The following is a 56563-nucleotide window of genomic DNA, read 5'->3' on the forward strand; positions in this document are numbered from 1 at the left end:
ATGCGCGTGCGCGGCTGGTATTTGCCCGCCTGCATCTTGCCTAACGGAAGCACATGCGGCGCGCCGTCGATCACCACCGCCTCGGTGATATCCGCGGTGCCGCCAAGCAAGGCCTCCAGACCACGCCCCAGTCCCTTCTTTCTTGCTACTGCGTTCATCGTGCTTCCTCGATCCGCTTAGGATGCTTGGGGCGCGTCATTCAGCGCGCGCACCCGCTCAATCATTTCGACGCCGAACTGCACGTACGCCTGCGCGCCACGCGACGCCCTGTCGAACACCACACCGGGTAGCCCGTAGCTGGGCGCCTCGGCCAGTCGCACGTTGCGTGGAATCACCACGTCGAAGACCTTGTCGCCGAAATGCTCTTTCAATTGATCTGAGACTTGCTGCTGCAACGTGATGCGCGGATCGAACATCACGCGCAGCAAACCGATCACTTTGAGGTCGCGATTCAGATTCGCGTGAACCTGCTTGATCGTGTTGACGAGATCGGACAGCCCTTCGAGCGCGAAGTATTCGCACTGCATCGGAATGACTACGCCGTGCGCGGCGCACAGCCCGTTGAGCGTCAGCAGCGACAAAGCAGGCGGGCAATCGATCAGCACAAAATCGTATTCGCCCTCGACCGCCGCGAGCGCCGTCTTCAGCTGACGCTCGCGATTCTGCATGCTAACGAGTTCGACCTCGGCGCCCGCGAGCTCTCGGTTGGCGGGCACCACGTCGTAGCCGACCGCCTCGGGCCGCACGCGTGCATCGGCCACCGGCAGGTTGTCGACGAGCACCTCGTAGACCGTGTTGGCACATTCGGCCTTGTCGATACCGCTGCCCATCGTGGCATTGCCTTGCGGGTCCAAATCGATGAGAAGGACTCGCTGTCCCTGCGCTGCCAGGCTCGCGGCCAGATTGACTGCGGTAGTCGTCTTGCCGACGCCGCCCTTCTGGTTCGCAACGCAGAAGATTTTTGCCATCGTTGGTGTGTCCCTTTTGCTGCTTGATGAAGTGAAAGTCGTTGAGAGTGCTTCGAGGCCGCGGCGGCCGTCAGCTTTCGGCGTGCACCCGCACCTCGATCAGATGTCGCTCGGCGTCGAGCATCGGCACGTCCAGCCGGATGATCTGCTCCACGTGAGCACCCGCCGGTAGCCGCCCGATTTCGCCATCTGGCCGCACACCCTTCATCGCCCAGATAGCACCCTGGTCGGCAACCAGATGACGGGCCAGTGTAACGAAATCCGCGAGTTCTGCGAATGCGCGCGAGACGATTACGTCGAACTTTGCCGCTACTTCGGCGCCAAGCTGCAGCGTCTCGACGCGGCCGGTCACAACCGACAGGTTCCCCAGGCCCAGTTCCGCTCTCGCCTGTGCCTGAAAAGCCGTCTTTTTCTGGACGATATCGTTCGTCGTGATAGTCCAACCGGGCAGCACGATCGCGAGTACGATACCCGGCAGACCACCGCCCGAACCGACGTCGAGCACTGACGACGGCCCGCGCGGCGCCAGATGCGGCACGATCGACAGCGAATCGAGGATGTGCTGGATCAGCATCTGCCGCGGATCGCGGATCGCCGTCAGGTTGTACACGTTGTTCCACTTTGCAAGCAGAACGACGTAATCGAGCAGCTTGCGCTGTTGCTCGTCGCTCAGTTCCAAGCCAAGCTCGCGGGCACCAATCGCCAGCAGCGACGCCAGGGCATGCTGGTCGATTCCCCTCTGTGCTGCCGTCATTGCACCGCCGGCGCGCTGTCGACGCCGGGTTCGGCGGGGTTCGGCGGACGACGCCCGAGACCGCGCTTCAGGTGGACCATCAGCAGCGAAATCGCGGCAGGCGTGATCCCCGAAATGCGCGACGCCTGTCCAATCGTTTCTGGCCGGAACTGCATCAGCTTCTGACGAGCCTCGAACGACAGCCCGCGGACCTCGGCGTAGTCCAGCCCTTCTGGCAGACGCGTGTTCTCGTGCGCCTCGTTGCGTTCGATTTCGCCGGCCTGTCGGTCGATGTAGCCCTGGTATTTGACACCGATTTCGATTTGTTCCTTAATCTGCGCGAGCAGCACCGGATCTTCCGCGAGCGCCTCAGGCGCGCCGCAAGTACCGTCACGCAGTCCGCAGACGCCATCGTAGCTGACGCCCGGACGACGCAGCAGGTCCGCGAGACTGTATTCGTGGTCGATCGGCTTGCCTAACAGGGCGGTCGCTTCATCCGCAGCTAACGTCTTAGGATTGACCCAAGTCGAACGCAGCCGCTGTGTTTCACGTGAAACAGCGTCACGTTTGCGATTGAAGGCGTCCCAGCGGGCGTCGTCGACCACACCCAGTTCCCGGCCGATCTCGGTCAGCCGCATGTCGGCATTGTCTTCTCTTAAGCTCAGACGATATTCCGCACGGCTAGTGAACATGCGGTACGGCTCGGACACCCCGCGCGTGACCAGATCGTCCACGAGCACGCCGAGATAAGCCTGATCGCGGCGCGGACACCAGGCCTTCTTGCCTTGTACGTACAGACCGGCGTTGATACCGGCTAGAACGCCTTGGGCCGCCGCCTCTTCATAGCCAGTCGTACCATTGATCTGCCCAGCGAAGAACAGCCCACCGATCACCTTGGTTTCCAGCGACGCCTTCAGCCCTCGCGGATCAAAATAGTCGTACTCGATCGCGTAGCCCGGTCGCAGGATGTGTGCATGCTCGAGACCGCGCATTGAGCGCACCAGTTCGAGCTGCACGTCGAAGGGCAGGCTCGTCGAAATCCCGTTCGGATAAAACTCGTTGGTCGTCAGGCCTTCCGGCTCGAGGTAAATCTGATGCGATTCCTTCGATGCAAATCGATGAATCTTGTCCTCGATCGACGGGCAATAGCGCGGCCCCACTCCTTCGATCACGCCGGTGTACATCGGCGACCGATCGAGACCGCCGCGGATAATGTCGTGCGTCCGCTGATTCGTATGCGTCACCCAGCACGGCACCTGGCGCGGGTGCTGCTCCACGCGTCCGAGGAACGAGAACACCGGCACCGGATCGAGATCGCCCGGCTGCTCTTCGAGTTGCGAATAGTCGATCGTGCGCCCATCGATGCGCGGTGGCGTCCCGGTCTTGAGCCGCCCCTGCGGCAGCTTCAGCTCTTTCAATCGCGCCGACAGCGAAATGGCGGCCGGATCGCCCGCGCGGCCACCGGTGTAATTATTCAACCCCACGTGAATCTTACCGTCGAGGAACGTACCGGCCGTTAGCACCACCGCGCGCGCGCGGAAACGAATGCCGACCTGCGTGACGGCGCCGACGACGCGATCACCCTCGACCATCAGATCGTCGACCGCCTGCTGAAATAGCCAGAGATTCGGCTGATTCTCCAGACGATGGCGGATTGCCGCCTTGTACAGCACACGGTCGGCTTGGGCGCGGGTCGCACGAACGGCAGGTCCTTTCGACGAATTGAGGATACGGAACTGGATGCCGCTTTCGTCGGTTGAAGCCGCCATGGCGCCGCCGAGCGCGTCGACTTCCTTGACCAGATGTCCCTTTCCAATGCCGCCGATCGACGGATTGCAGCTCATCTGCCCGAGCGTCTCGATGTTATGGGTCAAAAGTAGCGTTTTATTGCCCATGCGCGCCGATGCCAAAGCGGCTTCGGTGCCGGCATGACCGCCGCCGACGACAATTACGTCAAATTCTGTGGGAAAAAGCATCGCGGGATCTCACGCCAGATCGTCGCGTGAGCCTTTAAAGGAATGTATGGGCGAATTATAACGGGTTCGGTTTCGGCCCGAATTTCGTCCGGACGGTGAACGATAAAAAGCGGTGTGTTTCACGTGAAACACACCGCTTCGAGAGCCACCGACTAGCGAACAATGCGGGCTTACGCGACTCTTTTGGCGAGGCCCAGATAGGTTTCGATTACCCGAGGATTCTGCGCGAGGTCGGTCGCGGCCCCTTCCAGCGCCAGCTCGCCGGTTTCCAGCACATAGCCGTAATCCGATATCTGCAATGCGGCGCGCGCGTTCTGTTCGATCAGCAGCGTCGCGACGCCCGTCTGCCGTAACGCGCTGATGATGTGGAAGATTTCCTTCACGATTAGCGGTGCGAGACCAAGACTGGGTTCGTCTAGCATCAGCAGATCGGGTTTGCCCATCAGCGCGCGCCCGACGGCGAGCATCTGTCGCTCGCCGCCAGAAAGCGTGCCGGCCGCCTGCTTGCGCCGCTCCTTCAGCCGCGGAAACAGCTCGAACACCGGTTGGAGTTGATCGAGAAAGTTGCGCTCGCCTGCCCGCTTGCGCCGATAAGCACCCAGCAGGAGATTGTCTTCGACCGTCATCGACGCGAACAGCTCGCGCTTTTCCGGCACCAAACACATACCCAGCGCAACGCGCCTTTCGACCGGCATGGCGCTGACGTCGTCGCCTTGGTAGGTAATCGCGCCGTTCGCATGGCCGGAAGCCGGCAGTGCACCCATGATCGCATTTAGCAGTGTCGACTTGCCTGCGCCGTTCGGGCCGATCACGGAGACGATCTGCCCCGCCCCGACCCTGATCGCGGCATCGTGCAGCGCCTCGACCTTGCCATAGCGGACCGACAAGTGATGCACTTCGAGAATCGGCCCCGCCGCCGCCACACCGGTCGTCATCGCGGTCGCCATCATTCCACCCCACCCAGATACGCTTCGAGTACCGCCGGATCCTGCTGCACTTCCTGCGGCAAACCCTCGGCGATCCGCGTGCCGAATTCCATCACCACGAGCCGGTCCGTCAGATTCATCACGAAGTCCATGTCGTGTTCGACGAGCAGCACGCTCATCCCTTCCGCCCTCAGCCTGCGCAGCAGTTCGGCGAGTCGAAGCTTTTCCTGATAGCGCAGACCAGCGGCCGGCTCGTCGAGCAGAAGCAAGGTCGGGTCGCAGCACAGCGCGCGCGCAATTTCGAGAATCCGTTGCTGGCCGAGCGCGAGGCTGCCCGCTTCGTCATACATATGCTGTTCAAGGCCGACGCGGCGAATCTGCCGCGCAGCCTCGGCCATGAGTCGCGCCTCTTCCGCGCTGTTCAGCCGCACGATGCTGCGCCACACACCCGCATGACCGCGCAAGTGTGCCCCGATCGCGACGTTCTCCAGCACGGTCATGCCCGGCAGCAGCTTCACGTGCTGGAACGTCCGGCCGATGCCCCGCCTGACGATTTCACGTGCACTGAGTGCATCGATGCGCTCGCCGCGGAATCTCACCTCGCCGCTCGTCGCCTGTAGCACACCGGTTACGAGATTGAACGTCGTCGACTTCCCCGCGCCGTTCGGCCCGATCAGCCCGATGATCTGCCCCGCTTTCACATCGAAGCTCACGTCGTTCACCGCGACCAGACCGCCGAACTGCTTGCGCGCCTTGTTCACCGTCAGCAGATCCTCGCCCGCCTGCGGCTTATCGCGCTGCGGCAGAGGCTCGGCACGATCGGCGAGATGCGCACGCGGCCCGCGCGGAAAAAAGCGCGCGACGAACGGCCACACGCCTTGCCGCGCGTACTGAAGCAACAGCACCATGATGATGCCGAACACGATCACCTCGAAGTTGCCGTTCTCGCCGAGCAGCTTCGGCAGCAGCGTCTGAAGATAATCCTGCAGCACGGTCAGGATCGCCGCGCCGAGGACCGCGCCCCACACGTGCGAGACGCCGCCCACCACCGCCATGAACAGAAACTCGATGCCGTGGTTCAGGCCGAACGGCGTCGGATTCACCGCGCGCTGCAGGTGCGCGTATAGAAAACCCGACACCGACGCGAGCACCGCCGCGTAGACGAAGATCACGACGCGCATCCAGCCGGTGTTGACGCCCATCGCCTCGGCCATCAAACCACCGCCGCGCAGCGCGCGGATCGCGCGACCCGGTCGACTATTAAGCAGATTCTGAACAGAGACGACCGCACCGAGCACGGCCGCCCAGATCAGGTAATAGATGTGGCGGCCGGACTCCAGGTTGATCCCAAAAACATTCAGCACCGGAATGCCGTTAATGCCGTCGTACTTGCCGAGCATGTCGAGATTGCCGAACAGGTAGAACAGCGCGAGCCCCCACGCAATCGTGCCGAGCGGCAGGAAGTGACCGGACAGGCGCATCGTCACGAGACCGAGCATCAGCGCGACTACTGCGGTCACGATCACGCCCGCGATCAATGCGAGCCACGGCGACACGCCGAAGTTCGTGGTCAGATACGCGGTTGCATAGGCGCCGATGCCGACGAACGCCGCCTGCCCGAAGCTCGTCATTCCACCGATACCGGTCAACAGAACGAGGCCGATCGCGACGATCGAATACAGGCCGATGTAGTTCAGCAGCGTGACCCAGTACTCGGGCACATGGATCGGATATGGCAATACCGGCAGCGCGAACAGCACCACGAGGAACAACCAGAAGAACTTCTTTTGCATGATCCGTTTCATCGCGTCACTCCTGTTCCTCTTCGGCGTGCGGGCTCGCGAGACTGCGCCACAGCAGCACCGGGATGATTAGCGTGAACACGATCACTTCCTTATAAGCGCTGGCCCAGAACGACGAATACGACTCGAGCAGTCCGACGAGAATCGAGCCGGCCGCCGCGAGCGGATAGCTGACCAGACCGCCGATGATCGCGCCCACGAAGCCTTTAAGACCGATCAGGAAGCCCGAGTCGTAGTAGATCGTCGTGAGCGGCGCGACGAGGATGCCGCACAGCGCGCCGAGTCCTGCCGCGAGCGTGAACGCAAGGCGTCCCGCCTGCGTCGTGCCGATACCGACGAGCCGCGCGCCGAGCCGGTTCACCGACGTCGCGCGCAACGCCTTGCCCGAGATCGAACGATCGAAGTACAAATAAAGCGCACCGATCAGCGCGACCGCGGTGCCGATCACCCACAGGCTCTGTCCGGAGATCGACAACGTGCCGATGCTGAACGTCGCATCGGAAAACGCGTTGGTGCGCGAACCTTCAGCGCCGAACATCACGAGGCCGAGACCGACCATCGCGAAATGTACAGCCACCGCGACGATCAACAGCAGCAGCGTGGTCGCCTCAGCGATCGGCTCATACGCGAGCCGATAAACGAACGGGCCCATCGGAATCACGATCAGGAGCGTCAGCGCGATCTGCACGATCATCGGCAGCGGCTGCAGGAAGATGCCGCGCGTGAGCGCGTAGACCGCGATCGGAAACAGCAGGTACTTCCCTGCGAGCACAGGCAGCGCGCGCGCCGCATGACGGCGCCGCCCCGCGTGCCGCAGTACGTCCGCCGTCTCGACGACGAAACAGGCGGCGCCCATCGCCATCAGCAGCCAGCAGGTCGCGGGAAACTTCTGCGTTTGCAGTGCGGCGAGCGTCAACGCACCGTACGACACGAACTCCCCTTGCGGGATGAAGATCACCCGCGTGACGGAGAACACCAGCACCAGCGCCAGCGCGAGCAGCGCGTAGATCGCGCCGGTCGTGATGCCGTCCTGCGCGAGGATCGCCGCAATTGATAGATCCATACTTCCTCGTCCTGAGCGTCGAAATCGGAAAAACGGGAAACAGGCATGCCGGCGCGGCCAATAGCCGCCCATCGACCTGCGATGTCTGAAAAGACAACCGCCGCGCCGGGACACGGCGCGGCGGTCGATACCATTGTCGTCGAACCCAATGGCAATGCGGCGTCATGCACCGCAAATTGCGCGAGAGGCGCGTACCGCTAGTTGTCTTTGTAAATGGTCTTAATCGTTCTGCAGCTTCCACTTGCCGTCGACGATCTGCACCATCACGCGCGCGCGCTGGTCGAGACCGTTATGGTCGGTCGCCGTGGTGTTCATGATGCCGTGCGATACCGGCAGCTCCTTGATGTTTTCGAGCGCGTTGCGCAGCGCCACGCGGAACTCGGGCGTGCCCGGCTGCGCCGTCTTCAGCGCGACTGGAATCGCGGCCTGCAGCATCTCGCCGGCATCCCATGCGTGACCGCCGAAGGTCGCGACCGAACCGGCGCCATACGCCTTCTCGTACGCGTTCTTATAGGCCTCCGACGACTTCTTCACCGGGTTCGAGTCCGGCAATTGATCGGCGACCAGAATCGGACCGGCCGGCAGCAACTCGCCTTCGCAATCCTTGCCGCACACGCGCAGGAAGTCGTTGTTCGCGACGCCATGCGTCTGATAGATCTTGCCCTTGTAGCCACGCTCCTTCAGCGTTTTGGCCGGCAGCGCCGACGGCGTGCCCGAGCCCGCGATCAGCACCGCGTCGGGATTCGCGCCCATCGTCTTCAACACCTGGCCGGTCACCGATGCATCGGTGCGGGCGAAGCGCTCGTTCGACACGATCTTCAGGTTATGCGCTTTCGCCGCGGCGTCGAACGTCGTGTTCCAGCTGTCGCCGTATGCGTCCGAGAAGCCGATGAAGCCGACCGTCTTCACGCCGTGACGCTGCATGTAATCGGCGATCGCATCGGCCATCAGGCTGTCGTTTTGCGGTGGCTTGAACGCCCATGCGCGCTTCGCATCCATCGGCTGGATGATCGCGGCCGATGCCGCGAGCGAGATCACCGGCGTCTTGCCCTCAGCGGCGGGGTCGAGCATCGCGAGCGAATTGGGTGTGACGGTCGAGCCGATGATCGCGTCGACATGGTCTTCATCGATCAGCTTGTGCGTGTTCTGCACGGCCTTGCTGGTGTCCGACCCGTCGTCAAGAATGATGTACTGCACGGTCTTGCCGCCGATCTCCTTCGGCAGCAACGCGATCGTATTCTTCTCAGGAATCCCGAGCGATGCGGCTGGGCCCGTCGTCGACAGCGTGACGCCGATCTTCACCTGCGCGAATGCCGCCCCCGCGCCGCACATCAACACCATCGCGATGCTGGTGCGTACCCAATAGCTTGTCTTTTTCATTGCGAGTCTCCAAACGCGTTGAAAAGCGCCTATCTGTAAGCCGGCTTGCCGAGCCGGGTGTGTGAATTTAGTCAGCGGGTTCAGGTACGCCAAGCATGGTTTTCCCTTTCCGGCGCGGTTTGCGCGATCTGGACGCCTCGCGCGGGTAATAAAAAAAGACGCGTCAACTGCACGCGTCTTTTTCGATGAGGTCCCGTGGCGCAGAGCCTTCGCTCAGTCGCCGGCGAGCTTCCACTTGCCGTCGGCGATCTGCACCATCACGCGCGCCCGTTGATCCAGGCCTGCGTGGTCGTGCGCGCTCATGTTGACGATGCCGTGCGACGCGGGCAGATCTTTCGTGCTTTCGAGCGCGGCGCGCAGCGCCTCGCGAAATGCTGGCGTGCCCGGCTGGCCCTTCTTCAACGCGAGCGGGATCGCATGCTGCAACAGTAGACCCGCGTCCCATGCGTGACCTCCAAACGTCGACACCGAGCCGGCGCCATACGCGATTTCATACGCGTGCTTGTACGCGAGCGCGCTCTTCTTCACCGGATTCGCATCAGGCAGTTGCTCAGCGACCAGCAGCGGGCCGGCGGGCAGCCACGTGGCTTCGCAATCCTTGCCGCACACGCGCAGGAAGTCGTTGTTCGCGACGCCGTGCGTCTGGTAGTACTTGCCTTTATAGCCGCGCTCTTTCAGCGTTTTTTGCGGCAGCGCCGCTGGCGTGCCGGCACCGGCGATCAGCACCGCGTCCGGGTTCTGCGACATCATCTTCAGCACCTGGCCTGTGACCGATGCGTCGTTGCGCGCGAAGCGCTCGTTCGCGACGATCTTGATCTTCGCGAGATCAGCGGCCTTGCTGAATTCCTTGAACCAGCTCTCGCCGTACGCGTCGGAAAAGCCGATGAACGCGACCGATTTCACGCCGTGATTGGCCATATGCTGCGCAATCGCGGTAGCCATCAGGATGTCGTTTTGCGGCGTCTTGAAGACCCATGCGCGCTTCGTATCCATCGGCTCGACGATGCCCGCGGCCGCGGCCAGCGAGATCATCGGCGTGGAAGTTTCGGCGGCGATGTCGATCATGGCGAGCGAGTTCGGCACGACGGTCGAACCGATCAGCGCATCGACGTGGTCTTCGCTAGTGAGCTTGCGGGCGTTCTTGACCGCCTGGGTGGAATCGGTTGCGTCGTCGAGAACGATGTAATCGATCCTTTGGCCTGCCACTTCTTTCGGCAGCAACGCAATCGTGTTCTTTTCCGGAATGCCGAGCGAAGCGGCCGGCCCTGTTGCCGACACGGTAACGCCGATTTTCACGTCCGCGAATGCATGGCCGCTCCACGCGGCCGAAACTCCAGTGGCGACTAATGCCGCGCTGATCCAACGCAATGCCGACTTCATCCTGCTCCTCTATTAGCCCCGTTATTTAATGCAATAAGATCCACGGATTTGATTGCCAACCCAGTGGTCGGTGAATAGCGAGTTTATCGGACGCAAGTGCGGTGTCGCAAGCGATTCGCAGGCTTCTGACGTTGACATGCCGCGGCTTACGCACAATAAAAAATGGCTCGCGAAATAACCGGGACATTGCGCCGGACAAGGTTCAAAAAACAATAAAAAAAGCGCTGTTGGATATCAATCCAACAGCGCTTTCTTCTGGGCACTGAGTGCCTCAATTGTCTCCTCGTTCTCCACCTGCAAATTCGTGGTGCATCAGAACTGCATGAAGATTAAACGACCACCTAAGCAGTAACAACTAGCAATTACCCTAGTGGTGCACTGCGGCACCCGATTGGGGCGCGCTCGGTCCATTTCGTCACATTGTTTGCCGCGGCTTCGCTCAATTGCTTGATTCGGCGCGCTTTCAGCGCGAGGTCCAACTAGATCGGATACCGAAGCAATGGCGTACCGCACTGCATCAAGTTCGCGACCTCGCGGGCGGGATCGAGCGGCCTATCTCAGGCCCGCAACGGCCGCACTCGCGCGACGATCTCACCGACGATGCCACGCCGGAACGCCAGCACACACGCGATAAAAATCAGGCCCGTGACGATCGTCACCGACTCACCCAGCGAGCGGAACCAGTCGATGCCGGTCATCGACGCGAGCGCCGAGCCGATATCGCCGAGCCTGTCTTCGAGCGACACGATCAGCGCGGCCCCGAGCAATGGGCCGAACAGCGTGCCCATGCCGCCCACCAGCGTCATCAGGATCACGAGTCCGGACATTGTCCAATAGGCATCGCTGAGTGTTTCGAAGCCCTGCACCAGCACCTTCAGCGAACCCGCGAGACCCGCGATGCCGGCCGACAAAATGAATGCGAGCAGCTTGAAACGATCAGTGTCATAGCCGAGCGATACCGCGCGGGGCTCGTTTTCCTTGATCGCGACGAGCACCTGCCCGAACGGCGAATGCACGATCCGCACGATCAGCAGGAAAGCCGCGACGATCACCGCGAGCACGACGAAATACAGCGCGACGTCCGAAGAGAGATCGAGCACGCCGAACAGCTTGCCGCGCGGCACCCCTTGCAGGCCGTCTTCCCCGTGCGTGAACGGCGTCTGCAAGAACACGAAGTAGACCATCTGCGCGAGCGCGAGCGTCACCATCGCGAAGTAGATACCCTGACGGCGGATCGCGAAGAAGCCGACGACGAGTCCAAGCAGCGTCGCCGCCGCGGTGCCGCTCAGCACGCCGAGCTCCGGCGAAAAGCCGAGCGTCTGCATCGCATAGCCGGTCACGTAACCGGCCGACGCGAGAAACATCGCATGACCGAAGGACAGCAAGCCCGTATAGCCGATCAGCAGATTGAAGGCGCCCGCGAACAGCGCGAAGCACAGCACCTTCATCACGAAGAGCGGATAGATGCCGAGCACCGGCACCGCGAGCAGCACGATCAGCAGCAGACCGTAGAGCACTTTTCTCTGCATCATTTTTCCCTGCCGAAAAGACCCGCCGGACGCACGAGCAGCACGAGCGCCATGATCACGAAGACGACGGTCGCCGACGCTTCGGGGTAGAACACCCGCGTGAGTCCCTCGACGACGCCGAGCATCAGGCCGGTCAGAATCGAGCCCATGATCGAGCCCATCCCGCCGATCACGACCACTGCGAACACGGTGATGATCATTGACTGGCCCATCAGCGGCGAGACCTGAATCACCGGCGCGGCAAGCACGCCGGCAAACGCCGCGAGCGCGACGCCGAAGCCGTAGGTCAGCGTAATCATCAGCGGCACGTTGACGCCGAACGCCTCGACGAGCTTCGGATTTTCGGTGCCCGCGCGCAGGTACGCGCCAAGCCGCGTCTTCTCGATCACGAACCAGGTCGCAAAGCACACGACGAGCGACGCAACGACCACCCACGCGCGATAGTTCGGCAGATACATGAAGCCGAGATTGGTCGCGCCCGACAGCACCGAGGGCACGTCGTACGGCTGACCCGACGAGCCGTAGATCGAATGGAACACGCCTTCGATCACGAGAGTGAGGCCAAACGTCAGCAACAGGCCATACAGATGATCGAGCTTGTACAGCCAGCGCAGCATCGAGCGCTCGATCACGACGCCGACCAGCCCGACGATCAGCGGCGCGAGCACGAGCATCGCCCAGTACGGCAGATTGAAATACGACAGCCCCATCCACGCGAGCATCGCCCCGAGCATGAACAGCGCGCCATGCGCGAAGTTGATCACGTTGAGCAGGCCGAAAATAATCGCCAGCCCGAGGCTCAAAATCGCGTAGAACGAGCCGTTCACGAGCCCGAGCAGAAGCTGGCTCAGCATCGCCGGTAGCGGAACGCCAAAGATGTCCATTGAAGCCCTTAGCCCTTCAAGCCATCGTCAAGGTGAGATCGGTGACGCACGATCCGGCCGGCACGCGACGAGCGGCGACGCTGCTCATCACGTGCGGCATCTGAAACGGTTCGCCGCCAGCGCGTGCCCCTGCACCGCCGGCGGTTCTCTCAGGTCTGCGCGGTCCTCGACCGCTTACTGCGCCGGCGCTTACTTCCACAGCGCGCAGCGGGTCTGCGCCTTGGTCGTGAAGACCTGATCGCCCGGAATCGTCGCAGTGATCTTGTAGTAATCCCACGGCTCCTTCGATTCGGCCGGCGTCTTCACCTGCATCAGGTACATGTCGTGGATCATGCTGCCGTCCTGACGGATGTAGCCCTTCGCGTAGAAGTCGTCGATCTTCGTCTTGTGCAACTGCGCCATCACCTTGTCCGGATCGGTCGAGCCCACCGCCTGCACCGCCTTCAGATAGTTCATCGTCGCCGAGTAGTCGGCAGCCTGCAGGCTCGACGGCATCTTCTTCATCTTGTCGAAGTAGCGCTGCGACCACTTACGCGTCTCGGCGTCCTTGTTCCAGTACCAGCTGTCGGTCAACACGAGACCTTGCGTCGTTTCAAGACCGAGGCTGTGCACGTCGTCGATGAACATCAGCAGCGCGGCGAGCTTCATCGTCTTGGTGATGCCGAATTCCTTCGCGGCCTTGATCGCGTTGATCGTGTCGCCGCCCGCGTTCGCGAGGCCGAGGATCTGCGCCTTCGACGCCTGCGCCTGCAGCAGGAACGACGAGAAGTCCGACGCCGACAGCGGATGACGCACCGCGCCGAGCACCTGGCCGCCGTTCGCCTTCACGACCTCCGAGGTCGCTTTTTCGAGCGCCTTGCCGAAAGCGTAGTCGGCGGTCAGGAAGTACCAGGTCTTGCCGCCCTGCTTCGTCACGGCCGAGCCTGTGCCGTTCGCGAGCGCGGTCGTGTCGTAGGCGTAGTGGATCGTGTACGGCGTGCATTGCTCGTTGGTCAACGTATCGGCGCCGGCGCCGACGCTGATATAGATCTTGTGCTTCTCGCCCGCGACGGTGTTCGTCGACAGCGCGGTCGCCGAGTTCGTGCCGCCGACCACCATGTCGACGCCGTCGCGGTCGAACCATTCGCGAGCCCGCGACGCCGCGATGTCCGCCTTGTTCTGGTGATCCGCGTACAGCACCGTGATCGGCTTACCGTTGACCTTGCCGCCGAAGTCGGCGACCGCCATCCGAATCGCTTCGAGACCGCCCTGCCCGTCGATATCCGCGTACAGCCCCGACATATCAGTAATGAAGCCGATCTTCACGGCATCGTCGGCCGCTTGCGCGCTGCCCAGCGTGAGCGCGGTGCCGGCGGCGACCGCGAAACAGAGTGAGGCAAGCCGCGCGAGTGGGTTCTTTTTCATGCGTGTCTCCTGGTTCTTCGTTTGTGGTTATCAGAGGCAGTCGGGCGTGTGTGTCCGCATCTACACGCCCAGTAAATCGTGTAGCACCGGCATCTTGCCTTCGAGCTCGCTCGCCCCGAAACGCTCGACGATCATGCCGTGCTCCATCACATAGAAACGATCCGCGAGCGGCGCGGCGAAACGGAAGTTCTGCTCGACCATCACGATCGTATAGCCGCGCGCCCTCAGCGTGACGATCATGCGCGCGAGCGCCTGAACGATCACGGGCGCGAGCCCTTCCGAGATTTCGTCGAGCAGCAGCAGATTCGCGCCGGTACGCAGAATCCGCGCGACCGCGAGCATCTGCTGTTCGCCGCCTGAGAGGCGCGTGCCCTGACTCATGCGCCGCTCACGCAGATTCGGGAACATCGCGTAGATTTCCTCGAGCGACATCATGTGCGCCTTGTCGCCGACGGGCGGCGGCAGCAGCAGATTTTCCTCGCACGACAGGCTCGAAAAAATGCCGCGCTCTTCCGGGCAATAGCCGATACCGCAATGCGCGATGCGATGCGTGGGCAGGCCGATCGTTTCGCGTCCGTCGATACGGATCGAGCCGGTACGGCGGCCCGTGAGGCCCATGATCGCGCGCAGCGTCGTGGTGCGGCCCGCGCCATTGCGGCCGAGCAGCGTCACGACTTCGCCGCGGCCGACCGACAGATCGACGCCGTGCAGAATGTGGGATTCCCCGTACCAGGCTTGCAGTCCCGCGATTTCCAGCGCGGGTGCGCCGCTTTTCGTTTCGTTCGCTTCGAGGCCTTCGCGCTCGACCGTCGTATTCATGCGTGGGCTCCGGCGAGCGCCGCGTCGGCGCTGCCCATGTAGGCTTGCATCACGAGCGGATTCTTCGACACTTCCGCGTAGCTGCCCTCGGCGAGCACTTCACCCCGTTGCAGCACGGTGATGGTGTCGGAGATACCGGCGATCACATTCATGTTGTGCTCGACCATCAGGATCGTGCGGCCCGCCGATACTTTTTTGATCAGCGCGGTCACGCGGTCGACGTCCTCATGACCCATGCCTTGCGTCGGCTCGTCGAGCAGCATCAGCTCCGGTTCCATTGCGAGCGTGGTCGCGATTTCGAGCGCGCGCTTGCGGCCGTATGCAAGCTCGACCGTCAATACATCGGCGAAATCGGTCAGGCCGACCTGGGTCAGCAGATCCATTGCGCGATCGTTCAGACGCCGCAAAGTACGTTCGCTCTTCCAGAAGTGAAACGCGGTGCCGAGCGAGCGCTGCAACCCGATTCGCACATTCTGCAATGCTGTCAGATGCGGAAACACCGCGGAAATCTGGAACGAACGAATGATGCCGCGCCGCGCGATCTGCGCGGGACGTTCGCCGGTGATATCGACGCCGTTGAAAACGATCTGGCCCGCGGTGGGCTCGAGAAATTTGGTGAGCAGGTTGAAGCAGGTGGTCTTGCCCGCTCCGTTGGGGCCGATCAGCGCATGGATCGAGCCACGGCGCACGCGCAGGTTCACCCCGTTCACGGCGACAAAGCCTTTGAACTCACGGGTGAGGCCCCGCGTTTCGAGAATCGTATCGCCGAGAATCATGTTCCCTTCCATACGGAGTAAGGCGAAGCATTACGATCTTTCCGCGCGAAGCTCTGCGCGACTTGTTATTTTGGCGGCACCCCTTGGCGCTCCTTGGCGTGCTGCACCATTCCGGACCGTAGTCCACGGCGTGGCACGCAGCATGGCTGCCATTGTCGCGCCAATGATGCAGCGCAATCATTGGGATTTGCACTTAGTGAAGGAGGCCCGCGCCGTGCGCGTCTAACGCGCGTTGACACGCGTCGCGTGCGCGGCGCAAAACATGAGCAATGTGGTCACGCAGATGTCACACAGCCGACATCGACGCGGCAACTCCCGTTTGCGCGGCCATGCTGCCGCCCACGCGCGCGCGACGATCCTCGCGGATCATGTCGCTCGCGCGCTCGGCGATCATCAACGTCGGCGAATTGGTGTTGCCCGAGGTGATGTTGGGCATCACCGATGCATCGACGACGCGCAAGCCCTCGACTCCGATTACGCGTAGCCGGTTGTCGACGACCGCGGCGGGATCGTCGGTCGTGCCCATGCGGCATGTGCCGACCGGATGGAAGATCGTCGTGCCGACCGCGCCCGCGGCCTGCTGCAATTCTTCTTCGCTCTGGTACTGCGGACCGGGCAGGATCTCCCGCGGCTGATAGCGCGCGAGCGCGGGTGCCGCGACGATGCGACGCGTGAGACGCAGCGCGTTCGCGGCAACGTGCCGGTCGTACTCAGTCGACAGATAATTCGGCGCGATCAACGGTGGCGCAGCAGCATCGGCCGACGCGATATGAATGCTGCCGCGCGACGTGGGGCGCAACTGACACACGGAAGCCGTGAACGCATTGAAGCGATGCAGCGGTTCGCCGAAGCGATCGAGCGACAAAGGCTGCACGTGATACTCGAGATCGGGTCGCGTCAACGAGCGATCGTCGGCGTCGGACTTCGCGAACGCGCCGAGTTGCGACGGCGACATCGACATCGGTCCGCTCTGAAACAACGCGTACCGCATGCCGATCATCAGCTTGCCCCACCAGTGTGCAGACATCGTATTGAGCGTGCGCACGCCTTGCACCTGATAGGCCATGCGCAACTGCAGATGGTCCTGCAGGTTTTCGCCGACGCCGCGCAGGTCCTGAACGATCTCGATGCCGAGATCACGCAGACGCGCACCATTGCCGACACCGGACAACTCGAGCAGTTGCGGCGAGTTGACCGCGCCTGCACAAACGATCACTTCGCAACGCGCTTTGGCGAGATAGTCAACGTCGCCGCCGCGATATTCGACACCGGTGCAGCGGCGGCCGTCGAACACGACGCGCTGCGTGTGGGCACCGGTGATCACCGTGAGATTGCCGCGCTTCAACGCGGGCCGCAAAAAAGCCTTCGACGCGTTCCAGCGAATGCCGCGCTTCTGATTGACATCGAAGTAGCCGACACCCGTGTTGTCGCCGCGATTGAAATCGTCGGTGGAAGGAATGCCGATTTGCTGCGCGGCTTGCGCGAACTCTTCGAGAATCTTCCATTTGAGGCGCTGCTTTTCGACCCGCCACGGTCCGCCCGCGCCGTGTGCTTCATTGGCGCCGCCGTGGTGATCTTCGCTGCGCCTGAAGACGGGCAGCACCGCGTTCCAGGACCACGTGCTGTCGTTCGTCACGCGCGCCCACTCGTCGTAGTCTTCGCGCTGCCCGCGCATATAGATCATGCCGTTGATCGACGAACTGCCGCCGAGCACGCGCCCACGCGGATACGACAGCGCGCGGCCGTTCAGACCGGGCTCGGCTTGGGTCTTGTACAGCCAGTCCGTGCGCGGATTGCCAATGCAGTAGAGGTAGCCGACCGGCACGTGAATCCAGTGATAGTCGTCCTTGCCGCCGGCTTCGAGCAGCAGCACCTGGATGTCGGGATCTTCGGTGAGCCGGTTGGCCAGCACGCAGCCCGCGGTGCCCGCGCCGACAATGATGTAGTCGAACTCGCCTTCGAGCCGCCGTGCGGCGCGAGGCGTACTGTCGGTATGGCTCATCGTTCAGTCTCCTAATCGTTCTCGCGGCGCGCTTTTATTTTTTGCTGGCGCGCGCGCCGACTTGATGTCGCAAAGCCCTCCGCTTATTTGGCAACCGGCATCGTGAATTCGGCGCCCTTCGCGATGCTGTCGGGCCACCGCTGCATGATGCTCTTGTAGCGCGTGTAGAACCGCACGCCTTCTTCGCCGTACGCGTGGTGATCGCCGAACAGCGACTTTTTCCACCCGCCGAACGAATGCCAGGCCATCGGCACCGGAATCGGCACGTTGATGCCGACCATGCCGATCTCGATCTGCCGCGAAAACGCGCGCGCAATGCCGCCGTCGGACGTAAACAGCGACACGCCGTTCGCAAACTGATTCGCGTTGATCAACTCGACCGCGGAGGCAAAGTCAGGCACGCGCACGACGCACAGCACCGGCCCGAAAATCTCCTCGCGGTAGATCTTCATGTCGGGCGACACGTCGTCGAACAGCGTACCGCCGAGGAAAAAGCCGTTCTCGTGCCCAGCGACCTGATGACCGCGCCCATCGACGACGAGCTTCGCGCCCGCGGCGACGCCGGCGTCGATATAGCCGAGCACCTTGTCGCGATGCGCGCCTGTGACGAGCGGCCCCATCTCGGCTGCCGCTTCCATGCCGTTGAGGATCTTCAGGCTCTTCACGCGCGGCGTCAGACGCTCGATCAGCTCATCAGCGATATGCCCCACCGCGACCGCCACCGAAATCGCCATGCAGCGCTCGCCGGCCGAGCCGTAGGCGGCGCCGATCAGTGCGTCGACGGCCTGATCGAGATCGGCGTCGGGCATCACGACGAGGTGATTCTTGGCACCGCCCAACGCCTGCACGCGCTTGCCGTGCTTCGTGCCTTCGGTGTAGATGTATTCGGCGATCGGCGTGGAGCCGACGAACGACAGCGCGCTCACTTCCGGATGCACGAGCAGCGCATCGACCGCGACCTTGTCGCCATGTACGACGTTGAACACGCCGTTCGGCAGGCCCGCTTCCTTCAGCAATTCGGCGAGCCGGTTCGACACGGACGGGTCGCGTTCGGACGGCTTCAGCACAAAGGTGTTGCCGCACGCGAGCGCGATGGGGAACATCCAGCACGGCACCATCATCGGGAAATTGAACGGCGTGATGCCCGCGACCACGCCGAGCGGCTGCCGCAGATTCCAGTTGTCGATGCCGCCGCCGATCTGATCGGTGAAATCGGTCTTCAGCAGGTTCGGGATACCGCACGCGAATTCGACGACCTCGATGCCGCGCATCACCTCGCCCTTCGCGTCGGAAAACACTTTGCCGTGCTCGCGCGTGATCAGCTCGGCGAGCTCGTCGTGGTGACGGTCGAGCAATTCCTTGAACTTGAACAGCACCCGCGCGCGTTTGATCGGCGCGGTTTCGCTCCATGCTGGAAACGCGGCTTTGGCGGCCGCGACCGCGGCGTCCACCTCGGCGACGCTCGCGAGCGGCACGCGCGTGCTGACGCTGCCGAGTGCCGGATTGAAGACGTCGCCAAAGCGGCCGCTCGTGCCCTCGATGGTCTTGCCGTTGATGAAATGGCTCAGTGTGCGTGCGCTCGCCGCGCTGCGTGTGGCTTCGTCCTGCGCGGTTGCGTCGGGATATGTCTCGCTCATCTCGTTCCTCTTTCTGTGAAGTTCTTCCGCTTTGCGCCTCGATGCCGCGCGCACCAGCGTGCTGAACGCCAAGCGTACGGCGCGGAGGGGCGACAAATCCAATGAGTAATGCTCAATTGCGCTATAAGCCGCGTTAATATCAGGATATGGATCTGACTCTGCTCAGGGCGTTCGTCACCGTCGCGCGCGAGGGCAACCTCACGCGTGCCGCGGCGCAACTGCATCTGACCCAGCCTGCCGTCAGCCTGCAAATCAAACACTTGCAGGAGACGCTCGGCGTGATGCTGTTCACGCGGACTTCGCACGGGCTCGCGCTGACGCGCGACGGCCAGGCGTTGCTGCCGCACGCCGAACGCGCGCTCGGCGCGGCAGCCGACGTACAACGGGCAGCGCAATCGCTGCGCCAGGAAGTGCGCGGGCGCTTGCGCATCGGCACGATTCTCGACCCGGAATTTTTGCGCCTTGGCGGTTTCCTGAAGCAGCTCGTCGAAACCTGGCCGCACATCGAAACCGCGCTTCGCCATGGCATGTCAGGATGGGTGCGCGAACAGATTCGCGCGGGCGAACTCGACGTCGGCTATTACATTGGCCTGCCGTCCGACGACGACACGCGCGACGGAGCCGCGTTCCACGCGGTCACGCTCACGCATTTCCAGTATCGCGTGCTCGCCCCGGCAGGCTGGAAAGATCGTGTGAAGGGTGCGCGCGACTGGCGCTCACTCGCGGCATTCCCGTGGATCTGGACGCCGCCGGCGTCCGCGCACAACCGCCTGCTGTCGCGTTGTTTCGGCGAGGCGGGTGTGAAGCCGGTCAAGGTGGCGGAGGTGGATCAGGAGCCGTCGATGCTCGATCTCGTCAAGTCGGGTGTCGGTCTCACGCTTGCGCGCGACGCGACCGCGATCGCCGAGGCGCACGCGCACGCGCTGACGATCGTCGATGGCATCACGGTGCCGACGCAGCTGAGCTTCATCACGCTCGACGAGCGTAAGGACGAGCCGGCGATCGCGGCGGCGTTGAAGCTGATCGAACAACAGTGGGCGATCTGAGCCGGGACGGTCCGACTCGGGCGGCGATATGAGCCGCGCTAATGCCGTTTCACTTAGCCGCCGCGCCGAAAAGGTGCGGTCACGGAGAGTTTGTTAGATTGTTGGTTTGCGCCCGCGCAGCGGCCTCGCACCGCTTTCGGTTTACTCCGCCCCAAAACAGGAGCCTGACATGGCACGCAACATCGAAATCAAAGCACGCGCCAAGCATTTCGAACAACTGCGCGAACGCGCCGCGCAACTCGCGACGGACGCGCCGCTGATCTTTCGCCAGCAGGACTTTTTCTACGACGTGCCGCGCGGCCGCCTGAAGCTGCGCCAGTTCGACGACGGCACGCCGGCCGAACTGATCTTCTACCAGCGCGACGACCGCGACGGCCCGAAGGCGTCGTACTACACGCGCAGCCCGGTCACGAATCCCGAAGCGATGCATGCGCTGCTCGCGACCGCGCTGACGACGCGCGGCATCGTCTCGAAGGAGCGGCAGGTGTATCTGAGCGGGCGCACGCGGATTCATCTGGATCGCGTCGACGGTCTCGGCGATTTCGTCGAACTTGAAGTGGTGCTCGCGCAGGACGACGACGAAGAAGGCGGCCACGCCGAAGCACACGCGATGTTCGAAAGCCTCGGCGTCTGCGAAGCGGATCTCGTGCCGGTCGCCTATGTCGACCTGCTGAATGCCATATACGAGCCGAAGCAGGTGGCCTAAAAATCGCGTGCCAATCGGGCCGCGGCACGCCATGCGCGGCTTCGTTTTTCCGTCAGGCGGCAGCGCCGGCGTCAGTCTCGAACTCTCGAACCGTCAACCCGCCGCCGCCCCGGGCGCCAGATGCCCCAGCGGCAATGGTCCATTGCGCTTGAATGTGGTCAGCACGATGTTCGAGCGCACGCTATCGACGCCCGGCACGCGCATCAACTTCTTCATCACGAAGGTCGACAGGTAATTCAGATCCGGCGCGACGATGCGCAGCAGATAGTCGGCATCGCCGACGACCGCATGACATTCGAGCACTTCGGGCAGCATGTCGAGCTGCTGCTGAAACTGCTCGATGATCGAATCGCCGTGATGTTTCAGCTTCAGGCTCGTGAAAGCAGTGACGCCGAGCCCAAGCTTCTCGGGCCGCAGCACGACGCGATAGCCATCCACCACCCCGACTTGTTCCAGCCGCTGCAAGCGCCGCCCGATCTGCGACGGCGACAGCGGCACCTGCTCGGCCAACTGTTGATGCGTGGCACGGCCAAAGCGCTGCAGCACGTCGAGCAGCGCGAGATCGAAGTGATCGAGTTCGAGCATGTATAGGTCACGCATTAATTGGCGGATTAATGCACGATTGTTGCATATTCAGCGTTGACGTCGTTGGCGCGGACAACGAGCGGTGCGCAACCGTGAAAAAATAACGATGCGTCCGCCAGCCGGCGAACGTGTTCGACGAGCGAGGTAACACCATGATTCAGAAACTGACTTCCGACGAACGCCTGCAGCAATTGGCGAAGCTGAATCGCTGGGAAAGCGTGGCGGAGCGTGACGCGATTCGCCGCACCTTCGAATTCGCCGACTTCAACGAGGCGTTCGGCTTCATGACGCGCGTCGCGATCAAGGCGCAGCAGATGGACCACCATCCGGAGTGGTTCAACGCGTATAACAAGGTCGACATCACATTGTCGACGCATGAGGCGAACGGCGTGACCGAGCGCGATATCGCGCTTGCCGCATTCATCGACAGTATTACTGTGTAATACAAAACATTATTGGGCTTTTGCGCGTGTTTATACCGAACTTGCGGCGCAATTTGGCCGCAATGAAAGGCGAATGCAGGCTATCCCTGGGTAAACCTTCAGTTCGACAGGCTATTATTAAGTTGAACGTAAGCTTCCCACGCCTGCTTTGCAATCGGGTCGAAACGATCCAGTGATAGCGACTGCTGACGCTGTACAATCAGCAGCGCATACGGCTTGGAGAGCGCGCTTGCCTCCTTGCACAGAACGAGTTCGTCGCCGCTCGAAGGTGAGCGGGCGCGCCAGAAGTTGATCGCGGCTTCCAGTTCGTGAATGCTGATCTCGGACATGACTTCGTGATGGCTAGCAGGGCGCTTCGAATCGGCTCGACAGCTGCTTCGCGGGGCGTTAGCCGCCGCTTCACACGCGGCCTGTGCAGCAGGCGCCCCGGCGAACCGCTTGCCCAAACGCCTAAACCCATTGTACTTGAGCGAAATCCATGCGACTCCTTCTGATCGAAGATGACCGCCCCATCGCACGCGGCATCCAAAGCAGTCTCGAACAAGCCGGCTTCACCGTCGACATGGTCCATGACGGCATTTTTGCCGAGCAGGCCCTCACGCAAAACCGCCACGAACTCGTGATCCTCGATCTCGGTCTGCCGGGCATCGACGGCATGACGCTGCTGTCGCGTTTCCGCCAGAGCAATCGCCACACGCCGGTGATCATCTTGACCGCGCGCGACGAACTGAACGACCGCGTACAAGGCCTGAACTCGGGCGCCGACGACTACATGCTGAAGCCGTTCGAACCGGCCGAGCTCGAAGCGCGCATTCGCGCGGTGATGCGCCGCAGCGGCCCGCATGGCGACATGCCGCGCCCTGAAGTGTCGCTGGGTGGCGTACGGTTGTCGGGCGTCGACCGCCGCATCTTCAACGACGACAAACCGCTCGAACTGTCGCCGCGTGAATTCGCGGTGCTCGAAATGCTGCTGCTGCGTCACGGCCGCGTCGTCAGCAAGGCGCAACTGCAGGATCACCTGACGCACTTCGGCGGCGATCTCGGCGATACCGCGATCGAAGTCTACGTGCACCGCGTGCGCAAGAAACTCGAGAATTGCCGTGTCGAAATCGTCACCGTGCGTGGCTTTGGCTATCTGTTGCAGGAAATCCGCCAGGCCGCATAATCGTCGTGAAGGCCGCGTGTCGGGTCGCGGTCTGACGGCGCCGGACCGGCGCCGCGCAGCCGCTGCGCCCGCTGCGCGTTGTGCCGGCATCCGGACTGTCTCCAGGCGCTTCGCGCCGTTGCCGCCGCCGTTGCCACCTCAGTTGCCACCTTCCCGCGCGTACGATCATGCACCAGCCGGCCGCCAATAGTCTGCGCCGCACGCTGCTGCGGCGCCTCGCTGCTCCGCTGTCGCTGCTCGCGCTGATGAGCGGCCTGATCGCTTACTGGCTCGCCTGGCAGTACACGCAGCACGTGGTCGACCGTTCGCTCGCTGACCTCGCGACCGCAATCTCCAAACAGATCCAGATTGCCGGACCGGAAGCGCCGATCACGGTGCCGCCGCTCGCGCAGGCGATGTTCTCCGACCCGGTCGAACATCTGGTCTACCGGATCAGCACCGGCGATGCCGAAATCGCCGGCGACAGCAATCTGCCGCTGCAAGGCGTCAACGTGCGCCGCATGCACTATGCGTACGTGTTCGAGACGCAGCACGAAGGCGTGACCGTGCGGGTCGCGCAGGTGCGGGTCGACCAACCGAGCGGCAATCCGATCGTCGTCGAAGTCGGCCAGCCCGTGCATCACCGCTTTCGCATCGCCGCCGAGTTCCTGGTCGCGATCATGATGCCGCTATTGCTGTTGCTGCTGGCCGGCTGGGTGATCGTGTGGCGGGTCGTCAATCAGCAGCTCAATCCGCTGACCGCACTCGCCGATTCGCTGAACCGGCAGACGCATACGTCGCTCGAACCCGTCGACGAAACCTATGTGCCGGTCGAAATCCGTCCCCTGACGGGCGCGCTGAACGCGCTGCTCGATCGTCTGAAAGCCGCCCTCGATGCGCAACGCAAATTCATCGCCGATGCCGCGCATCAGCTGCGCACGCCGCTCACCGCCGTCAAGCTGCATGCGGAGCAAGCGGTCGTCTCGCGCGATCCGCAGCAGACGCTCGCCGCCGTGCGCGAACTGCGCGCCGCGGCCGATCGCGCCGTGCGGCTGTCCAATCAGTTGCTGTCGCTCGCACGCGCCGAGCCCGGTGAACAGGTGGCCCGATTCGTCAATGTGGACATGGCCGCACTGGCATTCGATACCGGCGCCGAATGGGTGCCGCGCGCACTTCGCGTACACGTGGATCTCGGCTTCCAGCGCCTCGACGATCCGTCGAACGATGATCCGTTGATGGCGCGCGGCAACCCGGTGCTGCTGCACGAAGTACTCGCAAATCTGCTCGATAACGCATTGAAGTATGTGCCGCCCTCGCGCGCGGACGGCGGGCGTATCACGGTGACGGTTTCGCAGACGCTGGTCGACGATCTGCGCATGGCCGAGATCGTCGTCGAAGACAACGGGCCAGGCGTGCCGCGTTCGCAGCAGGCGGATCTGTTCAAGCGATTTTTTCGCGGCGACGGGCAGACCGAGGCGGGCGTCGACAGCGGCGCGGGTCTGGGCCTCGCGATCGTCCACGACATCATGGTGCTGCATCACGGCAGCGTGCATTACGAGGATGCGCCGGAGGGCGGCGCACGCTTTATCGTGAGAATTCCGTTGCTGCCCCCGGGTGCGACCGCTGGCGCCGCCAGCGATACCGACGCGCGGCGCACCACCAGTAAACCGGCACACTCGGCACCGGTGGATCTGTAGCGATGTGAAGGTTTGCCGGGTTGCCGCGACCGCGCTCGGCTGCGCGCTTCGGTCAGCGCAGACCGCTAACGCAGCGCGCCGGGCCGCGACTCATTTCTTCTTCGATTTCTTCGTCGGCTTGCTCGACTTCTCCGCCTTGCCGGCGTCTTTGCCCGACTTGCCGCCGCCTTTGCCCTTCTGCGGCGGCGCCAGCATCGTCCCGCGGCACTTTCGCGCGCCGCAGCGGCATTCGTATTCTTTTTTCAGCTTTTTCGTCTGACGCGCGTCGATCACGAGGCCGTAGTCATAAAAGACTTCCTCGCCCTCCGCGATATCGCGCAGCGCATGCACATACACGTGCCCGTCGATTTCCTCGGCTTCGCAGTTCGGCGCGCATGAATGGTTGATCCAGCGCGCGCTGTTGCCGTTCACCTTGCCGTCGATGACCTTGCCGTTATCCAGCGCGAAATAAAAAGTGTGATTCGGTTCCGCCGGATTGTGCGGATGACGGCGCAACGCTTCTTTCCAGGTAATCCGCTCGCCCTTGTATTCGACTAGCCGCTCGCCTGCCGCGATCGGTTCGAGAGCAAACACGCCTTTGCCGTGCACACCCGAACGGCGCACGGCGATCCTGCGTGAATTCATTGAATGAATCCTTGTGAAGAACTGGGGAATGAAGTCTGGCAATCGTCAGGCGCGTCCTGAGCGCCGCTTTTTCTGACGCGAATAGCAAACGCGGCGCCCTGCGAGCGCCGCGTCGACTTGCGACGCGCATCGCGCCACAACCGGCATCCTACACGGTGTGGACGGCTTCGTTCAACCGTCGGCCGATGCGTTTGTTCAGCGTGCGACGCGCGTCACCGTTGACCGAACGTGATGTCGCCGAACAGCGCTTTCTGCTCACGCGGTTGCGAACGCCAGTACTGCGGCGGCGCTTCGACGGTCGCCCCGAGTTGAGCGGCGGCATGCCACGGCCAGCGCGGGTTATAGAGCAGCGCGCGAGCCAGCGCGATCAGATCGGCATCGCCCGCCTCGATCAACTGCTCCGCGTGCAGCGGATCGGTGATGAGCCCGACGCCGATCGTCGTAAGGCCAGTCGCATGCTTGACTGCCTTCGCGAACGGAATCTGATAGCCCGGCTCGAGCGGGATTTTCTGCAACGGCGACACCCCGCCCGACGACACGTCGATCCAGTCGCAGCCGCGCTTTTCCAGTTCGTGCGCAAATGCGATCGTGTCGTCGAGCGTCCAGCCGCCTTCGACCCAGTCCGTCGCCGAGACGCGCACGCCGACCGGTTTATCAGCGGGGAACGCAGCCCGCACGATGTCGAAGATTTCGAGTGGAAAACGCATGCGATTTTCGAGCGAGCCGCCGTAGTCGTCGGTCCGCTGATTCGCGATCGGCGACAGGAACTGATGCAGCAGATAGCCATGCGCGGCATGCACTTCGAGCGCATCGATGCCAAGACGCGCGGCGCGACGCGCGGATGCGGCGAACGCCTCGCGAATCCGGTTCAGGCCGGCGACATCGAGCGCGAGCGGCGGCTCCTCCCCCGCCTTGTGCGGCAGCGCCGACGGCGCATGCGGCAGCCACCCGCGTTGCGACACCGGAATGAGCTGGCCGCCTTGCCACGGTACGTCGCTCGATGCCTTGCGGCCCGCGTGCGCCAGTTGCATCGTCACGTTGATATGCGAATGCTTGCGGATCGCGGCCAGCACCGGCAAGAGCGCCTCTTCTGTCGCGTCGTCCCACAAACCGAGATCGCCAGGCGTGATGCGCCCGTCCGGCTCGACGGCGGTCGCTTCGATGCACAGCATGCCCGCACCGGACAGCGCGAGACTGCCAAGATGGATTACGTGCCACGCTGTCGCTTCGCCGCGTTCGGCGGAGTACTGGCACATCGGGGAGACGACGATACGATTGGGAAGCGTCACGCTACGCAGCGTGAGCGGAGAGAAAAGCGCGCTCATGGATTATGCCCAGTCAAAGCCCGAGAGCGATCGAGCATAGCACTGCACGCGGTTTACTGCATGAAGGTGGCAGCCGGTTGGCCGCCTGCGTCGCGACTCGGCTAGCGATTCAAAATTTCGCGTCGACCTGATCGAGCCATTCGCCGAACATGCGGCACGCGGCGGCTTCGAGCGCAGCACCGTATCGAGCACTGTCGGCGCGCAACTGACGCGCGTCGATGCCGTGGCCGGCCAGTTCGTTCGCATTCCCGATCAGCCAGGGCTCGAACCGATCGCTGCGGACTTCGGGATGACACTGCAATCCCAGCACGTGGTCGCCCCATGCGAAGGCCTGATTCTCGCAAGCCGGAGTCGATGCAAGACGGGTCGCGCTGGCGGGCAAATCGAAGGTATCGCCATGCCAATGCAGCATCGACGTGTGAGCGCCATCGAGATGACGCAGCGGCGAGACGCGGCCGGCATCGGTCAGCGTGAGCGGCGCCCAGCCAAGTTCGGCCCGAGCCGCAGGATAGACGCGCGCACCGAGCGCTCGCGCAATCAGCTGTGCGCCGAGGCAGATGCCGAGCGTCGGCAGGCCGGCCGCGATGCGCTTTTCGATCAACGACAACAGCGGTGCGAGCGTCGGATACAGCGCGTCGTCGGTGGCGCTGATCGGGCCGCCGAGGACCACCATCAGCGACGCGCCTACCGGATCGGGCGCCTCGATACGGGCGACGCCCACATCCAGATAACGAACCGGACGCCCGCGCTCGCCGAGCACGAGCTCGAGACTGCCCAGATCCTCGAAGTGCACATGGCGGATGGCGAGTACTTCGCGATTCATCGGCCTGCCCTATCTTCAGGTTAACTAACAACTTGCCGCCAACGACACTATCCTTGCACGGCGCCAGCCGGCAAGCACGCGGCGCATCCCGCCGGCCGCGGCCGGCCAAGCCATGTTAGCGGATTGTCCCGGACGCCGCCGCGTTATTGGACGAAGATCTTCCAGGTCTTCTTCTGGGTCGCCACGTCCGCGGTTTCGTGCACGGAGCAGTCGAGACGCAGATCGGTGTCCGACATGTTCAGGTCGAGCAGCGCGCAGTGATGCGGGGCCTTCTTCGGATTTTTGCTCGGCTGGAAATGCGTGCAGCTCAGGCACATACGATGCGACGGAATCGTGTTGTGCGCTTCAAGCTGATAGATGGTCTTGAGCAGCGTGCGATACAACACCGACTGCTCGTCGTCGCGCAGCGCGCCGACCGCCTTGGACAGGAAGTCCGGCCATTGCGCGGCGCGTTTCGCAGCGGTGCGCCCACGCGAGGTCAAGCGTACTGCGAGCGCACGACCGTCGTCGAGCGCGCGACGCTTTTCGACGAGGCCTTTGGTCTCGAGCGTGCTGACCGCATCGCTGGTGGTCGCGGCGGTGAGCGCCGTTTCACGCGCGATTTCGCCGAGCCGCATCGGCCCCTTACGTTGCATCAGCAGCACGAGGATTTCGCCCTGGGTCGGCGTGAGGCCCGCGCCTTCCGCCCATTCCCAAGCCTGGCTTCGCATCGCCGTGCTCAATCGCAAGAGGCTGTGGGTCACTCGCCCGGTCGCCTGTTCTCCGTATACGCCTTCGCTCATAATCGATTCGTGTATTTACTGCTTTGGTGCGATGCCGGCGGCTGCCTGCCGGAATACGCCCGTTGCGTGTGTGGGGTCGCTTCGTCCAACTGCGGATGAAGCCGTTTGGACTATCTCAAAAATATACCGCCTTGGGAGCCGAAGGCGGCGAAAACGACATTCTATGCGAGAGCGGCAAATCGTACAGCTAACTTGTCCGACGAGAGCTGTGGATAAGCAGGGGAAAACGTTTGGACAGCCTGTGCACCGTTTTGCAACAAGCACTTGCAGCGCGTTGAACGTTTCCTCGGTTATGGTTGCCGGGCGTGACTGGGCCCGTTTGACGGGCCCAGTTATGGTTTCCGCAGCGCGTTGACTTTGCTGGAAAATATTCAGTTGTCCACAGCCATTGGCGCTACCTGCTTTCGGCTCCTACGCAGGTATACGTAACCTTCTGGGAAACCTGAAGGGTTGCGCGCGCGGAAAATCATAAAAATTTTCTTACGAAAAAAAACCCGCACGCGGCGGGTTTCAACGGAACGGCGCGCAGGCACTGCACGCAAACGGCTTTTATGGCGTCTTTGCGACTAGGCACGCCACTGCAGACACTGCTGGCGTACCACTTCATGCAAGGATTTTTCCTGGGCAAACACGCTGCGCAGCCATGTCGCGTCGTTGACCTGACCGCGCGCGATCGCGCCGACTTCAGCCAGCGCGTTGACCGAACCGAGCGCTTGCGCATGCGGTTTGATCTGCTCGAGCGTTTCGAGAATATCTTCGGAAATCGTCTTGCGTTCACCGGTTTGCGGATTGATGCAGGTGCCGCCGAGGCCGAAGCGGCAGGCTTCGAAACGGTTGAACGTGTAGACCAGATAGTCGTCTTCGTGCGGCATGATCGGCTTATCGAGCAGCAGATGACGCGCGAGCGTCTGGATGTAGCAGGCGATCGCCGCGGCGCGATCCACCGAAAACGGCGTATCCATCACCCGGACCTCGATCGTGCCGAAACCCGGCTTCGGGCGGATATCCCAATAGAAATCCTTCATGCTGTTGACGACGCCCGTGTGGACCATCTTCGAAAAATACTCCTCGAAGCTGTCCCACGTGAGCACGAACGGCGCGCGGCCCGACAGCGGAAACGCGAACACCGAATTCAGTCGTGCCGAATGGAATCCGGTGTCGACGCCCTGTACGAAAGGCGACGACGCGGACAGCGCGATGAAATGCGGAATGAAGCGCGACATCGAATGAAGCAGATAGAGCGCGCTGTTCGGATTCGGACAACCGATGTGTACGTGCTGGCCGAACACGGTGAACTGCTTCGCGAGATAGCCGTACAGTTCGGAAAGATACTGAAAGCGTGGCGTATCGACGATCTGCCGCTCGCTCCATTGCTGAAAAGCATGGGTGCCGCCGCCACACAGACCGACGTTCAGATGATCGGCGGCGGAAACCAGCGTGTCGCGAATCTTGCGCAGATCGGCGACCGCCTGTTCGTGCGACGTGCAGATGCCGGTCGACAGCTCGATCATGCTTTCGGTGATTTCCGGCGTGATATTGCCGGGGATTTTTTCGTCCTTGATTAGGCGCAGCAGATCCGTGCCGGCTTTGGTCAGATCATAGTCGTGCGTATTGACGATCTGCATTTCGAGCTCGATACCGAACGTGAACGGTTTCGAATCGATGAAGGGTTCGAGTGACATGGCGTCCCCTGGGTCAGGTCGTTTGAGGCGATGGTATTGAAAAGACGGGTTCGCGAAACGCGCGTCGCAGCCGACGCGCATTTCGCGCTTACTGCTCGCGCCGCTCGGCGACGACCGCGAGGCTGCGATAAACGAGCCATGGCCCGAGAATCTGCAGCACGAAAATGGAACACATGACGATCGCGCGCAATTGCGGATCGAAATTCGGGTACAGGTTATACGTGTCGTCGACGAGCAGGTACGCGAGCGCCGACATCGGTGACAACGACAGGCCGAGCGCGACGCCCTGCTTCCAGTTCAGGCCGCTCGGCTTCGCGAACGCAAGCACGCCGACCAGCTTCGCGACGAGGCGAGCAACGATCAGACCCAGCGCCGCGACGCCGCCCAACGCGATGTGCTTCCATTCGAACGACGTCAGCGTCAGCACGAACAGGATCACCGTCAGCAGCCAGCCCGCGGTGCCGAAATGCTGTGGCCACAATTGCGGACGCGCTTCATGGTTCTTCACGATGATGCCCGCGGCGAGCAGCGCGAGAATCGTCGACAGCTTGAACAGATGCGCGATCGCGATCGCAAGCAGCACGAGACCGAACAGTGCCACGAACGAATGCTCGTCCTGCATGTTCAGGCGCCGATAGAAGAATGTGCAGGTGCGCGCCAGCAGATACGCGAGCACGAGCGAGCCGACCAGCAGGTACAACGGCTGCAGGATCGTCGCGAACACGTTGCCGTAAACCTCCTGATGCAGCCAGCTCGACACGAGCTTTTCGATCACGACCGCGTACATGCTGTTCAGCGCGGTTAAGGTCAGAAGACGTTGCGTGACCTGGCCTTCGGCGCGCAGTTCGGTCTTGAGCTGGATCACCATCGCCGGCGATGTCGCCATCGCGATCGCGGCGAGTACGGTCGCGACCATCAGCGGCACGTGCAGAAACAACAGCACGGGCAGGACCATCACGAAAGTCAGCGTCGCTTCGGCGACGCTCGACAGGATCAGCCACGGATTACGGCGGATCCAGCGCAGATCCAGCCGGCTGCCCAGTTCGAACAGCAACAGACCCAGCGCGACGTCGAGCAGCGGCCGCGCGGCGCTCGCTGAATCAGCGTCGATCACGCCAAAGCCGGCCGCGCCGGCCACGAGACCGATCACGGCGTAGCCGGAAATGCGCGGCAAACGCCACGCGCGATAGCAAAGCTCGCCGCATAGACCGGCGGCAAGCAATGCGAGACCCGCCCAGAAAATGGCGTCGGGTGAAAGCGGCCACGCTGGCAGGAACGAAAACGCCGAATTCATCGTAATGGGTTCTCCTTGGCGGCAACGGCAGACGACACGAACCGGCGCACACGCACGCCGTGGCACGAGCGAAACGCGAGCGCTCGATGTCGCAAGCGCTTCGCGAAGTCCGCGTTGCGAGGTTTCAATGATCGGATGATCGGAATGCGCCGCGGCCGCGAAGAACCGCACGGAGTCCGGCACATTCGCGGGATGCGGCTAGCAACAGGCACGGTGAAGGAACGTCGTCGACTTTGAATCAGATTCTGTTTGACCGGCACCGTTCCATTGCGGCGCGTGCCGCCGGATGCGTGGCACGACGCGGAAAAGAACGGGGATTGTGCCATAGCTTTTTCCGCGTCGACCGAAAAGACGTTAACTCACCGGCAAAACGGTAAAAACGTACGTTATTTTCGTAACGAGCGGAAAAAGCGACCTTTTTTCGATGCATCGCCCGGATTTCGACTACGTCGCGAACAGCGAATCGGACCGTCAGCGTTCCCATTCGCACAGCGCGTGCAGGGATCCGTTTACGCACCTTCGAACCGGATTTCAGCGAGCCGGAGCTGCGAGCGGTAGCCTTTGGCTTTGTTGTTTACTGGTTTACTGTATGTGTACGTAGTAACAGTTAACAAGCTGCCTCGGTTTCTGTGGATAACTCAGGTTTGCCAAGGTAAATCAGCGAGTTGTCGACCGCATAACCCAATGCACAGCATGTGCGGCGACTGCCGGTATACGCGAACAACTTTTCGCACTTTTTTGCGACGCCCAAGTTACCCCGTTTACGTCCACAACGGTTCCACACGACTTGCGCATGTTAACTACGCGGTTATCCACAGGATGCGGTGGATAAGCCGACGTGCCGGTTAACCGATCGTCGCCTGTCGCAACGAACGCAGCAGAAATCGCGCGGGGTCGATGTCTTCGGCGAGGCCGCGCTCGAGCGGCCACGGCTCGCCTTCGATCTGCGAGGCGATCAATTCAGCGCCTAGCGCGGCCCACACCAGCCCGCGAGAACCGTAGGCGAATGCGCCGTAAAGACCGTCGACGCGCGGTAGATCCAGCGGCCATGCGCCGCGCAGGCGTGCGGCATCGCCCGCGGCGGCGGCTTCGTCGGCGAGCTGGCCAATCATCGGCATGCGGTCGGAAGTGACGCAGCGAAACGCGACACGGCCGGCGAGCGAGGTCAGCGGCGCCGCATCGATTGCGCTTGCGAACGGCGGCAGCATCCGCGCGACGCGCTCGATGTTCTCGCGATGACCGTCCGCGCGCAGCGATGTGTCAGAGTCGTCGAGTTCATAGGTCGCGCCTGCCAGCGTGACACCGTTCGCGAGCGGCACAGCGTAGCCCTCGCCGATCACCGGCAACGCGAGCGGCGCGACGATGCCCGCCGGCAGCAAGCTCAACTGACCGCGAATGCTGCGTGTCGGCGCATGACGCAAGCCAGCGATGCGCGCCGCGTCATGCGCGCCGGCGACGATCACGACCGGCGCTCGCGCGACTACCTGCCCGGCGATATCGAAGACGGTCCACTGATCGCTGGAACGTTCGAGCCGCGCGACCTCGACGCCGAAGCGTCGTTCCAGCAAGCCGCCTGCCGACGCGAGTTGCGCCGCGCACAGCGAGGCCGGATCGATCCAGCCGCCGCGCGGAAAGAACCAGCCGCCACGCGCGAGCGGCATGCCGGCGAGCTGCGCGGCATCGCCCGCGCCAACCGGCGTCACATAGTCGGACGGATAGCGAAACGCAGCGATGGCCTCGCCGATTGCGCGTGCCTCGTCGTCGTCCGCGGCGATCTGCAGCAGGCCCCGATCGCCGCGCGCGAGTCGATGCCCTGCGCGTTCGAGCGCGGCCCAACGATTGAGCGCGTACAGAAAGCCCGCCCGCGTGACGCGCGAGGCGACGCTGTCGTCGCGCGAAATCATCGGGTGGAATACGCCGGCTGGATTGCCCGACGCATCGTGTGCAACCGATGCATGCCGTTCGAGCGAAGTCACGCGCCAGCCGCGCGCCGCAAGCCGCTCGATCACCGCGCAGCCGGCCAGTCCCGCACCAATCACGACCGCATGCCGCTCGTCGTGCGCGAACGGCGCGGGCGGCTCATGACGCCGCACACGCCAACGCGGCGCGAAGCGGCCGACCAGCATCGCGCGCTTCCAGCCGAATCCGTCGACCTTGCGATACTCGAACCCGCATTGCGTCAACGCGCGTTTGACATCGCCTGCGCTGCTATAGGTCGAGAAGGTCGCGTCGTCGCCGGCGACACGCGCGAGCGCCTTGAAGATCGCCAGGCTCCACAGCTCGGGATTTTTCGCGGGCGCAAAACCATCCAGATAGAACGCGTCGGCACGCAGCCGCAATGCGGGCAGGCTGTCGAGCGCATCGGCGAAAATCAGCGTCAGCACGACGCGGCCGCCTTCGAATTCCAACCGATGCGTACCGGGCACGAGCATCGGCCATGCGTTCGCGAGCGTTTGCGCGAGCTCGGCGATCACCGTATCGGAGATCGTCGCAGCGTGGACGCGGCGCAGATCGGCGACGCTGAACGGATGCTTCTCGGTCGACACGAAATGCAGCCGCTCGCAGCGTGTGGGATCGGCGCGCCACGCGGCCCATGTAACGAGAAAATTGATGCCGATGCCAAAGCCGGTTTCGAGCACGGTGAACGTGCGACGACTCTGCCATCGTTCGGGCAATCCGTTGCCGCTCAGAAAGACGTAGTGAGCCTGCTCGAGCGCGCCGACGGCGCTGTGATAGATGTCGTCGTAGAGCGGCGAAAAGGGGCTGCCGTTGTCGCGGAAAGCGAGGACGGCCGGGATCAGCGGATCGGTCATGCGCGACGGAAAACTCGCTCAAAAGGTCGCTCGAAAGAGCGGGTTCGATGGTCCGAGTCGGCGCGCGCGGCGCGCGAGTCGCCGTAAAAAACCCTTCAGGACGCTTTTAGGCGCCTTGCTGCGTTGGCAAAAACCAACGCTAATCCCCGCCAGGACTGGGTTTCAGCCCACGTTTAGGGAATGCTGAGGGGCAAAATCCGATTTCCTTGCAAGAACGGCCCGAAAACCGTGCAATTCCTCGAAACCCTTATCCTGCTTGGGTTTGCGCTGCGCTATCATAGCAAGCGCCGCGATGGGAGCGGCAGCACGGCCACCGAACGGGGTTTTGTCCGGCGAGAGAGATCTTCAGGATCAGGGCCGCAGCTGCTCGACGGCGCGGTGCGCGCACGTATAATCGGCGCGGTCGCGCTGTTCGTATCAACCTAAACTCAGAAAGGAACCTTAATGAACAAACAGGAACTGATCGACGCTGTCGCAGGACAGACGGGCGCCAGCAAGGCTCAAACCGGTGAAACGCTGGACACGTTGCTTGAAGTGATCAAGAAGTCTGTGTCGAAGGGTGAGGCGGTCCAGTTGATCGGCTTCGGCAGCTTTGGTTCGGGCAAGCGCGCAGCGCGTACGGGTCGCAATCCGAAGACCGGCGAAACTATCAAGATTCCGGCCGCCAAGACCGTCAAGTTCACGGCAGGCAAGGCGTTCAAGGACTCGGTCAACAAGCGCTAAGCAGATGACTGCCGGGCAGTTGACACCCGCGAGAAACCCGCCAGCGGCGGGTTTTTTTTCGTCCGCGCATGTGGTTCACACCCGGCGCGTGCTTCGTTCAGTCGTGACGATGCGCGTTTTCGCCGTTGCCGTGACCGCACTGCTCACAGTCCTCGCCGTGGTCGTGGCCGTGATGATGATGATCGTGATCGTGTTCATCGAACTCCCACGCCGGAAACGGATCGGGGAAGTGCTGCCAGGCTTGCGGCCCGAGCGCGAATTCGTCGTCGGTGAGCAGGCAGGCGTCGAACTTCGCGCGCCAGGTGGCGGGATCGATGTCGAAGCCGATCAGCACGAACTCCTGACGACGATCGCCGATGCTCATATCGTCCGGCGCGCCGTACCAGTCCGCGGCGATTTCGGCGGTCAAGTCGTCGTCGCCTTGGGGCCATTCGCTGCGGTCTTGCGCGGCCCACCACATGCCCGCCGGACCGTGCCGGCAAGCACCGCCGGCCTGCGATAGCGAGCCGCCGATATCGTTGCGTGTCGCGAGCCAGAAGAACCCCTTGCTACGCAGTACGCCCTTCCACTCCTGATGCAGCAGCGCCCAGAGCCGCTGCGGATGAAACGGCCGGCGTGCGCGATAGACGAAATGGCCGACGCCGTATTCGTCGGCTTCGCTGTGATGCATGTGGCCGTGCTGAGCGCCGTGCTGGTCCTGATGCGTGTGCTCGAGCGCTGCGAGCCAGCCCGGCGCGTTCGACGCTTCGTCGAAATCGAAGCGCCCGGTGTTCAGCACCTGGGCGAGCGGCACGTCGGCGCAGCGGCTCACGAGCTGCACCGCGCGCGGGTTCAGGCGCGCGAGGATGCGCTGCAATCGCGCGAGCTCGTCGGCGCTGACGAGATCGATCTTGTTCACGACCAACACGTCACAAAACTCAACCTGCTCGATCAGTATTTCGACGATCGTGCGGTCGTCGTCTTCGTCCACCGCGATGCCGCGTTCGGCAAGAGCGTCGGCCGACGCGTAGTCGCGCAGGAAGTTGAACGCGTCGACGACCGTGACCATCGTATCGAGCCGCGCGACGCCCGCGAGCGGCGCGCCTTCTTCGTCGTCGAAGAACGTGAGGGTTTCGGCGATCGATACCGGCTCGGCGACGCCCGTCGATTCGATCACGAGCGCGTCGAAGCGCTTTGCGCCGGCGAGACGACGGATGTCGTTTTGCAGATCGTCGCGCAGCGTGCAACAGATGCAGCCGTTCGTGAGTTCGACGACCTGCTCGTCGCCACGCGATAGCTCGGCCGAATTGTGCACGAGCGTCGGGTCGATACTGACGGCGGAAAGATCGTTGACGATCACCGCGACGCGCAGACCGGCGCGATTCGCGACGATGTGATTCAGGAATGTGCTCTTGCCGGCGCCCAGAAAACCGGAAAGCACGGTGATGGGCAATAGCGGCTGGTTCATCGCGGTAGGGGATACGGGAAGATTGGAAGGCGTGCCGGGCGCGGGGCATACCGTCGACGGCGCTGCGACAGCGCTTCGACGATGCGGCAGCAACACGAAGCCGCATTGTGCATCAAAACGGGCGTGGCCCGCGCGAGCGACAGCGCTGCAAAAAGCCTAATGCGCGGGCATCAACTTCCAGCTGCGTAGAATCGCGGCGATCTGTTGCGCGTATTTGTCCCGCAGTCCCGGCGTCTCCGAGTGGTAGGCTCCGACCGCCTGCCAGGTGTTGCCGTACTTGTTCATCTGGCGGCGCAGGTGCCACGCCGCGATGTAAACGTTTTTGCACGGCTCCATCAGCGTGCCTTGCGAGATCCCATACTGCGCGAGCACCGGCAGATGCACCGAATTGATCTGCATCACGCCGTAGTCGGTCGAGCCGTTCGCGTTCCTGTGCTGCGCATCCGGCCGGTTGTGCGACTCCTGCCAGGCGATTGCCCGTAAGATCAGCGGATTGACCTTCTGGTACTTTGCCGCCTCGTCGAAGCAGTCGGCGCGCGCCGAGCCGGCTGCGGCGAGCAGCGCGAGCGTGGCGGCGACAGTGACGAGCGGACGTTTCATCGGTGAAGACGACTAAATAAACCCACGTAAGGATCGGTAAGGCAGTTTGCCGGCCGCGCTCCGGCCGCAACGACAAGCTGGCCGGGCGTTTGTCGAGCATCGGGGAAAACCCGCGTCAGCAAACAGATAACAGCGAGTCGAACGGCTCGTATCATACCGGCAGTCCGACCTTCGTCAAGTTGGCTAACCGACATAAGACCGTACAAAGCCGGCTAATGGCGTGTGCGTACGGTTTCGGCTAGCTTTCAATCGAATGACAACTCCGCGATTCTTAAATGGATTCGCATGAGGCCCCTTTGTTTTGCTTCAAATCCGACATGAAAAGCTGTTACTGTTCGTTTTTTTCGGACGTCGGGACGCAGGAGTCCGGAGCGAAGCTCGCTTTTGGATCCGGCACACAGACCGACCGGGCGGTAGTTTGCCGCCAGGTCCGCATCGCATGACCGTCGGTGGCAGCGGCCGCCGGCATCGATATCACATTCCATGAGAAGAAATTGTATGGCTTTGCGTCGCGTGGCAACGGCGCTGCTGGTGGCTGGCCTGATCACCGCGCAGACAGCACAGGCAGAGGTGACACTCAACTTCGTCAACGCCGACATCGATCAGGTCGCCAAGGCGATCGGCGCTGCAACTGGCAAGACGATCATCGTCGATCCGCGGGTGAAGGGGCAACTGAACCTCGTGTCCGAAAACGCGGTGCCCGAGGAGCAGGCGCTCAAGACCCTGCAGTCCGCGCTGCGCATGCAGGGCTTCGCGCTCGTACAGGATCATGGCGTGCTGAAAGTGGTGCCCGAGGCCGATGCCAAGCTGCAAGGCGTGCCGACCTACGTCGGCAACGCGCCGACGGCGCGCGGCGACCAGGTGGTCACACAGGTCTTCACGCTGAGGAACGAATCGGCCAACAACCTGCTGCCGGTACTGCGTCCGCTGATCTCGCCGAACAACACGGTCGCCGCGTACCCCGCCAACAATACGATCGTCGTCACCGATTACGCCGACAACGTGCGGCGCATCGCCCAGATCATCGCGGGCGTCGATAGCGCGGCCGGCCAGTCGGTCGCAGTCGTGCCGCTGAAGAACGCCAATGCGATCGACATCGCCCAGCAGATGAACAAGATGCTGGACCCGGGCTCGATCGGCAGCACGGACGCGACGCTCAAGGTGTCGATCTCGTCGGATCCGCGCACCAACTCGCTTCTCATGCGCGCGTCGAACACCGCACGCCTCGCGGCGGCAAAAGAGCTCGCGAAACAGCTCGACATGCCGACCACGATGCCGGGCAACATTCACGTCGTGCCGCTGCGCAACGCGGACGCGACCAAGCTCGCACGCACGCTGCGCAGCATGCTCGGCAAGGGCGGCGGCGAAGGTACGTCGGGCGGCTCGAACGAGGCGAACTCGTTCAACCAGAACAGCAGCGGCGGCGGTGGTGGTCTGTCGAACGCCAGCAATTCGACGGGCACGTCGGGCACGCCGCCGTTGCCGTCCGGCGGCTTCGGCGGCGGCTCGATGAACTCGCCGATGGGCGGCGGCGCCTCGGGCTCGAACGCTAGTAATGGCGGCTTTCTCGGCAGCGACAAGGAAAAGAGCGAGGACCAGGGCGGCGGCATGATCACCGCCGATCCGGCAACCAACTCGCTGATCATTACCGCGCCTGACGCGGTGTACCGCAATTTGCGCGCGGTGATCGACCAGCTCGATGCGCGTCGCGCGCAGGTGTATATCGAGGCACTGATCGTCGAGCTGAACTCGAATACGAGCGGCAACCTCGGCATTCAGTGGCAGGTCGCGAACAACTCGCTGTTTGCCGGCACCAACCTCCAGACGGGCGCGAGCAACAGCATCATCAACCTGACCGCGGCAGCCGCGGCGGCTGGCGCCACGGGTGCGACCGGCGGCGCCGCCCTCGCGTCCGGGCTCGGCGGCCTGCAACAGGGCCTGAACGTCGGCTGGATTCACAACATTTTCGGCGTGCAGGGTCTCGGCGCGCTGCTGCAGGCGCTGTCGCAGACCGCCGACGCGAACGTGCTGTCCACGCCGAACCTGATCACGCTCGACAACGAAGAAGCGAAGATCATCGTCGGTACCAACGTGCCGATCCAGACGGGGTCGTATTCGAATCTGACGAGCGGCACGACGAGCGCGGCGTTCAACACGTTCGACCGCGTCGACATCGGTTTGACGCTGCACGTGAAGCCGCAGATCACTGACGGCGGCATCCTGAAGCTGCAGCTCTACACTGAAGATTCGGCGATCGTGAACGGCACGAACAACGCGTCGACGAACCCGGCGGGGCCGGAATTCACGAAGCGTTCGATCCAGTCGACCGTGCTGTGCGATAACGGCGAGATCATCGTGCTCGGCGGCCTGATGCAGGACAACTACCAGGTCAGCAACAGCAAGGTGCCGCTGCTCGGCGACATTCCGTGGCTGGGCCAGCTGTTCCGTTCCGAGCAGAAGACGCGCGACAAGACTAACCTGATGGTATTCCTGCGCCCGGTCATCCTGAGCGACCGTGACACCACGCAGGCCGTCACGGCGAACCGCTACGACTACATCCAGGGTGTGCAGGGTGCGTACCGCTCGGACAACAACATCATGAAGGATCGCGACGATCCGGTCGTGCCGCCGATGCCGCTCGGCCCGAGCCAGGGCGGCGCGCCGGCGCTGAACCTGTTCGACCTGAACCAGATGCGCCGCCAGCAGATGATGCCGCAGCAGGCACCCCAACAGGTTCCTCAGCAGGTACCGCCGCAGGCCGTGCCGCAAGCCGCCGCGCAGCCCATGACGCAACCGGTGCCGCAGACGATGCCGCAAACCGTGCCGCAACCGGCGCTCGTCAATCCGGCAAGCGGCGCGGTGCCGAGCACGGTGTCGCCGGGAGCGCATCCGTGACACAGATGCCCGCGCAAGCCGCGCCATCGCAACGTGCGCTGAACGGTGACGCCGCCGCGGGCGAGCGCGCGGCGCCCTCGCCGCTCGCCGCCCGGCTCGTGCCATACGGCTTTGCGCGCAGCGGCCAGATCCTGGTCGCGCATCAGCATGCCGATAGCCTCGAAGTCTGGATCAGCGAGCGCACGAGCGAGGCCGCGCTTGCCGAAGTCGCGCGCAATTACGGCGCGGTATCGGTCGTGCGCGTGCCCGCCGACGAGCTCGCGCAGGCGATCAACCACGCGTATGCTCGCCAGGACGGCAGCGCCGCGCAGGTGGTCGGCGAAGTCGAAGGTGAAGTCGATCTGTCGCGTCTGATGCAGGACATCCCCGAGGTCGAGGATCTGCTCGAATCGGAAGACGACGCGCCGATCATCCGCATGATCAACGCGCTGCTCACGCAAGCGGCGCGCGAGCAGGCATCGGATATCCACATCGAGCCGTTCGAGAATGCGTCCGTGGTGCGCTTTCGCGTCGACGGCACGCTGCGCGACGTCGTGCGGCCGAAAAAAGCGCTGCACGGCGCGCTGATCTCGCGGATCAAGATCATGGCGCAGCTCGACATCGCGGAGAAACGTTTGCCGCAGGACGGCCGCATCACGCTGCGCGTCGGCGGTCGTCCGGTCGACGTGCGCGTGTCGACGCTGCCCACCGGCCACGGCGAGCGCGCGGTGCTGCGTCTGCTGGAAAAAGACGCGGCGCGACTGAATCTCGAAGCCCTCGGCATGGCGGCCGATACGCTCGGCCAGTTCGACAAGCTGATCGGCAAGCCGCACGGCATCGTGCTCGTGACGGGCCCGACCGGCTCCGGCAAGACCACGACGCTGTATGCGTCGATGTCGCGGCTGGAGACGGCGACCACCAACATCATGACGGTGGAAGACCCGATCGAATACGACCTGTCCGGCATCGGCCAGACGCAGGTAAACGAGCGGATCGGCATGAGCTTCGCGCGCGCGTTGCGCTCGATTCTGCGTCAGGACCCGGACATCATCATGATCGGTGAAATCCGCGACCTCGAAACTGCGCAGATCGCGGTGCAGGCGTCGCTGACCGGCCACCTGGTGCTCGCGACGCTGCACACGAACGACGCGGCATCCGCGGTCACGCGTCTGACCGACATGGGCGTCGAACCGTATCTGCTCGCTTCGTCGCTGCTCGGCGTGCTCGCGCAGCGCCTCGTGCGGCGGCTGTGCCCGGTGTGCCGCGAAGAGCGCACCGAACAGGACGGCAGCAAGCGCTGGCATCCGGTCGGCTGCGACCGTTGTGGCCAATCCGGTTATGCGGGACGCCGCGGCGTCTACGAGCTGCTGCTGATCGATGACACGATCCGTTCGCTGATCCACCGTAACGCGGCGGACGCAGAAATTCTCCAAGCGGGCCGCGCTCAGGGCATGCGCACGCTGCGCGACGATTCGGAGCGCTGGCTCGCATCGGGACTGACGTCGCTCGAAGAAGTGATTCGCGTGACGGGCGGAGCATAAGCGCATGCCGGCATTCCGTTTCGAAGCGATCGACGCGGCGGGGAAGGCACAAAAAGGCGTGCTCGACGCCGATAGTGCGCGCGGCGCGCGCACGAACCTGCGCTCGCAGGGACTCACCCCGCTCGTCGTCGAACCGGCGGCGTCGCGTACGCGCGGCGAGCGCAATCAGCGGCTCGCGCTCGGGCGTCGTCTGTCGCAGCGCGAGCAGGCCATTCTGACGCGGCAGCTCGCGAGTCTGCTGATCGCGGGCCTGCCGCTCGACGAAGCGCTCGCGGTGCTCACCGAGCAGTCGGAGCGCGACTACATCCGCGAGCTGATGGCGGCGATTCGCGCCGAGGTGCTCGGCGGTCATTCGCTCGCGAATGCGCTGCAGCAGCATCCGAAGGATTTCCCGGAGATCTACCGGGCGCTCGTCGCGGCCGGCGAACACACGGGCAAGCTCGGTCTGGTGCTGTCGCGACTCGCCGACTACATCGAGCAGCGCAATGCACTGAAGCAGAAGATCGTGCTTGCGTTCACATATCCGACGATCGTCACGATCATCGCGTTCGGCATCGTCACGTTCCTGCTCAGCTATGTGGTGCCGCAGGTCGTCAACGTGTTCGCGAGCACCAAGCAGCAACTGCCGTTTCTGACGATCGTGATGATGGCGCTGTCCGGCTTCGTGCGGCATTGGTGGTGGGCGATGCTGATCGGCGTGGTGGTGATCGTCTATCTGGTTCGTGCGACGCTCAGGCAAGCGGCGCCGCGTCTCGCCTTCGACCGCTGGGTGCTGACCGCGCCGCTGATCGGCAAGCTCGTGCGCGGCTATAACACCGTGCGCTTTGCGAGCACGCTCGGCATCCTGACCGCGGCGGGCGTGCCGATTCTGCGCGCGTTGCAGGCCGCGGCCGAAACGCTCAGCAACAACGCGATGCGTGAAAACATCGACGACGCGATCGTGCGGGTGCGAGAAGGCACGTCGCTGTCGCGCGCGCTCGGCAACACGAAGACGTTTCCGCCGGTGCTCGTGCACCTGATCCGCTCGGGCGAAGCGACCGGCGACGTGACGACGATGCTCGACCGCGCGGCCGACGGCGAAGCGCGCGAACTGGAGCGTCGCACGATGTTCCTGACGAGCCTGCTCGAGCCGCTGCTGATTCTGGCGATGGGGGGCGTGGTGCTCGTGATCGTGCTGGCGGTGATGCTGCCGATCATCGAGCTGAACAACCTCGTGCAGTAGTCAGATTTTCAGCGCACGTAAATGGTGGGGCCACTCGAGTTGGCGGGCAGGAAGATTTCCGAGCGGGCGCCGTTGCGGTCGATGATGATCGAGCGCGCGCGAACTTCGGAGAGCCTGGTGCCTTGCATCAGCGTGCTGCCGAGCGACACCGCGCGCGGCGGCTCGCCACCGACGCTGACGATCGCCGCGGCGCCTTCGCTCAATGCGAGGATGCCAAAGAGATGGATGTCCTGATTGACGTTGCGCGTGAGTTGCCCGCCGAACAGCGTCGCGGCCTGGTCGGTCGAAATCTGCGCATGCGCGGCGGCAGCCGGCAACGGCGCGCCAGACAGCGCGGTGAGCGTGATGACCCAGTAGGTCAGCGTCGCACAGAAAGCGGCGAAGAGCGCGAGCGACAGCAGGCGGATTTGGATGGCGTTCATACGCACATTGTACGGACTATTGTGAAAATTGCGGTGGGTTGAAACCCTTCAACTGCATGACATTAAAATGACCGGCCCGGCGTGTTCAATCTGACCGCCCGAGCCAGAAATTTCACCTGAAAAGAGGTAGCAAGCTATGCAACTGTCGACCATTCGCCGCGCTGACAACGCGGGTTCGCGCGGCCGCCGTCAACGCGGTTTCACGCTGATCGAAATCATGGTCGTGATCGCGATTCTCGGCATTCTCGCCGCACTGATCGTGCCGAAAATCATGAGCCGTCCGGACGAAGCACGGCGCGTCGCGGCGAAGCAGGATATCGGCACCGTGATGCAAGCGTTGAAGCTGTATCGCCTCGACAACGGCCGCTATCCGACTCAGGAGCAAGGCCTGCGCGCGCTGATCGAAAAGCCGACCACCGACCCGGTGCCGGCCAACTGGAAGGAGGGCGGCTATCTCGAGCGCCTGCCGAACGATCCGTGGGGCAACGCGTACCAGTACCTGAATCCGGGCGTGCACGGCGAGATCGATGTGTTCAGCTACGGCGCCGATGGCAAACCGGGCGGCGAAGGCAACGACTCCGACGTCGGGTCCTGGCAATAAGCCCGTCGAACCCAGCAATCCGCGAGGCGATGACGTTCATGCACGCGCCCTCTTTGCCGCCGGTTCGGCCGCTGGTTTCGCCGAGCGGCGAAGCGTACGCGCTTCACCGATGCATTGCTGTTTGATTTTTCGTTGATCGTCGATGGCCGGCACTATGCGCACGTCCGCTTGCAAGTCCCGAGTGAACACTCCGGGTACGGCTTCGCAGCCGCGCTCCCGGCAACGCCGTGGCCGCGCGGCCGGCTTCACGCTGCTCGAAATGATGGTGGTGCTCGTGATCGCGGGCCTGCTCGTGTCGCTGACCGCGGTCACGATGACCCGCAATCCGCGCACCGATCTGAACGAGGAAGCGCAGCGTCTCGCGCTGCTGTTCGAATCGGCTGGCGACGAAGCGCAAGTGCGCGCGCGGCCGATCGCGTGGCAGCCGTTCGAGGGCGGCTTCCGGTTCGATCAGCGCACCCAGGATGGCTGGCGCCCGCTGCGCGACGATCTGCTCGGACCGCGTCAGTGGGAAGGCGGCGTGACCGGTGTCGCGATCCGTTACCCGGGCGCGGATTCGCAAGCGGATCGCATTGTGTTCGGTACCGAGGCGATCGACGTGCCGGTACAGGTCACGCTGTTTTCGGCGGCCGGACAGGCGACGATCGTCGGTACCGGCAACGGCCGCTACGAGGTGCGCTGAGATGCCGATACGTCGTAGTGGCGATGCGGCCTGCCGCAAGGAGCGCGGCTTCACGATGATCGAGGTGCTGGTCGCGCTTGCCATCATCGCGGTCGCGCTTGCCGCGTCGCTGCGTGCGGTCGGCAGTCTCGCAAGCGGCGAAACCGATCTGCACCGGCGACTGCTGGCCGGCTGGAGCGCGGACAACGCGCTCGCGCAACTGCATCTGAAGCATGCATGGCCGAACATCGGCTCGACGAGCTTCGACTGCTCGCAAGGCAATTTGCAGCTGCGGTGTACTCAGCATGTGACGGCGACACCGAATCCGGTGTTTCGCCGCGTCGAAGTGATGGTGACGATGCCCGGGCAGTCCGGCAATCTCGCCCAGATGGTCACGGTGGTCGCGAATGAAAACAACCGCTCGCTGTAGGCGCCGCCGCCGTGACGGCGCGCGCGGCTTTACGCTGATCGAACTGCTTGTCGCGATCGCGATCCTCGCGGTGATCGCCGTGCTGTCGTGGCGCGGGCTCGATCAGATCATCCGCGGCCGTACGACGATCACGAACGCGATGGAAGACGAGCGCGTGTTCGCGCAACTATTCGACCAGATGCGGATCGACGCGCGTCAGGCCGCCAGCGACGACGAATCCAGCCAGGCCGCGGTGTCGATCACCGGCAACACGCTGCAGATCGTGCGTCACATGGTGCTGCCGGGCAGCGCGCCGCGTCTGCAGGTGGTGCGCTATCAGATCTCGAACGGCCGGGTGGTGCGCTATGCGTCGCCGCCGCTTGGCAACGTCGGCGAGTTGCGGCGCGCATTGCACGGCAGTGACGAAGGCTGGAGCGCGGTGCCGCTGATGGGCGGCGTCGGCTCGATCTCGGCGCGGATGTACGTGCCGAAACTCGGTTGGACCATACAGATGAACGACGTGCAGACCGCGATGACCGAGGCCGTCAACAACCTGAAGGTGCCGCAGCTCGGTAATGCGCCGATGCCGCGCTCGGTGACGGGGCTCGAAGTCAGCATCGGCGCGACGTCGCTCGCGCGTCCGGTCACGCGCGTGTTTCTGGTCGGAGAATGACATGACGTTCTCTTCGTCGTCGCCGAAAAGGTCCGCATCGGGTTCGCGAGTACGCGAGCGCGGCGTGGCCATCATCAGCGCGCTGCTGGTCGTCGCGCTGTCGGCGATCCTCGTGTCCGGCATGCTGTGGCGCCAGCAGGTACAGATCCGGCGCATCGAGAATCAGCGGCTGCTTTCACAGGCGCTATGGGTCGCGCGCGGCGCGCTCGACTGGACGCGGCTGATTCTGCGCTCCGAAGGCGATACGTCGGCGGGCATCACGTATCTGGGCGGCTTGTGGGGCGTGCCGATCGCGAAAACGCGGCTGTCGGATTTTCTCGGCCAGATCGGCGAAGTACGCGCTGAGCAAGGCGCGGCGACGTACCTATCGGGCTCGATCGAGGACGCGCAGTCCAGATTCAACCTGCGCAATCTGGTCGCGAGTCCCGCGCCCGGCGTGACGCAGATAAGCGCCGAGCAGATGGCCGCGTATCAGCGCCTGCTGGTGTCGCTCGGCGTGAGCGGGCAGCTCGCCAAAGCGACCGCGCTGCACATGCGCGCGGGGCTGTCGCAATCGGCGACGCGCTTTCAGACCGGCACGTCGATCAGCAGCACCCCGCAGGTCGGCGGCGGCGGTATGACGGGCGGCAACTTCACGAACCAGCCCGGCATCGAGGACGGCGACGACAACGTGGCGGTCGCGCCGCTGCTGATGACGGGCGTCGATTCGCTGCTCGACATTCCGGGCTACACGCCCGAGATCGTCGCGAAACTGCGGCCGTTCGTCACCGTGCTGCCTACGACCACCGCGATCAACATGAACACCGCGTCGGCAGAAGTGATCGCGGCGGTGGTGCCCGGCATGACGGTGTCGCAGGCGCAGGCGTTGGTCGCGCGGCGCCAGACCGTGTTTTTCCGCAACGTCGGCGACGTGCAGCTCGCGCTGACGGCCGCCGGCGTGCAATCGGTGTCGATCGATCCGAATCAGTTCGACGTCAACTCGAGCTACTTTTTAGTCCACGGCAGTGTGCAGCACGAGCGCGCCGAAGTGGATCGCACGACGCTCGTTTATCGCGATCCGCTGACTCACACCACGCGTATCGTGCGGGTACAAGACCAACTATGAATAACGCAATTCACAGAGAGAGTGGCCTTTGAGCACGCTGATCGTCCTATTGCCGCCGCGTGATCCGGCGGTGCCCTCGCAGGAATGGCAACTGCCCGACCTGCCGTTCGTGCTGCTCGACAAGACCGGGCGCACGCAGCGCGCCGGCCGCTCGGCGCTCGCGCTGCTGCCGCGCGCTGGCACGACGGTGCTGATGCTCGCCGCGCGCGACCTGCTGCTGATGCCCGCGACGCTGCCGCCGCTACGTGGCCCGAAGCTGCGCCAGGCGCTGCCCAATATCGTCGAGGATCAACTGATCCAGGATCCGCAGACCTGCCATATCGCGGTCGATCCGCAGGGGCTTGGCGAAGGCCGGCACTTGCTTGCGATCGTCGATCGCGGCTGGTTCCGATTCATTTACGAGGCGTTCACCGCGGCCGGTCATCGCAGCTTGCGCGCGGTGCCGGTCACGCGGTGCCTGCCGCAGGCGCCGGTGGCCGAAGTTGCCGCAGGCGTCGATCAAACAGCCGAAGTGCGCGAGCCGGTGATGGCCGGCGCGGCGAGCGTCGCCACGTCGCTGCCGGGCGTCGCGCCGGTGCTCGGGGCGCAAGTGCCGTCTGTCGTGCCGATGGTGGCCGCCGTGCTCGGTGCGGTCGTGCAGACCGCGCCCGCGCTGCTGGTCGAAGGCGAGATCGACAGCGGCGTGCCCCGCGTCGAGCTCGCGATTGCGCGCGGCATGCAGGGCGAAGGCTTCGCGGCGCCAGCCGATGCGGTGAATGCGACGCTTGCCGCGCTGGCAGGTGCGGCGCCGGTGTCGCTGTACATGCTGACGGAAGTGCCTGGCAACGAATCGAACCACGCCACGACGAATCCCGCGCGGCTTGCCGCGCATATCCATGGCGCGAGCCCGCTGCCGTTCGAACAGCTCGCGCGGCGCGCGCTCGAATGCCGCTTCGACCTGTGCCAGTTCGAGTTCGCATCGCAGCCGTGGCGCCTCGATCGGGCGACGCTGCGGCGTCTGCGTTTGCCGATCCTGCTCGCGCTCGCCGCGCTCGTCGTCGCGATCATCGGCGCGAACGTGCAGTGGCTGATGCTCGCGCGGAAGCGTGACGCGATCAATACGCAGATGACGGATCTGCTGCTCAACACGTTCCCGAAGACGACCGTCGTGCTCGACGCGCCCGGTCAGATGGCGCGTCAGGTGCAACAGTTGCGCGTCGCGGCGGGCGAGCTGTCGCCGGAAGATTTCCTGGCGCTCGCCGACGGCCTCGCGCGCTCGCTGTCGCCGCTGCCGGTCAACGGCATCGCCGCGCTCGACTATCACGACCATCGCCTCGACGTGACCTTCAAACCCACGATCAAGGTCGACCCCGACTTCGCCAAGCGCCTCGCGCGCAACGGCCTGACCGGTGCGATCGACAGCAGTACCGGCAAGTGGACCATCAGGAACGGACAATGAAAGCTGAACTCGCTCAAACATGGGCTGGCTTCTGGGACCAGCGCACCGATCGCGAAAAGGCGCTGCTGACGTGGGGCGGCGCCGCGCTCGCCGTGGCGATTGCGTGGTCGGTATTGTGGGCGCCCGCGCAGGAAGGCCGCACGCATCTGCGCGAATCGCTGCCGAGCCTGCAGCGGCAGTTCGCGCAGATGACCGCGCAGGCGAATGAGGCGCGTTCGCTGACGGCAGCCGCGCAAGGCGTCGCACCGACCGGCGCGGCGCTGAAGGACGCGCTCGCCGCATCGCTCGGCGAGCATGGTCTTGCCGCGACGCAGGTGCAGTTCGTCGGCAACGCGGTGCAGGTGCAGATGAAAAACGTGGCGTTTCCGGCTTGGACCGCGTGGGTCGATGACGTGCGCAAGCAGTTGAAGGTGCAGGTCTCCGAGGCGCACATCACCGCGCTGAAAGACGACGGCCAGGTGGACCTGACGGTCGCGCTGCAACCGTCTAGCGCGAAATAACGACGCGCCGCTCGCTACAGGATCTCGCATGAATTACTGGATGTGGCGGCTGCGTGCGGCGCTGCCGTGGCTGGTGGTCGCCGTTTTCTCGGTCGCGGCCGTGACGCTCGCGTTGCTGCCGGCCGCCTGGATTACGCCGCAGTTCGCGCGGCAAACGCATGGGCACGTCAATCTCGTCGACGCCGACGGTTCGCTGTGGCATGGCTCCGCGACGCTGATGCTGGCCGCCGGCGCCGATATGAGTGCGGCGACGCTGCTGCCTGGGCGGATCGAATGGCGCACCGCGTTCTGGCCGCTTTTCACTGGACGCGTGCGCATGGTCATGCGCCATAGCGAGGCGATGCCCGACCCGATCACGGTCGATGCGACGCCGCGCGGCGCAACCGTTACGCCGGGCGTGCTCGCGGTGCCGGCGTCGCTGCTCTCGGGGCTTGGCGCGCCATTCAACACGCTCGATCTGCAGGGCAACGTGCAGCTCTCGTGGTCCGACTGGCGCAGCTTCAACGGCGAGGCGTTCGGACAACTGACCGTGATACTCGACGACGTCAGCTCGCGCGTGTCGCTCGTGAAGCCGCTCGGCTCGTATCGGGTCAGGTTTCAGGCGCAGGGCGCGTCGTCGACACTCGATCTGAGCACGGTCAAGGGGCCGTTGATGCTGAGCGGCAGCGGCACCGTGTCGGCCGCATCGACATCGTTTCATGGCACGGCGAGCGCCGCGCCGCAGCAGCACGATAACCTCGCGGGCCTGCTGAATCTGCTTGGCCGCCCGAGCGGACCTGACACGGTGGCGCTCACGTTCGTGCACTGAGGTGCGCTTCGCGGCCAGCGCGATGGCCGCGAAGCAGTGGCCGTTATTTGCTCTGCACCTGTGCCTGCGGCGCGTCAGCGCGTCGCGCGGTGCTCTGTGCGATGGACGTCGCGCCGAGTGACGCGGCCGCCGCAGCCGATGCCGGCAGCGGCGCGGGCGCCGCGACCTCGCCGGTCTCGCGATTCATCTGCGTCACATCCCAACCGCCGCCGAGCGCCTTCACGAGACCCACCGACGATACCATCCGCTGCCCGCTGATACTCTCGAGCTTCAGTTCGGCCGTGAACGCCGTGGTCTGTGCGGTCAACACATTGACGAAGCCGACCGTACCCGCTTTGTATTCGTTCGTCACGATGGCAAGCGCCTGGCGCGCCGAGGCGACCGCCTGCCGCTGCACGACGATTTCCTGCTCGAGGATGCGAAGCGCCGCGAGATTGTCCTCGACGTCTTGGAACGCGGTCAACACGGTCTGCCGATAGGTCGCGACATCCGCGTCATAGGTGGCGCGCGCGGCGTCGGTTTGCGCCTTGCGCAGGCCGGCGTCGAAGATCGTCCCGGCCAGTTGCGGGCCGAGTGTCCAGAAGCGCGACGGCAAGGTCAGCAATTGCGAGAACACCGAGTTCTCGAAGCCCCCGCTCGCCGACAGCGTGAGCGACGGGAAGAACGCGGCGATCGCCACGCCGATCTGTTCGTTCGCCGCCGCGGCCTTACGCTCCGCCGACGCAATATCCGGCCTGCGTTCCAGCAACGCGGAGGGCATCTGCGCCGGCACGGCGGGCGGCGTCGCAGTGAGCGGCATTGGCGGTAGCGAGAACATCGATGCGGGCACGCCGACCAGCACCGCGATCGCGTGCTCGTCCTGCGCGCGCTGGATGCCGTTGTCGATCGCGGCGGCCTGCGCCGATTGCAACTGCGTTTGCGCCTGGATCACGTCCGAGCGCGCGGCGACACCGGCCGCGTACTGATTCTGCGTGAGTTGCAGTGAACGCTGATAGGCGATGACGGTGTCATCGAGCAGCTTCTGCGTGGAGTCGAGCGCACGCAACAGGAAGTACGTCTGCGCGAGCGTGGCCTGGGCGGACAGGCGCGCGTTCGCGAGGTCGGCGGCCGCGCCCTGCTGACCGGCTTTCTGCGCGTTGACCGAGCGCGTGACCGAACCCCACAGATCCGGCTCCCAACTCGCCTGCATCTGGACGTTGAAGCTGTTGCTGATGCCTTCGCGGCTCGTCGTCGTCGTAATGCTGCCGGTTTGCGTGCCGTTGCCCGAGCGCGCCGCGCCCGCCGACGCGCCGATCGTCGGAAAGTACGCGGCCCGCGCTTCGCCGACGAGCGCACGGGCCTGCCGGTAGTTCGCGGCGAATTGCGCGATGGTCTGGTTCGCGGCGTTGAGCTTGTCTTCGAGTTCGTTGAGCTTCGGGTCTTCATAGATCGCCCACCAGTCGCCGCGGTCGTGCTGATCGGCGGGTTCGGCGACTTTCCAGCCTGGCGCGGCTTCCTTGAACGAGGCGGGAATCTCGGTGGCCGGCCGCTGATAGTTCGGGCCGACCGCGCAAGCAGCGACGAATGTCGCGCAGGCCGCGCATACGGCGAGGGTCAGGACGCGCGGCGCAAACGCACGCGCGCGCGTGATTCGGTCAGACTGCATGCAATGAATTCCTTCTGGACGCCGCGGTGCGGCCGGCAGCGCCGCCACCGGCCGGGCGAAATCGTTATGTGCCGGAATGTTAGCGTATGAGCCCGCGCGAGCGCGGGAAACTGAAGGCTGAAAGGTTAATGCGAGGCGGTGCGCCGGTGTGTTACTCGCGCTGACGCGATGGTTACGCGTTGTTACCGGCAGGCGGAGAGTCTGCGGGTTCGCGGTGATGCAGGTGGCGGCATGAAGGTGACGGGTGCGCCGTGAACCGGCGCGCCGTCAGGGCCGCGATTCGGTGGATTGGAACTGCTGGCGTTGACGCTGACGCCTGCACGCGAGCTTGCCAGCCGACGCGCGGCACGAAGCGCCGCCGGTCGCGAGGCAAGCGGTGCCGCCGTTTGGCGTCGCAGCGACGGCGTTTCCCGTCTCCATCGCGAAGCTTCCCTCTGGCAACACACTCAGGCTGGTCTCCGCGAGCGCGGCGTTATCGTTCCTCGCTCGCTTCGCCATCCGTCGATGCTCGGCCCATGCGAGCAGCGCGACGCCCAGCGATCCTCCCGGCAGCACGAACAGTCCCGCCAACAGCGCGAGCTTCCACCAGCGGTGCCGGCCTTGGAAGCTATGGAGTGCGGAATCGGTCAGTGAGCGGCTCAGGCCGCCGAGCGTGTTTTTGAGGTACTGCATCGGAGAAATCCTTTGGCGCGCCTCGCGAACAGCAGACGTGCGGTCGATCGGTCAGAACATGATCTTGAACAGCGCAGGACGCGCGAAACTGATTGCTTATCATAATATTGACTATGCAATCAAATTTCAAGATACTGTGCCGCGCGAATCGGTCGATTGTTGTTTTCATGATGGTGGGTTGCGCGGTGCAAAATACAATTTGACTCGTCTGCTTAGGCAGCTAAACTTCGTTTTGCTTGTCGATGTCGCGGATACCTCATGACTGATGGCCCCTACAAAGCGGACGAAGTCGAACTCACGAGCAGTCTCGGCTATTACCTGACGAAAGCGCGCAACGTGCTGGTCGAGCGGACCGACCGTGCGGTGAAGCCGCTCGGGCTCACCGCGCAGCAAATCGGCGTGATCCTGATGCTGTCGTCGCGGCGCGCGAGCACGCCGTTCGAGCTGTCGCGCGCGATGTCGTACGACAGCGGCTCGATGACGCGTCTGCTCGATCGCCTGGAAAAGAAGGGCTTCGTCGTGCGCATGCGCAGCAGCGACGACCGGCGCATGGTGAAGCTGGAACTGACGTCGCAGGGCCGAGAGGCCGCGCGGCAATTGCCGAACCTGGGCGCGAGCGTCCTGAACGACCAGTTGCGCGGCTTTACCGCCGAAGAGCACGCGACGCTAATTCACCTGCTCGCCCGTTTCATCGCGAACGGTCCCGAGGGAGGAGTCGACGTGGGTTGCGGACCGGCGCCACTGCAGGGCCAGCCACGGCGTTGAGCCGAAGCATCGACCGAAGCACGGTCCTCGTCGGATCGCGGCTGCGCTCGATTACGAAGAACTAGCAACACATTCGCGAGGCGCTTTTCAAGGGTGCCATTGTCAGCAGATATCTGTCTGGGCAGAGGGTGTTGCGGCACGTAAGCGTCGTCGTGGAGACGCGCGATAAAGCTGCCGCGACAAGTTTCCGCCTCCGAAGGAGAACCACCTATGGACGCCACGGCATCCAACGCCATGCTGCCCGCAACCGAACCCGCCCCGCTCCGGGGCGGCACGCTCGCGCTGCTTACCGTCGGCCTTGCGCTCGGCACCTTTATGGAGGTGCTCGACACCTCGATTGCGAACGTCGCGGTTCCGACCATTTCCGGCAGCCTCGGCGTCGCGGCAAGTCAGGGCACCTGGGTGATCTCATCGTACTCGGTAGCCTCGGCGATCGCCGTGCCGCTGACCGGCTGGCTCGCGCGACGCGTCGGCGAGGTGCGGCTCTTTACGCTGTCGGTGCTGCTGTTCACGATTGCGTCGGCGGCCTGCGGTTTCGCGCACAACTTTGAATCGCTGATCGGGTTCCGGCTCGCGCAAGGGCTCGTGTCCGGGCCGATGGTGCCGCTGTCGCAGACGATCCTGATGCGCTCCTACCCGCCCGCGAAACGTGGCCTCGCGCTCGGCTTATGGGCGATGACCGTGATTTGCGCGCCGATCTTCGGTCCGGTGATGGGCGGCTATATCACCGACAACTTCACGTGGCCGTGGATCTTCTACATCAACGTGCCGATCGGCCTGTTCTCGGCGTTCTGCGCGTATCTGCTGCTGCGCGGCCGCGAGACCCGGACGACACGCCAGCGCATCGACGCGGTGGGCCTCGTGCTGCTCGTGGCCGGCGTGTCGTGTCTGCAGATGATGCTCGACCTCGGCAAGGACCGCGACTGGTTCAACTCGACGTTCATTGTGACGCTCGCGGTGATCGCGCTGGTGTCGATCGCGTTCCTGCTCGTCTGGGAGTTGACGGAGAAGGAGCCGATCGTCGACCTGTCGCTGTTCAAGGATCGCAACTTTGCGCTTGGCGTCGTGATCATCTCGTTCGGCTTCATGGCGTTCTTCGGCTCGGTGGTGATCTTCCCGCTCTGGCTGCAAACGGTGATGGGCTACACGGCCGGCCTCGCGGGTCTCGCCACGGCACCGGTCGGACTGCTCGCGCTGTTTCTGTCGCCGCTGATCGGCCAGAACATGCACCGGCTGAACCTGCGCATGGTCGCGAGCTTCGCGTTCATCGTGTTCGCGATCGTGTCGTTCTGGAATTCGACGTTCACGCTCGACGTGCCGTTCGGCGATGTGATCCTGCCGCGACTCGTGCAGGGCATCGGTGTCGCGTGCTTCTTCGTGCCGATGACGACGATCACGCTGTCCAGCGTGTCCGACGAGCGTCTTGCGAGCGCGTCGGGTCTGTCGAACTTTTTCCGCACGTTGTCGGGCGCGATCGGCACCGCGATCAGCACGACCTTCTGGGAAAACGACACGATCTATCACCACGCGATGCTCGCCGATACGGTCAACCCGTATTCGGCGAACACCAATGCTTATACGAATGCGCTCGCTGGCGTCGGGCTGTCTGGTGACAGCCTGACCGCGCAGCTGAACCAGGTGGTGACGAGCCAGGCGTACATGATCGCCACCAACGACTTCTTTCGCATCTCGTGCGCGGCGTTCATCGTGCTGGCGCTGCTCGTCTGGATCACGAAGCCGCGCAAGGGCACCGGGCCTTCGTTAGGACACTGAAGCAAAAGCGCGGCAGCGGCAAACGCATCGCCGCTGCCGCCACTGATCGAGCTATTTCGACATCGCCTCGCCATTGGGCAGCGTAGTCGTCCTTCCGGGCATCGTCTCCGGATGCGTCGCATCCGGCGCGTTCTGCGGTGGTGTCGCGCTGCCTTGCGGCGCTCCCGCGGCTGTGCCCGTCGCGCCTCTCACGTACTGCTTGAAATCGGCGCCCGCTTCCCACGGATTCGGCTTGCAGCCGAGCGAACTGTCGCAATGCGCGGAAAAACCGATCGTCATGGTGCCATCGGGACTTGCAGCGCGCGTAATCTGAAACGCGAGCGCGCGCTTGCCGCCGTCCGGGCCGGCGGTCTGGATCAGCGAGTCGTTAGCCGTCTCGATCTTGTATTTCGAATGACTGGCGACCCACGTTTGCGCCCGTTGCCACCAGAGCTCGCATTCCGCCTTGTTGGAACACGTCAACGGTGTGGTCGCAATCTGCATCACGTCCGGATCGACCTGGCCTTGCGTCGAGCATGCCGCCGTCGCCACGAGACAGAGCCCGGCCAACAGAGTTTTGTTCTTCACGTCGATACCTCCTCTGTGCAGCGTGTCATAAGCTTTTGGACCAGCACACTGTGACGGTGTTTCATCCGATCCGAGAATCGCGACGACGCACGGAGAATTTGCCGATTCGGCACCCTCGCAGCGCGCAATCCGTAGAGCTTACTTGCGCGTTACCGCACGCAAAAGAAAAAGCGGCCACGTGGGCCGCCTGGACAACTCTGGAGATGCTGCGGTCAAAACGCTCAGACGCTGAAGCGATTGAGCGTATAGGCCCGATACGCGGCGACGAAAGCGTCGAACGAACCGACCTCTTCGCGTTCGAGCTTCGTCTGTTCGTCGAGCGATTGCAGCGCGAGGTCCGCGAACGCCTTGGACTGCGCGGCGTCGAGCGGACGCGCACGGAAGTAGGCCGCGTGCGCTTCGCTTTGCGCGAGGCCAAATGCGAGGAAGCTCTGTTGCTGCTCGCGCATCGTTTGCAGCACGCGCGCCGATGGCGTCAGCGACACGTCCGCGAGCTTCGCGCGTTGCGCGGCGACCGCGCGCGCGTGTTCGTCGCCGCCCTTCAGGCTGTCGAGCACGGCGGCCGCGGCGTCGATTTTCACGAGCAGTTCGTTGGCCCAGTCGATCATCGCGACCGGCTTGCCGTCGCGAACCAGTTCCAGGCCTGGCTTGCGGCCTTCCATCGTCACGCGGCCGAAGTTCTCGTTCGCTTCGCTGTACGCGGGCGGGGGCAATGGCGCGCTGTCGTCGAGCGCGCACACGAGCAGGTAGGCGTCGAGAAAGCGCGATGTTTCGAGCGAAATGCCCGTCGGCTCGAACGGATCGATGTCCATGCAACGCACTTCGACGTATTGCACGCCGCGCGCGGCGAGCGCATGCAGCGGCCGCTCGCCCGGATAGGTGATGCGCTTCGGACGAATCGTCGAGTAGAACTCGTTTTCGATTTGCAGCACGTTGGTGTTGATCTGCACCCACTCGCCGTCGCGTTGCGTGCCGATCTGCTCGTAGGCCGGATACGGCTGGCTCACGGCTTTCGCGAGCGCGTCGAGATAGCCGGGCAGCGTGTCGTAGTCGGCATGCAAACCGGCTTGCGCGGTCGTGTTCGAATAGCCGAGGTCGCTCATGCGCAGGCTGGTCGCGTACGGGCGATACAGCGTGGCGGCGTCCAGCGTGTCGAGCGCGTGTTTGCGATCGCGGAGGAATCGGCGATCGAGCGCCGGCGATGCGCCGAACAGATACATCAGCAGCCAGTTCGTGCGACGGAAATTGCGGATCAGCGCGAGGTAGCGCTCGGACTGGAAGTCGACGGCGTTCGCGGTGGATCGCTGATCGGCGTGCAGCAGCCGCCACACTTCTTCGTTCAGCGAATAGTTGTAGTGGACGCCCGCGATGCACTGCATCGTGCGGCCATAGCGCAGCGCGAGACCGATGCGGTACACGTACTTCAGCTTGCCGATGTTCGACGTGCCGTAGTGCGCGATCGGAATGTCGTCGTCGGAAGCGGGCAACAGGGCCGGCATCGAGTTGTTCCACAGGATCTCGTCACCGAGCTCCGCGTAGACGAAACGATGCAGCAGGTCGAGCTGCGCGAGGGTTTCGGCGGCGTCGCGCTCGGCCGGCGTAATCAGCTCGAGCAGCGCCTCGGAGTAGTCGGTCGTCAGCGACGGATGCGTGAGCGCCGAGCCGAGCGCCCGCGGATGCGGCGTCATCGCGAGGTGGCCGTCGCGCGTCACCCGCAGGCTTTCCTTTTCGATGCCGCGCAGGCCTCGTATCAGCGCGTCGCGCTGCGGGCTCGAGTCGAGCACGGACAGGCGGTGCGAAAACGCGTCGGTCGTGCAGGAAGGTGTCGTGTTGGGCATTGATGCAAGTCGCGCGTTGCCGGTCGCCGTGTATCG

52 protein-coding genes (1 of these 52 running past the window's edge) are annotated in these 56563 nt (G+C 63.7%); 20 read left to right on the forward strand and 32 right to left on the reverse strand.

What is annotated here, in order from left to right; genetic code table 11:
- The 16 genes from BJG93_RS16340 to BJG93_RS16415 form a co-directional block, all read right to left on the reverse strand.
- Positions 1-158: the 5' portion of a ParB/RepB/Spo0J family partition protein gene (locus tag BJG93_RS16340; protein ID WP_027199267.1), read on the reverse strand. It extends 730 nt beyond the left edge of the window; 158 of the gene's 888 nt are visible here — the first part of the coding sequence; its start codon is at positions 156-158; its stop codon lies off the left edge, out of view.
- Between the two features lie 18 nt (positions 159-176).
- Positions 177-968 (reverse strand): ParA family protein, encoded by a 792-nt coding sequence (locus BJG93_RS16345; RefSeq protein ID WP_027199268.1) that lies wholly within the window; start codon positions 966-968, stop codon positions 177-179.
- 70 nt (positions 969-1038) lie between these two features.
- Positions 1039-1722 carry a 16S rRNA (guanine(527)-N(7))-methyltransferase RsmG gene (gene rsmG, locus BJG93_RS16350; RefSeq protein ID WP_027199269.1) on the reverse strand — a complete coding sequence of 228 codons (684 nt, stop codon included), beginning with the start codon at positions 1720-1722 and terminating at the stop codon, positions 1039-1041.
- The gene (mnmG, locus tag BJG93_RS16355) at positions 1719-3677 is read right to left on the reverse strand and encodes a tRNA uridine-5-carboxymethylaminomethyl(34) synthesis enzyme MnmG (protein ID WP_027199270.1); all 1959 of its coding nucleotides are present in this window, start codon (positions 3675-3677) and stop codon (positions 1719-1721) included. Before mnmG ends, rsmG begins: the two co-directional genes overlap by 4 nt.
- Positions 3678-3847: 170 nt before the next feature.
- Complete coding sequence (locus tag BJG93_RS16360; protein ID WP_034479750.1) at positions 3848-4624, reverse strand: ABC transporter ATP-binding protein; 777 nt, start codon at positions 4622-4624, stop codon at positions 3848-3850.
- Positions 4624-6408: a branched-chain amino acid ABC transporter ATP-binding protein/permease gene (locus BJG93_RS16365; protein ID WP_051374449.1), complete on the reverse strand. Its 1785-nt coding sequence runs from the start codon at positions 6406-6408 to the stop codon at positions 4624-4626. The genes BJG93_RS16360 and BJG93_RS16365 overlap by 1 nt, the downstream gene beginning before the upstream one ends.
- 4 nt (positions 6409-6412) lie before the next feature.
- Complete coding sequence (locus BJG93_RS16370) at positions 6413-7468, reverse strand: branched-chain amino acid ABC transporter permease (protein ID WP_027199273.1); 1056 nt, start codon at positions 7466-7468, stop codon at positions 6413-6415.
- A gap of 219 nt (positions 7469-7687) precedes the next feature.
- Positions 7688-8848, reverse strand: coding sequence for an ABC transporter substrate-binding protein (locus BJG93_RS16375; protein WP_027199274.1), 1161 nt, complete (start codon positions 8846-8848; stop codon positions 7688-7690).
- Between the two features lie 213 nt (positions 8849-9061).
- Positions 9062-10228, reverse strand: coding sequence for an ABC transporter substrate-binding protein (locus BJG93_RS16380; protein ID WP_027199275.1), 1167 nt, complete (start codon positions 10226-10228; stop codon positions 9062-9064).
- Between the two features lie 557 nt (positions 10229-10785).
- Positions 10786-11757 carry a branched-chain amino acid ABC transporter permease gene (locus BJG93_RS16385; protein ID WP_027199276.1) on the reverse strand — a complete coding sequence of 324 codons (972 nt, stop codon included), beginning with the start codon at positions 11755-11757 and terminating at the stop codon, positions 10786-10788.
- Complete coding sequence (locus BJG93_RS16390; protein WP_027199277.1) at positions 11757-12641, reverse strand: branched-chain amino acid ABC transporter permease; 885 nt, start codon at positions 12639-12641, stop codon at positions 11757-11759. Before BJG93_RS16390 ends, BJG93_RS16385 begins: the two co-directional genes overlap by 1 nt.
- A 189-nt stretch (positions 12642-12830) precedes the next feature.
- Positions 12831-14045, reverse strand: coding sequence for an ABC transporter substrate-binding protein (locus tag BJG93_RS16395; protein ID WP_027199278.1), 1215 nt, complete (start codon positions 14043-14045; stop codon positions 12831-12833).
- Positions 14046-14105: 60 nt separating this feature from the next.
- Positions 14106-14864 carry an ABC transporter ATP-binding protein gene (locus BJG93_RS16400; protein WP_027199279.1) on the reverse strand — a complete coding sequence of 253 codons (759 nt, stop codon included), beginning with the start codon at positions 14862-14864 and terminating at the stop codon, positions 14106-14108.
- On the reverse strand, positions 14861-15640 hold the full coding sequence (locus BJG93_RS16405; RefSeq protein ID WP_018418872.1) for an ABC transporter ATP-binding protein: 780 nt from the start codon (positions 15638-15640) through the stop codon (positions 14861-14863). Before BJG93_RS16405 ends, BJG93_RS16400 begins: the two co-directional genes overlap by 4 nt.
- Positions 15641-15926: 286 nt before the next feature.
- A complete protein-coding gene (locus tag BJG93_RS16410) occupies positions 15927-17642 on the reverse strand; it encodes a GMC family oxidoreductase (protein ID WP_027199280.1) in 1716 nt (571 codons plus the stop codon).
- Between the two features lie 83 nt (positions 17643-17725).
- Entirely contained in the window at positions 17726-19279 is a 1554-nt protein-coding gene (locus tag BJG93_RS16415) for a CoA-acylating methylmalonate-semialdehyde dehydrogenase (protein ID WP_027199281.1), read from the reverse strand.
- Between the two features lie 146 nt (positions 19280-19425).
- On the opposite strand from BJG93_RS16415, the gene BJG93_RS16420 reads away from it, so the two are divergent.
- A complete protein-coding gene (locus BJG93_RS16420; protein ID WP_027199282.1) occupies positions 19426-20325 on the forward strand; it encodes a LysR family transcriptional regulator in 900 nt (299 codons plus the stop codon).
- 169 nt (positions 20326-20494) lie between these two features.
- The gene (locus tag BJG93_RS16425; RefSeq protein ID WP_027199283.1) at positions 20495-21031 is read left to right on the forward strand and encodes a class IV adenylate cyclase; all 537 of its coding nucleotides are present in this window, start codon (positions 20495-20497) and stop codon (positions 21029-21031) included.
- 93 nt (positions 21032-21124) lie between these two features.
- Here the strand turns inward: BJG93_RS16425 and BJG93_RS16430 are convergent, their stop codons facing one another.
- A complete protein-coding gene (locus BJG93_RS16430; protein ID WP_027199284.1) occupies positions 21125-21616 on the reverse strand; it encodes an Lrp/AsnC family transcriptional regulator in 492 nt (163 codons plus the stop codon).
- Between the two features lie 152 nt (positions 21617-21768).
- Here BJG93_RS16430 and BJG93_RS16435 point away from each other — a divergent pair, with 152 nt between their 5' ends.
- Entirely contained in the window at positions 21769-22059 is a 291-nt protein-coding gene (locus BJG93_RS16435) for a 4a-hydroxytetrahydrobiopterin dehydratase (protein WP_027199285.1), read from the forward strand.
- A gap of 98 nt (positions 22060-22157) precedes the next feature.
- Here the strand turns inward: BJG93_RS16435 and BJG93_RS16440 are convergent, their stop codons facing one another.
- Positions 22158-22388, reverse strand: a complete 231-nt coding sequence (locus BJG93_RS16440) for a DUF3717 domain-containing protein (protein WP_027199286.1) — start codon at positions 22386-22388, stop codon at positions 22158-22160.
- A gap of 149 nt (positions 22389-22537) precedes the next feature.
- Here BJG93_RS16440 and BJG93_RS16445 point away from each other — a divergent pair, with 149 nt between their 5' ends.
- The gene (locus BJG93_RS16445; RefSeq protein ID WP_013090980.1) at positions 22538-23224 is read left to right on the forward strand and encodes a response regulator; all 687 of its coding nucleotides are present in this window, start codon (positions 22538-22540) and stop codon (positions 23222-23224) included.
- Positions 23225-23391: 167 nt separating this feature from the next.
- A complete protein-coding gene (locus tag BJG93_RS16450; protein WP_027199287.1) occupies positions 23392-24900 on the forward strand; it encodes a sensor histidine kinase in 1509 nt (502 codons plus the stop codon).
- 90 nt (positions 24901-24990) lie between these two features.
- Here the strand turns inward: BJG93_RS16450 and BJG93_RS16455 are convergent, their stop codons facing one another.
- The 7 genes from BJG93_RS16455 to mnmC all read right to left on the reverse strand — a co-directional run bounded on the left by BJG93_RS16455 (position 24991) and on the right by mnmC (position 34243).
- Positions 24991-25524, reverse strand: a complete 534-nt coding sequence (locus BJG93_RS16455; RefSeq protein WP_027199288.1) for an SET domain-containing protein — start codon at positions 25522-25524, stop codon at positions 24991-24993.
- Between the two features lie 212 nt (positions 25525-25736).
- Positions 25737-26849: an NADH:flavin oxidoreductase/NADH oxidase gene (locus tag BJG93_RS16460; RefSeq protein WP_027199289.1), complete on the reverse strand. Its 1113-nt coding sequence runs from the start codon at positions 26847-26849 to the stop codon at positions 25737-25739.
- Between the two features lie 109 nt (positions 26850-26958).
- Positions 26959-27672 (reverse strand): glutamine amidotransferase, encoded by a 714-nt coding sequence (locus BJG93_RS16465; protein ID WP_027199290.1) that lies wholly within the window; start codon positions 27670-27672, stop codon positions 26959-26961.
- Positions 27673-27815: 143 nt separating this feature from the next.
- Entirely contained in the window at positions 27816-28454 is a 639-nt protein-coding gene (locus tag BJG93_RS16470; protein WP_027199291.1) for a MarR family winged helix-turn-helix transcriptional regulator, read from the reverse strand.
- Positions 28455-29020: 566 nt separating this feature from the next.
- Positions 29021-30136 carry a YbdK family carboxylate-amine ligase gene (locus tag BJG93_RS16475; RefSeq protein WP_027199292.1) on the reverse strand — a complete coding sequence of 372 codons (1116 nt, stop codon included), beginning with the start codon at positions 30134-30136 and terminating at the stop codon, positions 29021-29023.
- A gap of 88 nt (positions 30137-30224) precedes the next feature.
- Entirely contained in the window at positions 30225-31430 is a 1206-nt protein-coding gene (locus tag BJG93_RS16480; protein WP_027199293.1) for a cation:proton antiporter, read from the reverse strand.
- Positions 31431-32275: 845 nt separating this feature from the next.
- The gene (gene mnmC, locus BJG93_RS16485; RefSeq protein ID WP_027199294.1) at positions 32276-34243 is read right to left on the reverse strand and encodes a bifunctional tRNA (5-methylaminomethyl-2-thiouridine)(34)-methyltransferase MnmD/FAD-dependent 5-carboxymethylaminomethyl-2-thiouridine(34) oxidoreductase MnmC; all 1968 of its coding nucleotides are present in this window, start codon (positions 34241-34243) and stop codon (positions 32276-32278) included.
- A 444-nt stretch (positions 34244-34687) separates the two neighbouring features.
- Between mnmC and BJG93_RS16490 the strand changes: the two genes are divergently transcribed.
- Entirely contained in the window at positions 34688-34966 is a 279-nt protein-coding gene (locus tag BJG93_RS16490; RefSeq protein WP_018418891.1) for an HU family DNA-binding protein, read from the forward strand.
- A 97-nt stretch (positions 34967-35063) separates the two neighbouring features.
- Here the strand turns inward: BJG93_RS16490 and BJG93_RS16495 are convergent, their stop codons facing one another.
- Together BJG93_RS16495 and BJG93_RS16500 are read right to left on the reverse strand one after the other, a co-directional pair.
- Entirely contained in the window at positions 35064-36413 is a 1350-nt protein-coding gene (locus BJG93_RS16495; RefSeq protein ID WP_027199295.1) for a GTP-binding protein, read from the reverse strand.
- 156 nt (positions 36414-36569) lie between these two features.
- Positions 36570-37013 (reverse strand): lytic transglycosylase domain-containing protein, encoded by a 444-nt coding sequence (locus tag BJG93_RS16500; protein ID WP_027199296.1) that lies wholly within the window; start codon positions 37011-37013, stop codon positions 36570-36572.
- A gap of 498 nt (positions 37014-37511) precedes the next feature.
- On the opposite strand from BJG93_RS16500, the gene gspD reads away from it, so the two are divergent.
- From gspD to gspF, 3 genes are read left to right on the forward strand one after another with little or no spacing between them, the layout of a single operon-like run.
- The gene (gene gspD, locus BJG93_RS16505; RefSeq protein WP_027199297.1) at positions 37512-39908 is read left to right on the forward strand and encodes a type II secretion system secretin GspD; all 2397 of its coding nucleotides are present in this window, start codon (positions 37512-37514) and stop codon (positions 39906-39908) included.
- 5 nt (positions 39909-39913) lie between these two features.
- Positions 39914-41428, forward strand: coding sequence for a type II secretion system ATPase GspE (gene gspE / locus BJG93_RS16510; protein WP_034479755.1), 1515 nt, complete (start codon positions 39914-39916; stop codon positions 41426-41428).
- Positions 41429-41432: 4 nt separating this feature from the next.
- Complete coding sequence (gene gspF, locus BJG93_RS16515) at positions 41433-42650, forward strand: type II secretion system inner membrane protein GspF (RefSeq protein ID WP_027199299.1); 1218 nt, start codon at positions 41433-41435, stop codon at positions 42648-42650.
- 8 nt (positions 42651-42658) lie between these two features.
- On the opposite strand, the gene BJG93_RS16520 is transcribed toward gspF, so the two are convergent.
- Positions 42659-43072 carry a type II secretion system protein N gene (locus BJG93_RS16520; RefSeq protein WP_027199300.1) on the reverse strand — a complete coding sequence of 138 codons (414 nt, stop codon included), beginning with the start codon at positions 43070-43072 and terminating at the stop codon, positions 42659-42661.
- Between the two features lie 136 nt (positions 43073-43208).
- Between BJG93_RS16520 and gspG the strand changes: the two genes are divergently transcribed.
- The 8 genes from gspG (at position 43209) to BJG93_RS16560 (ending at position 49267) form a co-directional block, all read left to right on the forward strand.
- Complete coding sequence (gspG, locus tag BJG93_RS16525; protein WP_027199301.1) at positions 43209-43673, forward strand: type II secretion system major pseudopilin GspG; 465 nt, start codon at positions 43209-43211, stop codon at positions 43671-43673.
- A gap of 142 nt (positions 43674-43815) precedes the next feature.
- Positions 43816-44355, forward strand: a complete 540-nt coding sequence (locus BJG93_RS16530; RefSeq protein ID WP_082194673.1) for a GspH/FimT family pseudopilin — start codon at positions 43816-43818, stop codon at positions 44353-44355.
- 1 nt (position 44356) lies between these two features.
- Entirely contained in the window at positions 44357-44764 is a 408-nt protein-coding gene (gene gspI, locus BJG93_RS16535) for a type II secretion system minor pseudopilin GspI (RefSeq protein WP_051374450.1), read from the forward strand.
- Complete coding sequence (locus BJG93_RS16540) at positions 44742-45416, forward strand: PulJ/GspJ family protein (protein WP_027199304.1); 675 nt, start codon at positions 44742-44744, stop codon at positions 45414-45416. The genes gspI and BJG93_RS16540 overlap by 23 nt, the downstream gene beginning before the upstream one ends.
- 1 nt (position 45417) lies before the next feature.
- Positions 45418-46521: a type II secretion system minor pseudopilin GspK gene (gene gspK / locus BJG93_RS16545; RefSeq protein WP_027199305.1), complete on the forward strand. Its 1104-nt coding sequence runs from the start codon at positions 45418-45420 to the stop codon at positions 46519-46521.
- A gap of 28 nt (positions 46522-46549) precedes the next feature.
- Positions 46550-47959 carry a type II secretion system protein GspL gene (gene gspL / locus BJG93_RS16550; RefSeq protein ID WP_027199306.1) on the forward strand — a complete coding sequence of 470 codons (1410 nt, stop codon included), beginning with the start codon at positions 46550-46552 and terminating at the stop codon, positions 47957-47959.
- Positions 47956-48459, forward strand: a complete 504-nt coding sequence (locus BJG93_RS16555; RefSeq protein ID WP_027199307.1) for a type II secretion system protein M — start codon at positions 47956-47958, stop codon at positions 48457-48459. Before gspL ends, BJG93_RS16555 begins: the two co-directional genes overlap by 4 nt.
- 28 nt (positions 48460-48487) lie before the next feature.
- Positions 48488-49267, forward strand: a complete 780-nt coding sequence (locus BJG93_RS16560; protein ID WP_027199308.1) for a type II secretion system protein N — start codon at positions 48488-48490, stop codon at positions 49265-49267.
- A gap of 43 nt (positions 49268-49310) precedes the next feature.
- Here the strand turns inward: BJG93_RS16560 and BJG93_RS16565 are convergent, their stop codons facing one another.
- Entirely contained in the window at positions 49311-50912 is a 1602-nt protein-coding gene (locus BJG93_RS16565) for an efflux transporter outer membrane subunit (RefSeq protein WP_027199309.1), read from the reverse strand.
- 267 nt (positions 50913-51179) lie between these two features.
- Complete coding sequence (locus BJG93_RS16570) at positions 51180-51584, reverse strand: hypothetical protein (RefSeq protein WP_027199310.1); 405 nt, start codon at positions 51582-51584, stop codon at positions 51180-51182.
- A gap of 58 nt (positions 51585-51642) precedes the next feature.
- Here BJG93_RS16570 and BJG93_RS16575 point away from each other — a divergent pair, with 58 nt between their 5' ends.
- From BJG93_RS16575 to BJG93_RS16585, 3 genes are all read left to right on the forward strand, one after another.
- The gene (locus BJG93_RS16575) at positions 51643-51846 is read left to right on the forward strand and encodes a hypothetical protein (protein ID WP_154671870.1); all 204 of its coding nucleotides are present in this window, start codon (positions 51643-51645) and stop codon (positions 51844-51846) included.
- Entirely contained in the window at positions 51843-52349 is a 507-nt protein-coding gene (locus BJG93_RS16580) for a MarR family winged helix-turn-helix transcriptional regulator (protein ID WP_027199311.1), read from the forward strand. Before BJG93_RS16575 ends, BJG93_RS16580 begins: the two co-directional genes overlap by 4 nt.
- 210 nt (positions 52350-52559) lie before the next feature.
- Positions 52560-54122: a DHA2 family efflux MFS transporter permease subunit gene (locus tag BJG93_RS16585; protein ID WP_027199312.1), complete on the forward strand. Its 1563-nt coding sequence runs from the start codon at positions 52560-52562 to the stop codon at positions 54120-54122.
- A gap of 51 nt (positions 54123-54173) precedes the next feature.
- On the opposite strand, the gene BJG93_RS16590 is transcribed toward BJG93_RS16585, so the two are convergent.
- Positions 54174-54689, reverse strand: a complete 516-nt coding sequence (locus BJG93_RS16590; RefSeq protein WP_027199313.1) for a hypothetical protein — start codon at positions 54687-54689, stop codon at positions 54174-54176.
- Between the two features lie 221 nt (positions 54690-54910).
- Positions 54911-56527: a glutamate--cysteine ligase gene (gene gshA / locus BJG93_RS16595; RefSeq protein WP_027199314.1), complete on the reverse strand. Its 1617-nt coding sequence runs from the start codon at positions 56525-56527 to the stop codon at positions 54911-54913.
- Positions 56528-56563 lie beyond the last annotated feature (36 nt).

It is taken from the genome of Paraburkholderia sprentiae WSM5005, from assembly GCF_001865575.2.
Taxonomy (GTDB): domain Bacteria; phylum Pseudomonadota; class Gammaproteobacteria; order Burkholderiales; family Burkholderiaceae; genus Paraburkholderia; species Paraburkholderia sprentiae.

Excerpts from the sequence above, each read along its gene's own strand:
- BJG93_RS16400 (WP_027199279.1), bottom strand. The coding sequence starts at position 14,864 with ATGAATACGACGGTCGAGCGCGAAGGCCTCGAAGCGAACGAAACGAAA.
- BJG93_RS16425 (WP_027199283.1), top strand. The coding sequence starts at position 20,495 with ATGGCACGCAACATCGAAATCAAAGCACGCGCCAAGCATTTCGAACAA.
- gspE (WP_034479755.1), top strand. The coding sequence starts at position 39,914 with ATGCCCGCGCAAGCCGCGCCATCGCAACGTGCGCTGAACGGTGACGCC.
- BJG93_RS16490 (WP_018418891.1), top strand. The coding sequence starts at position 34,688 with ATGAACAAACAGGAACTGATCGACGCTGTCGCAGGACAGACGGGCGCC.
- BJG93_RS16370 (WP_027199273.1), bottom strand. The coding sequence starts at position 7,468 with ATGGATCTATCAATTGCGGCGATCCTCGCGCAGGACGGCATCACGACC.
- BJG93_RS16430 (WP_027199284.1), bottom strand. The coding sequence starts at position 21,616 with ATGCTCGAACTCGATCACTTCGATCTCGCGCTGCTCGACGTGCTGCAG.
- BJG93_RS16580 (WP_027199311.1), top strand. The coding sequence starts at position 51,843 with ATGACTGATGGCCCCTACAAAGCGGACGAAGTCGAACTCACGAGCAGT.
- gspD (WP_027199297.1), top strand. The coding sequence starts at position 37,512 with ATGGCTTTGCGTCGCGTGGCAACGGCGCTGCTGGTGGCTGGCCTGATC.
- BJG93_RS16585 (WP_027199312.1), top strand. The coding sequence starts at position 52,560 with ATGGACGCCACGGCATCCAACGCCATGCTGCCCGCAACCGAACCCGCC.
- mnmC (WP_027199294.1), bottom strand. The coding sequence starts at position 34,243 with ATGACCGATCCGCTGATCCCGGCCGTCCTCGCTTTCCGCGACAACGGC.
- gspF (WP_027199299.1), top strand. The coding sequence starts at position 41,433 with ATGCCGGCATTCCGTTTCGAAGCGATCGACGCGGCGGGGAAGGCACAA.
- BJG93_RS16455 (WP_027199288.1), bottom strand. The coding sequence starts at position 25,524 with ATGAATTCACGCAGGATCGCCGTGCGCCGTTCGGGTGTGCACGGCAAA.
- BJG93_RS16445 (WP_013090980.1), top strand. The coding sequence starts at position 22,538 with ATGCGACTCCTTCTGATCGAAGATGACCGCCCCATCGCACGCGGCATC.
- BJG93_RS16495 (WP_027199295.1), bottom strand. The coding sequence starts at position 36,413 with ATGAACCAGCCGCTATTGCCCATCACCGTGCTTTCCGGTTTTCTGGGC.
- BJG93_RS16365 (WP_051374449.1), bottom strand. The coding sequence starts at position 6,408 with ATGAAACGGATCATGCAAAAGAAGTTCTTCTGGTTGTTCCTCGTGGTG.
- BJG93_RS16420 (WP_027199282.1), top strand. The coding sequence starts at position 19,426 with ATGGATCTGACTCTGCTCAGGGCGTTCGTCACCGTCGCGCGCGAGGGC.
- BJG93_RS16540 (WP_027199304.1), top strand. The coding sequence starts at position 44,742 with ATGAAAACAACCGCTCGCTGTAGGCGCCGCCGCCGTGACGGCGCGCGC.
- BJG93_RS16465 (WP_027199290.1), bottom strand. The coding sequence starts at position 27,672 with ATGAATCGCGAAGTACTCGCCATCCGCCATGTGCACTTCGAGGATCTG.
- BJG93_RS16360 (WP_034479750.1), bottom strand. The coding sequence starts at position 4,624 with ATGGCGACCGCGATGACGACCGGTGTGGCGGCGGCGGGGCCGATTCTC.
- BJG93_RS16385 (WP_027199276.1), bottom strand. The coding sequence starts at position 11,757 with ATGCAGAGAAAAGTGCTCTACGGTCTGCTGCTGATCGTGCTGCTCGCG.
- BJG93_RS16380 (WP_027199275.1), bottom strand. The coding sequence starts at position 10,228 with ATGAAGTCGGCATTGCGTTGGATCAGCGCGGCATTAGTCGCCACTGGA.
- BJG93_RS16395 (WP_027199278.1), bottom strand. The coding sequence starts at position 14,045 with ATGAAAAAGAACCCACTCGCGCGGCTTGCCTCACTCTGTTTCGCGGTC.
- BJG93_RS16500 (WP_027199296.1), bottom strand. The coding sequence starts at position 37,013 with ATGAAACGTCCGCTCGTCACTGTCGCCGCCACGCTCGCGCTGCTCGCC.
- BJG93_RS16450 (WP_027199287.1), top strand. The coding sequence starts at position 23,392 with ATGCACCAGCCGGCCGCCAATAGTCTGCGCCGCACGCTGCTGCGGCGC.
- BJG93_RS16575 (WP_154671870.1), top strand. The coding sequence starts at position 51,643 with ATGATCTTGAACAGCGCAGGACGCGCGAAACTGATTGCTTATCATAAT.
- gspK (WP_027199305.1), top strand. The coding sequence starts at position 45,418 with ATGACGTTCTCTTCGTCGTCGCCGAAAAGGTCCGCATCGGGTTCGCGA.
- gspG (WP_027199301.1), top strand. The coding sequence starts at position 43,209 with ATGCAACTGTCGACCATTCGCCGCGCTGACAACGCGGGTTCGCGCGGC.
- BJG93_RS16375 (WP_027199274.1), bottom strand. The coding sequence starts at position 8,848 with ATGAAAAAGACAAGCTATTGGGTACGCACCAGCATCGCGATGGTGTTG.
- BJG93_RS16345 (WP_027199268.1), bottom strand. The coding sequence starts at position 968 with ATGGCAAAAATCTTCTGCGTTGCGAACCAGAAGGGCGGCGTCGGCAAG.
- BJG93_RS16530 (WP_082194673.1), top strand. The coding sequence starts at position 43,816 with ATGGCCGGCACTATGCGCACGTCCGCTTGCAAGTCCCGAGTGAACACT.
- gspI (WP_051374450.1), top strand. The coding sequence starts at position 44,357 with ATGCCGATACGTCGTAGTGGCGATGCGGCCTGCCGCAAGGAGCGCGGC.
- BJG93_RS16410 (WP_027199280.1), bottom strand. The coding sequence starts at position 17,642 with ATGAGCCATACCGACAGTACGCCTCGCGCCGCACGGCGGCTCGAAGGC.
- rsmG (WP_027199269.1), bottom strand. The coding sequence starts at position 1,722 with ATGACGGCAGCACAGAGGGGAATCGACCAGCATGCCCTGGCGTCGCTG.
- BJG93_RS16570 (WP_027199310.1), bottom strand. The coding sequence starts at position 51,584 with ATGCAGTACCTCAAAAACACGCTCGGCGGCCTGAGCCGCTCACTGACC.
- BJG93_RS16475 (WP_027199292.1), bottom strand. The coding sequence starts at position 30,136 with ATGTCACTCGAACCCTTCATCGATTCGAAACCGTTCACGTTCGGTATC.
- BJG93_RS16415 (WP_027199281.1), bottom strand. The coding sequence starts at position 19,279 with ATGAGCGAGACATATCCCGACGCAACCGCGCAGGACGAAGCCACACGC.
- BJG93_RS16460 (WP_027199289.1), bottom strand. The coding sequence starts at position 26,849 with ATGAGCGCGCTTTTCTCTCCGCTCACGCTGCGTAGCGTGACGCTTCCC.
- BJG93_RS16390 (WP_027199277.1), bottom strand. The coding sequence starts at position 12,641 with ATGGACATCTTTGGCGTTCCGCTACCGGCGATGCTGAGCCAGCTTCTG.
- gshA (WP_027199314.1), bottom strand. The coding sequence starts at position 56,527 with ATGCCCAACACGACACCTTCCTGCACGACCGACGCGTTTTCGCACCGC.
- BJG93_RS16565 (WP_027199309.1), bottom strand. The coding sequence starts at position 50,912 with ATGCAGTCTGACCGAATCACGCGCGCGCGTGCGTTTGCGCCGCGCGTC.
- BJG93_RS16470 (WP_027199291.1), bottom strand. The coding sequence starts at position 28,454 with ATGAGCGAAGGCGTATACGGAGAACAGGCGACCGGGCGAGTGACCCAC.
- BJG93_RS16520 (WP_027199300.1), bottom strand. The coding sequence starts at position 43,072 with ATGAACGCCATCCAAATCCGCCTGCTGTCGCTCGCGCTCTTCGCCGCT.
- BJG93_RS16555 (WP_027199307.1), top strand. The coding sequence starts at position 47,956 with ATGAAAGCTGAACTCGCTCAAACATGGGCTGGCTTCTGGGACCAGCGC.
- BJG93_RS16480 (WP_027199293.1), bottom strand. The coding sequence starts at position 31,430 with ATGAATTCGGCGTTTTCGTTCCTGCCAGCGTGGCCGCTTTCACCCGAC.
- BJG93_RS16435 (WP_027199285.1), top strand. The coding sequence starts at position 21,769 with ATGATTCAGAAACTGACTTCCGACGAACGCCTGCAGCAATTGGCGAAG.
- BJG93_RS16560 (WP_027199308.1), top strand. The coding sequence starts at position 48,488 with ATGAATTACTGGATGTGGCGGCTGCGTGCGGCGCTGCCGTGGCTGGTG.
- BJG93_RS16405 (WP_018418872.1), bottom strand. The coding sequence starts at position 15,640 with ATGATTCTCGGCGATACGATTCTCGAAACGCGGGGCCTCACCCGTGAG.
- BJG93_RS16440 (WP_027199286.1), bottom strand. The coding sequence starts at position 22,388 with ATGTCCGAGATCAGCATTCACGAACTGGAAGCCGCGATCAACTTCTGG.
- mnmG (WP_027199270.1), bottom strand. The coding sequence starts at position 3,677 with ATGCTTTTTCCCACAGAATTTGACGTAATTGTCGTCGGCGGCGGTCAT.